The organism is Methylobacterium sp. WL8 (assembly GCF_008040045.1).
Taxonomy (GTDB): Bacteria; Pseudomonadota; Alphaproteobacteria; order Rhizobiales; family Beijerinckiaceae; genus Methylobacterium; species Methylobacterium cerastii.
Genome location: NZ_VRVF01000008.1, coordinates 1 through 56830, shown reverse-complemented (window position 1 = coordinate 56830; position 56830 = coordinate 1). Strand labels below are relative to the sequence as shown.

Genomic DNA, 56830 nt, shown 5'->3' with positions numbered 1-56830 from the left:
GAGCTCGACGGCGACGAGATGACGCGAATCATCTGGTCCGAGATCAAGAACAAGCTGATCCACCCCTATCTCGACCTGGACCTCGACTATTACGACCTCGGCGTCGAGCATCGCGACGCCACGAACGACAAGGTCACGGTCGACGCGGCCGAGGCGATCAAGCGCCACGGCGTCGGCGTGAAGTGCGCCACGATCACCCCCGACGAGCAACGCGTCGAGGAGTTCAAGCTCAAGGAGATGTGGCGCTCGCCCAACGGCACGATCCGCAACATCCTCGGCGGCGTGATCTTCCGCGAGCCGATCATCTGCAAGAACGTGCCCCGCCTCGTGCCGGGCTGGACGCAGCCCTTCGTCATCGGCCGCCACGCCTACGGCGACCAGTACCGCGCCACCGACTTCAAGGTGCCGGGCAAGGGCCGCCTGACCATCAAGTTCGAGGGCGACGACGGCACCGTCATCGAGAAGGAAGTGTTCAAGTTCCCCGCGGCCGGCGTCGCGATGTCGATGTACAACCTCGACGAGTCGATCCGCGACTTCGCCCGCGCCTCGCTGAACTACGGGCTGGCGCGCAAGTACCCGGTCTACCTGTCCACCAAGAACACCATCCTCAAGGCCTATGACGGGCGCTTCAAGGATCTGTTCCAGGAGGTGTTCGACGCCGAGTTCAAGGGCAAGTTCCAGGCGCTCGGCATCACCTACGAGCACCGCCTGATCGACGACATGGTCGCCTCGTGCCTCAAGTGGTCGGGCGGCTACGTCTGGGCCTGCAAGAACTACGACGGCGACGTTCAGTCGGACACGGCGGCGCAGGGCTTCGGCTCGCTCGGCCTGATGACCTCGGTGCTGATGACCCCGGACGGCCAGACCGTCGAGGCCGAGGCCGCCCACGGCACGGTGACGCGCCACTACCGCGAGCACCAGAAGGGCAAGGAGACCTCGACCAACTCGATCGCCTCGATCTTCGCCTGGACCCGCGGCCTCGCCCACCGGGCCAAGCTCGACGGCAACGCGGAGCTGGCGAAGTTCGCGACCACGATCGAGACCGTCTGCGTCGACACCGTCGAGGCCGGCTTCATGACCAAGGACCTCGCCCTCCTGGTCGGGCCGGAGCAGAAGTGGCTCTCCACCACCGGCTTCCTCGACAAGGTCGACGAGAACCTCAAGGCGGCGATGGCCGGCTGAGGCGTCTCCAGGCACATCGGGAGCCCCGCGACGACGGCGGGGTGGCCCGGTGCCGCATCATTTCGATGCCCGGCATGCGACCGGTCGAGGACGGCGATGCGCGCAAGCACATCGCCGTTCTCGATTCAGGCGGCGCGCACGTCGGCGAGAAACTGGCGGACTTCCGCGCGCAGCATGCCGGATTGGCCGGCGAGCGCGTCGGCCGCGGCCGCGACCGATTGCGCCGCCTGTCCCGCGCCGTCCGCCGAGTGGACGACCTCGGCGATGTCGTTCGTCACCTGGTCGGTGCCGGCCGAGGCTTCGGCCATGCTGCGCACGATCGCCTGCGTGGCGGCACTCTGCTCCTGCACGGCGTGGGCGATGCTCGTCGCCACGCCGTTCATGGCCTGGATCTGGGCGGCGATGTCCTGGATCGCCCCGGCGGCGTCTCCGGTCGCCGCCTGGATCGCGGCGACCTGCCGGTCGATCTCGGCCGTGGCGTTGGAGGTCTGGGATGCGAGTTCCTTGACCTCTGCGGCCACGACGGCGAAGCCGCGGCCGGCCTCGCCTGCGCGGGCGGCCTCGATGGTGGCGTTGAGCGCCAGCAGGTTCGTCTGCCGCGCGATGGTCGAGACGAGGCCGATCACGTCGCCGATCCGGTTCGCCGCGCGGTCGAGCGCCGCCATGGTGGATTCGGTGCGGGATGCGGCCTGCACGGCGGTGGCCGACATCGCCGTCGCCTGATCGACCTGCCGGCCGATCTCGCCCATCGTCGCGCCGATCGTGCCGGCCGCGTTCACCGCGGCGTCGACGTTGCCGCCGGTGTCGCGGGCCGCGCCCGCAGCGCGGGTCGAGCACAGGGCGGTTCCCTCCACTTCGGTGCGCATCGTATCGGAGGAGGCCTGCAGCCCGTCCACGGTATCGGAGACGCGGGCGACGATGTTCCCGACGGTCCGCTCGAACCCGTCGGCGAGTTCGTGGAGCATGGCGCGCCGCGCAGCCTCTTCGCGCAGGCGTTCCGCCGCGGTGGTCTCGAGCTGCCGGGCCGCGTCCTCCAGCGACATGTCGCGGATCTTCACCACCGCCCGGGCGATGTCGCCGATCTCGTCCCGGCGGGCGGCCGCCAGCAGCTTCACGTTCGTGTCGCCCCGCGCGAGGCGGTCCGTGTCGGCCGTCAGCCGGATCAGGGGCTGCGACAGGCTCCGGGCGAGCCACCAGGCCGTCGTCACCCCGACCAGGGTGAGGGCGCCGACGAGCCCGAGCATCGCCCAGATCGTCCATACCGTGGCGCGATGGGTCGCCGCGATCCCGGCCTGCGCATCCTCGGCGGCCAGGGCCACGGCGGCGTCGAAGGCCTCCGTCAAACGCCGGCGATGGCGCGTCATCCGTTCCGTGGTGGGAACGCCCTGCGCTGGGCGGAGGCCGAGCAGGATCTCCGCATCGCTGCGCCAGGCGGTCGCCGCGGTCCCGGCCGCGTGGGAGACGGCTCGCATCCGGTCCGACGACGCGGCCGCTTCGAGCCGCCCGAGCAAGGCCGAGAGCTGGTCGCCCTTGGCCGTGAAGTCGGCGGCGACCACCGTCATGTCGATCAGGTCGGTCATCGCGGTCACCCGCGCGACCAGCTCGTCGGCACCGTGGAAGCGGTCGCGCGCCGCGCGGCTCGCCGCGTTCGCTTCGTTCGTGCGCTCGGCGACCCGCGAAAGGTCGCCCACGGCATCCAGTCCGACCAGCCCGGTGACACCGGACAGGAGGCCCGCCAGCATCTTGAAGCCGAGGAGCGGAAGAAGGATCTTGTAGCGGATCGACATGGTGGGCGTTCCGTCGTCGCGTCAGTTCGGGAGGTTCGGCAGGGCGGTCCGGGTCTGCTCCGCCGTCAGCGTGCGCAGGAACGCGAGAAGGTCCGCCCGCTCCTGCGCTTCCAGCCGCAACGGCCGCATCAGCGGCGACTTCGAAGGGCGTGAGACGCCGCCCGTCTCGTAGAAGGCGAGGACGGCTTCGAGGTCGGCGAATTGTCCGGCGTGGCCGAAGGGGGCGCGGTAGGTCAGGTTGCGCAGGCCCGGCGTCTTGAACGCGTGCATCGCCTGCGGGTCGTCGGGCTCGAAGGCGGCACGGCCGACATCCTTGGTCGGGATGCCGATGTCGTGGAACTTGTTGTCGGTGAAGTTCCAGCCCGTGTGGCAACCGGCGCACGCGGCCTTGCCCGTGAACAGGTCGAATCCGCGTTGCGCGGCCGGCGAGATCGCGCTCTCTTCGCCCTCGACCCAGCGATCGAACGGCGCCGTGCCGGCCACGACCGTCCGCTCGTAGGTCGCGATCGCGGTCAGGATGTTGTCCTGGGTGACGCCGTCCTTGGGAAACAGCTTGCCGAACCAGGCGCTGTATTCGGGAATCTTGTTCAGGCGGCCGATGATCTCCGCGAACTTCCCGTCCATCTCGCCTTCGGCGGTGATCGGACCCATCGCCTGGGTTTCCAGGTTCGGGGCGCGGCCGTCCCAGAACAGGGTCGGAATCCAGGCGGCGTTCAGGACGGTGGGCGCCTTGCGCCCGAGGGGCTTGTTGGTCGCACCGATCGCACCGGCGACCGGGACCTCGAACCCGAACGACGGATTGTGGCAGCTGGCGCAGGAGAGGTTCTGCTTGCCGCTCAGGCGCGGATCGAAGAACAGCATCTTGCCGAGGGTCGCCGTCTGCGGCGAATACCGCGCTTCTTCCGGAAACGGGATCAGATCCGGCCGCTTGTAGGCGGCCTTGGCGGACTCCAGACTCTGGCCCTGCGCGACCGTGGCGCAGGCGATCAACGCCGCCGAAGCGAGAACGCTCAGGCAGCGTGAAAGCGCTGTATTTCTCATGATCCGGCCGACCCCCTGGTATCTCCCAAGCGTTGTGATCGACCAAAGTTAACAACCGACTTTATAAAAATTGCGATGATCAATTGTTTTTCGCAATGATGATATGACTGCAACGCTCGATAGAATTTCTACTTGGAGTTTTACTACCTGCGCCGTCCGACCACATCGCGGCAGAACCGCAGCCGGCGTTCGGCGTGATCGGCTCCGCGACCGGCGGGGATGCCTGCCATCCCGGTTCCGGGGGTCGATTCCACGCCCCAGAGCGTTTAACGCGGCGTCCAACGACGCGCGAACGCTCAAGGCCCTCGACATGATCTCCTCACCCTTGATGACCGTGATGGTCGACGCCGTGCGCAAGGCCTCGAAGGGGCTGCGGCGCGACTACGGCGAGATCGAGAACCTGCAGGTCTCGCGAAAGGGCCCCGGCGATTTCGTCTCGGCGGCCGACCGCAAGGCCGAGGAGACCCTGCGCGACGCCCTGACCAAGGCGCGGCCGGGCTACGGCATGGTGCTGGAGGAGTCCGGCGTCGTCGAGGGCACCGACAGGAGCCACGTCTGGCACGTCGACCCCCTCGACGGCACCTCGAACTTCCTGCACGGCATCCCGCACTTCGCGATCTCGGTCGGGCTCGAGCGCGAGGGCCAGGTGGTCGCGGGCGTGATCTACGATCCCGTCAAGGACGAGCTGTTCGTCGCCGAGCGCGGCAAGGGCGCCTACCTCAACAACCGGCGCCTGCGCGTCTCGGGCCGGGTCGACATGGCCGACGCGCTCACCGCCTACGGCACGCCCTATCTCGGGCGCGGCAACCATCCCCGCCTGCTGCGCGAGGTCGCCGCGGTGATGGCGGTCTCCGGCGGCACGCGGCGGATGGGGTCGGCGGCCCTCGACCTCGCCTACGTCGCCTGCGGCCGGCTCGACCTGTACTGGGAGCGCGACCTGCAGACCTGGGACATCGCCGCCGGCATCATCCTGGTGCGCGAGGCCGGCGGTTTCGTCACCTCCGCCGACGGCGCCTCGGAGCCGCTCGCCGCGAAATCGGTGGCCTGCGGCAACGAGGGCCTGCACCGCGAGCTCGTCGCCATCCTGCGCAAGGTCAACGGCTGAGCCGCGAACTGGCCAGATTCCGCGCCATCTGCTCTAAGCCGCCGATCATCACGAGGAAGGCCCGCCCGGCATGGAACGCCGCCACATCGCCCTGAAGGATTCGATCCGCTCGATTCCCGACTATCCGAAGCCCGGCATCGTGTTCCGGGACATCACCACGCTGCTCAGCGACCCGCGCGCCTTCCGCCGGGCGGTGGACGCCCTGGTGCACCCCTACGCGGGCGGACGGATCGATCAGGTCGCGGGCATCGAGGCCCGCGGCTTCATCCTCGGCGGCGCGGTCGCGCACCAGCTCTCGGCGGGCTTCGTGCCGGTACGCAAGAAGGGCAAGCTGCCCCACAAGACCGTCTCGATCGCCTACACCCTCGAATACGGCACCGACGAGCTCGAGATCCACGTCGACGCGATCAAGCCCGGCGACCGGGTGCTCCTCGTGGACGACCTGATCGCCACCGGCGGCACCGCCACCGCCGCGGTCAACCTGCTGCGCCAGATCGGCGCCGAGGTGGTCGCGGCCTGCTTCGTGATCGACCTGCCCGAGATCGGCGGCGCGCAGAAGCTGCGCGACCTCGACGTGCCCGTACGGACCCTGATGGAGTTCGAGGGGCACTGAGGCGCGCGTCGGGCATTGGGAAGCCCGCCGAAACGTTGACTCGGTAAATCCCATCCGCCATAAGCCGCGCAGTCGCGATGGCGCTCCGTTCGGGCGCCGTCCGCATGTGCATTCACACTTTAAAGACGCGTGAAGGTCGGGTGCGGCGATAGCCGCCCGCGAACGCGCCTCGACCTTTGGAGGCTTGCAGAGCCATGAAAAGAACCTACCAGCCGAGCCGTCTCGTCCGTAAGCGCCGTCACGGCTTCCGCGCCCGCATGGCCACCGCCGGCGGCCGCAAGGTCATCGCCCGCCGTCGCGCGCACGGCCGCAAGAAGCTCTCGGCCTGAGCGTGACCGTCGCGCCGCCCTTCGCGGCGCGGATGGTGCCCGAGGCGTGAGCGAGGCCGAGCTTCCCATGCCCGTAACGGACTCGCCTGCCACCCTCGCGCCCGAGGCGAACCCGCCGACGGTGACACGTCTGAGGCGGCGGCCCGACTTCCTGGCGGCGGCCGACGGGCGCCGCTTCCACACCGAGCGCCTGACGGCGCAGGGTCGCGTGCGCGACGCGGGCGAGGTCCGGGACGGCGAATCGATCGCCGGCCTCCATCTCGGCTTCACGATCACCAAGCGGGTCGGCCATGCCACCGAGCGCAACCGCATCCGCCGGCGCCTCCGCGCCGCGGTCGCCGAACTCGGCCCCGAGCTCGGTGCGGTCCCGGCCGACGTCGTGCTGATCGCCCGCCGTCCGGCGATCGACGCCGCGTTCGACACCCTCAAGGACGACCTGCGCCGGGCGATCCCCGCGGTGGCCAAGCCCCGCGGGCCGAACGCGCATCCCCGTCCGCCGCGCCCGCCCAAGCCCGGCGCCGCGAAGGGCCGCGGCAAGGGTCCTTCGACGTCCCGACCTTCCGATCGCGCTGCGGCACCAGCCCGTGCGCCCTCAGCAACCTCGAACGCGTGCGACGGTGGCCCCGATGGGCAATGACAAGACGAACATGTTCGTGGCCATCGCCCTGTCGCTGGTGGTGCTGCTCGGGTGGAACTACTTCGTCGCCGCGCCGCGCGTCGAGCAGCAGCGCCAGGCCAACCTGCAGAACCAGGCCGCCCAGCAGAGCCCGGGCGTGACGCCTGACGGCGTGCCGTCGCCCAGCCCGAAGGAGGGCGGCCCGGCCGCCCCGGTGGCCGGCACCCTGCCCAACGCGGCCACCGGCCCGATCGGCCGCACCGAGGCGCTCGCCCGCTCGCCGCGCATCAAGATCGAGACCCCGGCGCTCGCCGGCTCGGTCGCCCTCAAGGGCGGCCGCATCGACGACATCTCGCTGAAGAACTACCACGAGACCGTCGACGACAAGAGCCCCGAGATCGTCCTGCTGTCGCCGGCAGGCACCGAGGCGCCGTACTACGCCGAGTTCGGCTGGGTCGGCGCCAACGCGGGCCCGCTGCCGACCAACGACACGGTGTGGACCGCCGACGGGCAGACGCTGGGTGTGAACATGCCGGTGACGCTGTCGTGGGACAACGGCGCCGGCCTCGTGTTCAAGCGCATCCTCGCCGTCGACGACAAGTACATGTTCACGGTCCGCGACGAGGTCGAGAACAAGGGTGCGAACGCGGTCACGCTCTTTCCCTACAGCCTGGTCTCGCGCTGGGGTAAGCCGCACACCCAGGGCTACTACGTGCTCCATGAGGGCATGATCGGCGTGCTCGGCGGCGACGGCCTGCAGGAATACACCTACGACCACCTCGCCAAGGAGCCCGCCTACGGCGGTGCCAACACCAAGGGCAAGGCGTGGGCGAACGTCACCGGCGGCTTCGTCGGCATCACCGACAAGTACTGGGCCGCCGCCGCGATCCCCGACCAGGGCGCGGCCTACACCGGCGCGTTCACCGAGCGCACCGACGGCGCGACCAAGATCTACCAGGCCAGCGTGCGCGGCGACGGCCGCAGCGTCGAACCCGGCGCCACCGCCTCGACCACCCAGCGCCTGTTCGCCGGCGCCAAGGAGGTCAACACGATCAACGGCTACGAGAAGAACCTCGGCATCAAGCAGTTCGACCTGATGATCGACTGGGGCTGGTTCCACTTCATCACCAAGCCGATGTTCCGGGCGCTGGACTTCTTCTTCCACCTCCTCGGCAACTTCGGCGTCGCGATCCTGATCGTGACCTTCTGCCTCAAGCTCTTGTTCCTGCCGATCGCCAACCGCTCCTACGTCTCCATGGCCAAGATGAAGGCCGTGCAGCCCGAGATGACCTCCATCCGGGAGCGGTACAAAGACGATAAGATGAAGCAGCAACAAGCGATGATGGAGTTGTATAAGAAAGAGAAGATCAATCCCGTCGCCGGCTGCTGGCCGGTGCTGGTGCAGATCCCGGTTTTCTTCGCGCTGTACAAGGTGCTGTTCATCACCATCGAGATGCGCCACGCGCCGTTCTTCGGCTGGATCCAAGACCTGGCCGCGCCCGATCCGACCAGCATCGTCAACCTGTTCGGCCTGCTGCCGTTCGCGGCGCCCGACTTCGTCCACCTCGGCATCTGGCCGATCATCATGGGTGTGACGATGTTCGTGCAGATGAAGATGAACCCCGCCCCGCCGGATCCAGTGCAGGCGCAGATCTTTACATTCATGCCGATCGTCTTCACGTTCATGCTCGGCTCTTTCCCGGCCGGACTTGTGATCTACTGGGCTTGGAACAACACACTCTCGGTGACGCAGCAATACGTCATCATGCGCCGCAACGGTGTGAAGGTGGAGCTGTGGGACAACCTGCGGAACACGTTCAAGCGCGGCAGCAAGACCGCGCCTGCGAAGAGCTGACGTGACACAGCAGGAGCAAGAGGACGCGGCGCTCGCCGAGAGCGGGCGCCTGCTGTTCGCAGGCGCCGCCGACTTCGTCGCCGCGGCGCCCTCACTCGGCACGTTGCCGGCTATGGACGGCGTCGAGATTGCCTTCGCCGGCCGTTCGAACGTCGGCAAGTCGAGCCTCGTCAACGCGCTCACTGGGCGCAACACGCTCGCGCGCACCTCGCACACGCCGGGGCGGACCCAGCAGCTCAACTTCTTCCGGATCGGCGAACGGCTGACGCTGGTCGATATGCCGGGCTATGGCTACGCCGCGGTCGGCAAGGAGAAGGTCGAAGCTTGGACCGACCTGATCCACGCCTACCTTAAGGGCCGCGCCAACCTTGCGCGGGTCTTCATGCTGATCGATTCCCGCCACGGGCTGAAGGGCATCGACACCGACGTGCTCGACGGGCTCGACAAGGCTGCAGTGAGCTACCAGATCGTGCTGACGAAAGGCGACGCCCTGAAGAAGTCCGAAATCGACGCGCGGATCGCCGGCATCCAGGCTGCGCTCGCCCGGCGCCCGGCGGCCTACCCGCAGATCCTGCTGACCTCGAGCCGCGACGACCGCGGCGTGCCCGAGCTTCGGGCCGCCGTCGCCCGGCTGATGGCCGAGCGCGGAGCGTAATGCCGACGACGATGGCTGACCGCACCCTCGTCGCCCTGGCCTGCCTCGCCGGCGGCCTCGGCGTCGCGGCCAGCGCCGCCGCCGCCCACATCCCCGGCGCCGACAGCCTGAAGACCGCAGCGCACTTCCTGTTGTTCCACGCCCCCGCCATCCTGGCCCTTGCCGGCCTCGCCGCCGTCGGCGCGACCCATGCCGTGGCCACGCGGATCGCCGCCTTCGCGCTCGTGCTCGGCCTCGCGCTGTTCTCCGGCGACCTGGCGATTCGCGCGCTGGCGCAGCGGCCGCTGTTTCCGATGGCCGCGCCGTCGGGCGGCATCCTGCTGATGCTGGGCTGGGCGTCGGCGGCCGTCGCGGCGTTCCTGCCCGTCAGGCGTTAAAACGGTCGCGTGGCCGGCGGACCCGTGCCGGGTCGATCGAAACACCCATTCGGACTGCGAGGCACGATGCCGAAATCCGAGAAGCAGAAGATGATCGCGGGCGAGTTGTACCGCGCGGGCGATCTCGAGCTTCAGGCAGATGCGGCGGCCAACAAGGCATGGCTCGTGCGCTACAACGCAGCGCTGGCCGCATCGCCTGCGGAGCGGCGCGTACTGCTGATGGAGCATTTCGGCGGCGTCGGGGCAGGGGTCGTCGTCCGGCCGCCGTTCCATTGCGACTACGGCTACAACATCACGCTCGGCGCCGACGTGTTCCTGAATTTCGGCTGCATCGTCCTCGACGTGGTCGCGGTGACGATCGGGGACGGCACACAGGCCGGTCCCGGCGTTCAGATCCTGACTGCCGACCACCCGCGCGATGCCGAGACTCGCCGATCGGGCCTCGAATTCGGGCGCCCGATCGCGATCGGCGCCAACGTCTGGATCGGCGGCGCCGCCCTGATCCTGCCCGGCGTCACCGTCGGCGACGACGCGGTCATCGGCGCCGGCGCGGTGGTGACGCGGGACGTGCCTGCCGGCGCGACGGTGGTCGGCAATCCGGCGCGGGTCGTGGCGACGCGGTAGACTTTTAGCCCGCCCGCACCTGCAGGAACTCCACGGCCGGCCCCTGTACGTCCGAAAAGACGCCCGCCGTCAGCGCGGCGCCGTAGACGGCGGCGGTGTCGAGATTGGTGCGGAAGCGGCGGCGATCGGGCGTGCCGGAGTGTTGCGGCGTGTGGCCGTGGACGACATGCCGGCCGAAATCGCAATCTTCGGAGAGGAAGGGCTCTCGGATCCAGAGGCGGTCTTGCGCGTCCGAGATCTCCGGGTCGGTCCCGGGCCGGAAGCCGGCGTGGACGTACCAGCGTTCGGCGTCCGCATGCATCGTCGGCAGCGCCTCGATCCAATCGAGCACGTCGCCGGGGATCGCCGCCGCCTCGTCGACGCCGAACGAGGCCAGGGTCTCGGCGCCGCCGTTTCGGAGCCAGAGGTCGTCGGCGCCGGGCGTCGTCAGGGCCGAGAGCAGCATCGCCTCGTGGTTGCCCATCAGGCAGGCGACCCGCTCGGGATCGCTCCAATGCAGGCGGCTGATCGTCCGCAAAACACCGGCGCTGTCCGGCCCGCGGTCGATGTAGTCGCCGAGGAAGACGAGGCGATGCGGGCGTCCCGCCGCATGGGTCTCGATGCGGGCGAGGAGCGCGTCGAGCAGGTCGGCGCAGCCGTGGATGTCGCCGATGGCGTAGGTCAAGTCGCTCATGTCGGCCTAGTGTCGCCGCGCGGCGGCGCAAAGAAAAGCCCCGGCCGCTCGATCCGAGCGGCCGGGGCGGGGTGCGATCCAAACCTCAGTTCAGGGTCACGTTCTCGGGCCGCCGGCGCGGCTCGGGGGAGGTGCCGGCGATGACGAGCCCGGACGGGCCGACCCCGACCGGCACGCTTTCGCCGTCGTGGATCTTGCCCGACAGCAACAGCTCCGCCAGCGGATCCTGCACCGTCTTCTGGATCACGCGCTTCAGCGGTCGCGCCCCGTAGGCCGGGTCGTAGCCGCGGTCGGCGAGCCAGGCGCGCGCCTCGGCGTCCACGTCGAGGGCGATCTTGCGCTCGTCGAGCAACTTCTGCAGCCGGACGAGCTGGATGTCGACGATCGCCCCCATTTCCGCCCGCTTGAGGCGGTGGAACAGGATGATCTCGTCGATCCGGTTCAGGAATTCCGGCCGGAAGTGGTTGCGCACCACGCCCATCACGTCGTCCCGAACCGCGTCGGTGTCCTCGCCGTCCCGCTGCGCCACCAGGTACTCGGCCCCGAGGTTCGAGGTCATGATCAAAAGCGTGTTGCGGAAGTCGACCGTGCGACCCTGTCCGTCCGTCAGGCGCCCGTCGTCGAGCACCTGCAGCAGGACGTTAAAAACGTCCGGATGCGCCTTCTCGATCTCGTCGAACAGGACGACCTGATACGGACGGCGCCGCACCGCCTCGGTGAGCGCGCCGCCCTCCTCGTAGCCGACATAGCCGGGGGGCGCGCCGATCAGCCGGGCCACGGAATGCTTCTCCATGTACTCTGACATGTCGATGCGCACCAACGCGGTGTCGTCGTCGAACAGGAAGTTGGCGAGCGCTTTTGTCAACTCGGTCTTACCGACGCCGGTCGGCCCGAGGAACATGAAAGAGCCGATCGGCCGGTTCGGGTCCTGCAGGCCGGCGCGCGCGCGGCGGACTGCGGTCGAGACCGCCTCCACCGCCTCGCGCTGCCCGACGACCCGCTTGCCGATTGCGTCCTCCATCGCGAGCAGCTTGTCGCGCTCGCCCTCCAGCATCTTGTCCACCGGCACGCCGGTCCAGCGGGAGACGACGCCCGCGATGTGAGCCGGCGTCACCGCCTCCTCGACCATGCCGTCGCGCGCGACCGCGCCTTCGGCCGCCGCCTCGATCTCGGCGAGCCGCTTCTCCAGCCCGGGGATCACGCCGTAGGCGAGCTCGCCCGCGCGCTGATACTGGCCCTGCCGCTGGGCGGAGGCCAGGTCGTTGCGCGCCTCGTCGAGCTTCTTCTTCAGTTCGGCGGCGGCGCCGAGCTTGTCCTTCTCCGCCTTCCACCGCGAGGTAATGGTGGCCGACTGCTCCTCAAGGTCGGCCAACTCCCGCTCGAGCCGGGCGAGCCGGTCGCGCGAAGCCGAATCGGTCTCCTTCTTCAGGGCCTCGCCCTCGATCTTCAGGCGCACGATCTCGCGGTCGAGGTTGTCCAGCTCCTCGGGCTTCGAGTCGACCTGCATGCGCAGGCGCGAGCCGGCCTCGTCCATCAGGTCGATCGCCTTGTCGGGCAGGAAGCGATCGGTGATGTAGCGGTTCGACAGCGTGGCGGCGGCGACCAGGGCCGAATCCTGGATGCGGACGCCGTGGTGCTGCTCGTACTTCTCCTTGATCCCGCGCAGGATCGACACCGTGTCCTCGACGGTGGGCTCCGAGACGAAGACCGGCTGGAAGCGGCGGGCCAGCGCCGCGTCCTTCTCGACGTGCTTGCGGTACTCGTCGAGTGTGGTCGCGCCGACGCAGTGCAGCTCGCCGCGGGCGAGCGCGGGCTTGAGCAGGTTCGAGGCGTCCATGGCGCCGTCGGCCTTTCCGGCGCCGACGAGAGTGTGCATCTCGTCGATGAACAGGATGATGCCGCCGGCCGCCGCCGTCACCTCGGACAGCACCGCCTTCAACCGCTCCTCGAACTCACCGCGGAATTTCGCGCCCGCGATCAGTGCGCCGAGGTCGAGGGCGAGCAGGCTCTTGTCCTTCAGGCTCTCGGGCACGTCGCCGTCGACGATGCGCAACGCCAACCCCTCGACGATCGCCGTCTTGCCGACGCCGGGCTCGCCGATCAGCACCGGGTTGTTCTTGGTCCGGCGGGACAGCACCTGGATCGTACGGCGGATCTCCTCGTCGCGGCCGATCACCGGGTCGAGCTTGCCCTCGCGCGCCGCCTCCGTGAGGTCGCGGGCGTACTTCTTCAGGGCGTCGTAGGCGTTCTCGGCCGAGGCGTTGTCCGCGGTGCGGCCCTTGCGCAGGGCGTTGATCGCGCCGTTGAGCGAGGCCGGCGTCACGCCGGCAGAAACGAGCGCCTTGCCGGCCTCGGTGTCCTTCTCGACGGCGATCGCGAGCAGAAGCCGCTCGACGGTGACGTAGGAATCGCCCGCCTTCTCGGCGGCCTTCTCGGCGGTGTCGAACAGGCGCACGAGGTCGCGGGTCGCCTGCGGCTGGCTGGCGTTGCCGGACACCTTCGGCTGCTTGGCGAGCCACGCCTCGACCTGCGCCAGCGCGACGCGCGACTGGCCGCCGGCGCGGTCGATCAGGCCCGCGCACAGGCCCTCGGGGTCGTCGAGCAGCACCTTCAGCAGGTGGCCCGGCTGCAATTGGGGATGGCCCTCGCGCATCGAGAGGTTCTGCGCCGCCTGGACGAAGCCGCGGGCGCGCTCGGTGTATTTTTCAAAATTCATGCGTGTCTTCATCCTACCGCTTCGGCCTCCGCCGCCCTGGAAGGCACGGTGTCGGCCCGAGACGTTGCCTCCCCGGCGGAAACCACCGCAGAAAGCCCCGGCGCCCAAGGCCGCCGGTCACAGGGATGTGGTGTTGTAATTGCGCACCACAAGAGGGTGACGCCCCCTTGCATCCCGGCGAAGATCCGGGTCACGGTGCGGGCATGACGACGACGCTGTCCGCCCTCTACCGCTACCCCGTGAAGGGGTTCAGCCCCGAGCCGCTGGAGCGAACGGTGCTGGAGACGTCGGGTTACTTTCCCGGCGACAGGCTCTACGCCATCGAGAACGGCGATTCCGGCTTCGACCCGGTCGCGCCGCGGCACCAGCCCAAGACGAAGTACCTGATGCTGATGCGCGACGAGGCGCTGGCCCGCCTGCGCACGCGCTACGACGACGCCACGGCGACGCTCACCGTCGAGGCGGACGGCGAGACGGTCGTCGCCAAGCTCGACACCGAGGCGGGCCGGGCGACGCTGGAAGGCCTCATGCGGCGTCGGTTGCCCGACGCCCTGCGCGGGGAGCCGCGGGTGCTCGCGGCGCCGGAGCACACCGGATACCGCTTCACCGATTCGAAGATCGGATACGTCTCGCTGATCAACCTCGCGAGCGTCCGCGCGGTCGAGGAATACGTCGGCGCTCCGGTCGACCCGCTGCGCTTCCGCGGCAACCTCCACGTCGAAGGGCTCGCGCCCTGGGCCGAGCTGGAGATGGTCGGCCGCGTGCTGGAGGCGCCGAGCGGCCTACGCCTGAAGTTGACGAAGCGCACCGTGCGTTGCGCAGCGACCAACGTCGACCCGGTCAGCGGCGCGCGCGACCTCGACATCCCCTGGGCGATCGACGCGCATCTCGGCCACCGCGATTGCGGCGTCTACGCCGAGGTGATCGCCGGCGGCATGCTCGCCGTCGGCGACACCCTGACGGCGATCGGCTGAGGCGGGATCAGGACGACCGCCGCGCGACGAACACGGGTTCGCCCTCGGTGCGGCGGTGCTCGCAGGAGATCTTGAGATAGCGGTGGTCGCCGCCGGGCAGACCGGCCGCGGCGGCCATGGTCTGCGCGTGCATGACGCATTCCATCGGGGTGCGCGCCGGCGAGACGATGACGTCGAGCGCGGTCTCGCGGGAGCAATCCTGCGCCAGGAGCGTGCCGGCGCAGACGAGGGCAACGGACAACAGGTCGGACATGACGGACCTCGAGTTCGAGTGATCGACAGGTCCGCGGGGTGCTCGGGCGTTCGAGCCACCGCGTGTTTCTTGTCCGGGCGTTCCTCGTGACGACGTTTCTCTTGATGAGCTTCGGCTTGCCGACGTTGGGCTTGGTCGCGACGGTGTCTTTGCAGGGGCCGTGCCAGATCGACAGCATCGATCGTGGCTGTGACCTTGCCGCATCAGTCCCGGGCGGAGAGCCAGACAGGCTCGGGCTCGGACACCGGCATCAAGGCGGCGACCGCGTCGAGGTCGACGATGTAGTTCTCGGTCAGCAGGCGCCACATGTCGGCGGGAGACGTGGCGCTGCGCTTCAGGCCATCCACCGCCTGGGCGAGCAGCCCGGTGTGGACGAGGGTGGGGCGGGTGAGGAGCGGATCGGAGTGCAGCATGGTCGGCGGTCCCTGGAAGACACCACCAAGGTCGCAGGACGTGGTTAAAGGACCGTTAAGCACAAAATCCTGAGATAGATCAGGCTAGGGACCGACCGCGGGTCTTAAATCGGCTGGAAGCAGTGTTCTGCGCTCAACCTACGGGTGTCTTGCAAACCAAAGGTCTGGATTGGCAAAATGCAGGTCGCGTCTCTGGAATTCCCTGCTGAAACGCAGAACGCCCGGGCTCGAGACCCGGGCGTTCCGAACATCTTATCTCGTGGATCGTCAGCTGCGCTTGGCCAGAAGCTGCTCGATCAGCGAGCCGCCCTTCTCGATGGCCGCGAGTTCTTCGGCAACCGCGGCCACCGTCTCGCGGATCTGCTCGGGGGTGTGCTCCGAGGTCATGAAGAAGCGCAGGCGCGAAGCGCGCTCGGGCACCGCCGGATGGATGATCGGCTGCACGTTGATGCCGCGCTTGTACAGGCGGTCGGACAGGGTCACCGACTTCAGCGAATCGCCGACGATCACCGGGATCACCGCGAGGCCCATGCTGGTGCCGGTGTCGAGCCCGCGCTTCTTGGCGCAGGCGAGGAACAGCGCGCCGTTCTGGCGCAAACGCTCCACCCGGTCCGGCTCCTCGTGCATCACTTCGAGGGCAGCCTCCGCGGCGGCGGCGAGCGGCGGAGACATGCCGACGCTGTAGACGAAGCCGCCGGCGGTGCACTTCAGGTATTCGATGAGGGTGGAGGCGCCGCAGACGTAGCCGCCGCAGGCAGAGAGCGTCTTCGAGAAGGTGCCCATCCAGATGTCGACCCGCTTGGGGTCGATGCCGGCATGCTCGAACAGCCCGGCGCCGCTGCGCCCGAGCACGCCGAGCCCGTGGGCGTCGTCGACCATCAGCCAGGCGTTGTAGCGCTCCTTGAGGGCGATGAAGCCGGCGAGGTCCGGCGCGTCGCCGTCCATGCTGTAGAGGCCCTCGATCACGATCAGGGCGCGGCGGTGCTCGTGCCGCGTCGCCTGCAGCAGGCTCTCCAGCGCGTCGAGGTCGTTGTGGGCGAAGGAGCGGCGCTGGGCGCCCGACAGCTGCGCGCCGGTGACGATGCTGTTGTGGATCAGGGCGTCGTGGAAGATCACGTCGCCGGCTTCGAGCAAGGCCCCGATGGTCGTGACGTTGGTCGCGTGCCCGCTCACCATCACGACGCAGGCTTCGGTCTGGTAATGCGCAGCGAGCGCCTTCTCCAGGCTGATATGGCCCGGCCGCTCACCAGCGACGACGCGGCTCGCCGACGACGAGGTGCCGAACTGGGTGATCGCCTCGCGCGCCGCATCCGAGATGCGCGGGTGTCCGTTCAGCCCGAGATAGTCGTAGGAGGAAAAGTTGACGAAGGACCGGCCGGCGATGCGCGTGGTCGCGCCGGCCTTGGTCTCGTGGACGTGGAAGAACGGGTTGTCGAGGCCGATCAGCTCGGCGGCTGAGCGCTGCAGGCGCAGCTCGCGATAGCCCGGAAGGCTCGCGAAATCCTGCACCGACGGGTCGCCGCCCTTCTCGGGCGCGCGCAGGGCCGTCGGCCGGGGCGCGTTGCGCCCGAGCCGGTTCGTCACGAAGCCCGCGAGCGCGGCGCGCCCACCGTCCGGCCGTGGCGATTGGGTCATGACAGGATCTCTTTACTCTCGAGGCTCTTTTTCTCGACGAGGTCCTGGAACGGCTGAAGCACCGCCGCGTCGACCTCGCTGCCGACGTGCCTGGAGGCGAGGCTCAAGGCAACGCCGGCAGCCTCGTCCATCGGCGCGGAAACCGCCTGAATTAAGGACTCCGACAACTCGTTCACGGTCATCCCCGACGAGAGGCCCGCGGGCGGCGAATCGAGGCCGAAGCGCTCCTGCAGGCTCGCGCCGAGCTCGACGCCCATCAGGGAGTCGAGGCCGATCTCCGAGAGCTGCCGCACGCGGCTGATGTCATCCTTGGGCAGGCGCAGGATCCGGGCGATGTCCTCGACGATCGCGTCGGACACCGTCTTGCGCACCGCGTCGACGTCGCCGCCCTTGAGCAGCGTGCCGATGCTGATCGCGGCCACCGCGCCGGCTTCCATCTGCTGGTCGGAGCCGAGGTCGTCGTAGCTCGGCGAGCGCATGGTCGCGAGGCGCTCGCGCGTCTTGCCCCAGTGCATCGAGGCGATGGCCAACACCGCGTCGTCGGGCGTCGAGCCCTGGGCGCCGAGCGCGTCGGCCATCAGGTCGAGGCAGCGGCGGGCCTCCATCGGCGTGACGCCGACGCGGCCGGCGAGGCCTTCCATCACCGCCTTGTTGCGGGCGAGCATGCCGACGTCGCCGATGGCACCCCAGGCGACGGCCAGCGCCGGCAACCCGCGGCGGCGGCGCTGGCGGGCCAGCCCTTCCATGAAGCCGTTGGCGGCGACGTAGGCGCCCTGGCCCGGGTTGCCGATGAAGGTGGTGGCCGAGGAGAACACCACGAAGTAGTCGAGCGCGCGCTCACGGGTCGCCGCGTCGAGGTTCTGCGCGCCGACGACCTTGGGGCCGATCACGGCGTCGAGGCCGGCGGCGTCGAGGTTGGCGATGAGACCGTCCTGCAGCACGGCGGCGGCGTGGATCACGCCGGCGAGCTTGCGGCCGGACGCCTCGACGCCGGCGAGCAGCGCGTCCACCGCAACGCGGTCGGTGATGTCGCACGGCGTCGCCTCGACGGTGATGCCGCGGGCGGTGAGATCCGCGACGACCGCCTTGGCCTCCTCCGTCTCCGCGCCCTTGCGGCCGACGAGGAGCAGGTTCCTGGCGCCGCGGTCGGCAAGCCAGCGCGCCGCCTCGCCGCCGAAGCCGCCGAGGCCGCCGGTGATCAGGTGGACGCCGTCAGTCGTGGCCACGAAGGGCGTGCTGCGCGCGGCGAGCACCCGGCCGGGCTTGGGCGGCGCGATCACGATCTTACCGACGTGACCCGATTGCTGCATCAGCCGGAACGCATCCGAGGTCTCGTCCGCGGTGAACGGCTGATAGGGCAGGGGCTTGAGGCCGCCGTCGTTGAACAGAGCCATCACCTCGCGGAACATCCGCGCGCCGTCCTCGCCCTGGTGCTGGAGCACCTGGTCCAGGTCGACGCCGAAGTAGCTGAGGTTCCGGCGGAAAGGGCGCAGGCCGATATGGGTGTTGGCGACGTAGTCGCGCTTGCCCAGCTCGATGAAGCGGCCGAACGGCTTCAGCGCGTTGAGCGAGCGCTCCATCGCCTCGCCGAACAGGCTGTTGAGGACCACGTCGACGCCGGTGCCGGTCAGCGACCGGACGTCGTCGACGAAGGCGAGCGAGCGCGAATCGAGCACGTGCTCGGCGCCGAGCGCCTTCACCAGGGCGCGCTTTTCGCGCGAGCCCGCGGTGGCGATGACGCGGGCCCCCTTCAGCTTGGCGATCTGAAGCGCGGCTAGGCCGACGCCGCCGGCTCCGCCATGGACCAACACCCACTCGCCGCGGCGCAGGCGTGCACAGGAGACGAGGCCGTAATAGGCAGTGAGGAACGCGACCGGCACGGTGGCGGCGGCCATCGGATCGAGGCCGTCGGGCGCCGGCGCGACTACGAGCTCGGGCACGACGATGTGGGTGGAAAAGCCCGACTGGGCGAAGGCCACGACCGGATCGCCGACCTTGAACGCCTTGACGCCGGCGCCCACCGCGACGACGCGGCCGGCGCATTCGAGGCCGAGGCGAGGTCCGGCGAAGCCGTCCTCCAGGATCTCCTCCGGCAGCATCGACAGCGCCCAGAGCACATCGCGGAAGTTGAGGCCTGTCGCCTCGACGGCGATCTCGACCTCGCCGGCCTCCGGAGCGCGACGGGTCGCCGGCCCCCAAACCATCTCATTGAGGCCGCCGGTGTTGCTGCGCTCCAGGCGCGCGGCCTCGGCCGGCACCGCCTCTGGATCGGTCCGCCGGGCGGCGTGGCCCGGACGGAAGCGGATCACCCGCGTGCAGTCGTCGTCGAGGACGATCTCGGTCTCAGGCGTGCCCGAGAGGATCAGGTCGCGCAGGCGCTCGGCGGAGCGCTTCGAGCCGATCTCGGGCGCAAGGTCGATGCGGCGCACGTCGAGCGTCGCGATCTCGTTGGCGAGCGTGCGGGAGAAGGCCCAGACCCCGGCCTCGACCGAGGCCGCCGACCCGCCGGCATCGCGGGTCGCGCCGGGGGAGACCACCCAGAGCTTGGTCGGGCGCGCGCCGAGATGCTCGGTGCAGCGCTTCAGGCTGAGGCACCGGTCGCGCAGCCGGGCGGCCGCGTCGCCGCCGCGGGTGAAGGCGCCGGCCAGGAACACCACCGTGTCCGGGGTCTCCCGCTCCAGCTCCAACAGGGACGCCTCGGAGTCGAGGATGATCGAGACGTGGACGCCGGCGGCCACGAGCAGGGTCGCGAGGGACGACGCGGTCTCGGCGGCGAACTCGTCGTCCGAGCCGATGACGAAGGCGAAGGTTTGCGCCGCCGCCTTACCGGGGCGGGGCGGAGCCTCGGCGACGAGCAGCAAGTCGTCGCCGTTGACGGAGGCCGCGCGATCGACGGCGACGCTGACGAGGCCGGTGGCGCTCAGCGTGCGCTGCCAGCCCGGGATGTCGTCGAGGCGGCCGACGGGCATGTCGCCCACGCCGGCCTCGAACCAACCCGGGATCAGGCCGAAGACGAGGTCGCGGAACAGCGAGGCGCCGGGCTCGACGGCGAGCAGCAGGCCGCCGGTGGCAAGCGCGTTGGCCAGCCGCTGCGGCAGGTCGCGGTCGCCGCGGTGCAGCGCGCCGCTGGCCAGGATCAGGTCGAAGCCGGCGGCGGGGAGGTCCTCGGCCGCCTCGATCACCGCGACGCCGCGGGGCAGGGCGAGGCGGGCACGCTCCGCCAGGCGACGATCGGTGTCGAACACGGTCAGGCGCGCCTCGGCCGTCTCGGCGAAGGCGGCGGCCTGGGCGGATAGCGGACCGAAGCCGACCTGCAGCAGGCGGAGCGCCCGGTCCTTCGGCAGCCTGTCGCGGCAGGCCTCGGCGATTCCAGCGACCACGTCGGCGGAAGCGCGAGCGGTGGCGCTGCGCAGGGTGAACGCGTCGAGCGCGTTCTGCGGCAGGCTCGGGGCCTCGGTCAGCGTGCCCGCGAGCAGGCGATCGACCAGGGCGCCGACGTCGGCCAGGAGCACCAGCTCGGCCGACAGCTCGGGATGGTCGGCCGCGATCCAGCGCATGATTTCGGTCGGCGCCGGCAGGGCGTCGCCGTCGCCGAGGCGCCAGCGCCCGCCATCCTGCTCGGCTAGGCCGCTGCTCTCGAGCGCGTAGAGGGCGTTGACCAGCCAGGGCCGCATCTCGGCGGGGACGCGCGCGTCGACGGTGACGGCGGTGCCCTGCTTGAGGCCGGAGGCGAGGCGGTAGGCGAGGGAGGTCGCCCAGCCCTCGAGCAGGAGGTGGCCCGGCGAAAGCGGGGCGCCGGACGCGGCCCGCGCGACCTTGGCGGACGGCTTCAACAGCGCGGCGATGCTCGAACGGCGGTCCATCGCGATCGCGGTCGGCTCGGTGGCCAGCTCCACCCCTTGCGTGATCGCGTAGGCCGCGAGGTCGCCGCCGCCCTTGGCGCGCAGGGCCTGGAAACGACCCTCGCGGATGGTGGCGACCACCTCGCCCTCGGTATCGAGAATGGTGAAGTCGGCCAGGATCGAGCGCTCGTTGCAGCGCCGCGTCCGGATGACGGCCCGCGCGATCGAGGCGCCGGGGCGCAGCAGCCGGACCTCGCCGAAGCGGACTGGGATGTAGGCCTTGCCGGCGTTCTCGCCGAGCAGGTCGGCGAACAGCAGGATCAGGCCGTGGAAGCAGGCGTCGAGCCGCGCCGGCACCAGACCGTAGCGCGGGTCGGCCTCGGCGGGGACGAGGTCGGAGACGATGGTGACGTCGTCGATGCGTGCGCTCGCCGCGACCTGGCGGAAGCTCGGCCCGAAGCCGAGGCCGGCGGCCTCGGCGCGCAGGTAGAGCTCGTCGCCGGTGAGCACGTTCTCGGACGGCATCTCGACGTTGGGCCGGACCGGAGGGGCGAAGGTGCCCTCGACGATCTTGGCCGAGGCGTGCAGCTGCCAGGGCGACGGGGTCAGGCGCGGGCGGCTGAGGACCTGGACGGCGTTGCCGGAGCCGGCCATCCGCACCGCGACCTCGCGCAAGGCCTCCTCGCCGAACACCATCGGCGAGTGGATCTCGAACTCGGCGAGCACGACGTGGTCGCTGCGCAGGGCCTCGCGGACGGCGGCCAGCGCCATCTCGACGAAGCCGGCGCCCGGCATGATCGCCTGGCCCTCGATGCGGTGGTCGTCGAGTTCCGGGATCGTCGCGATGTCGGCGTAGCCGTGCCATTCCAGGCCGTCGACCTGGACGCGAGAGCCGATCAGCGGATGGTAGACCCGCGCCGTCGCGGAGCCGAGGCTTTCAGTGGTGTCGCCGAGGCGGAACGGGCGGCGCTGCCAAGGGTAGGTCGGCAGGTCCAGTGCGCCCGAAGGCGCGTCGCCGAATACGGTCGGCTCGTCCACGGCGGCGCCCTGGACCAGGGCGGCCGCCAGCGCGCGGGCGATCGGATCGCCGCCGCTGGCCTTCTTGTGCATGACGCCGACGGTGGCGTTGTCGATGCCGAGCGGCTCGATGGCGTCGCCGATATGCGACATCAGCGTCGCGCGCGGGCCGACCTCGACGAAGATGCGGGCGCCCTGGCGGGTCGCCTCCTGCACCGCTTCGGAGAAGCGCACCGGCTCGCGGATGTTGCGCCACCAGTAGGTTCCGCCGAACTGGGTCCCGTCGAGCACCGACCCGGTCACGGTCGAGACCATCTTCGTGGTGCCGGTCGAGGGCTTGAGGCCGGCGAGGTCGCGCAGCAGCGGCTTCTCGGTCGGATCCATGAACCGGCCGTGGAAGGCGTAGTCGAGGTCGAGCTTGCGCCCGCGCCGGCGCTTGCGCGACAGGGCCTTGAGCGCAGCGTCGATCGCGGCGACCGGCCCGGCGACGGTGACGGCCTTGGGACTGTTGTAGGCGGCGATGTCGAGGGTCGGGTAGTCCTTGAGGAAGCCTTCGACCTCCTCGGCCGGCATCAGCAGCACCGCCATGGTGCCCTGGCCGCGGGTCGTCTCCTGATGGTGGCTGCGGTAGAAGATCACCTTCACCGCCTGCTCGAGGCTCAGGATGCCGGCGGCTTCTGCCGCAGCGATCTCGCCGACACTGTGGCCGAGCACGAATTTCGGCGCGAGGCCGGCGGCACGCAACGCCGTGGTCGAGGCGCTCTGGATCGCGAAGATCAGCGGCTGCGAGACGCTGGTGAGCGCCAGGCGCTCTTCGAGGTCTTCGGCGTCGAGTGCCGCCTTGAGCGACCACTTCGAATACGCCGCGAACAGCGCGTCGATCCGGTCGAAGGCGGCGCGGAACGCCACGTTCTCGGCATAGGCCTCGCGGCCCATCCCGGCCCACTGGCTGCCGTTGCCGGAATAGACGAAGGCGACGTCCGCCGCCCGGTCGATCGCGGTGCCGGTGAGCGCGACCGCCGAATCCTCGGCCTCGCCGACGGCGCGGAGCTCGCCGGCGATGTCGGCCTTGCCGTCCAGCGTGATCGCAAGGCGGGACGCCAGGCGCTCGCGACGGTGTGCGGCGCCGGCCGCGATCCGGGCGGCCTCGGCGGCGTCGACACCGTCGAAGCGCTCGGCGTAGTCGAGGGCGAGTTCGTTGAGGGCGGCGCGGCTCTGGGCCGACAGCAGCAGGATCTCGGGCGCGCGGGCCGCGGAGGCCGCCGCGGCGACCGGGGCCGGATCGGTCAGCACGATGTGGGCGTTGGTGCCGCCGAAGCCGAAGGAGTTCACGCCGGCGAAGCGCTGGCGCGCGCCGCGCGGGATCGCCAACCCGGTCTGCACCACGTGCAGGTTCATCTCGGCGAACGGGATGTCGGGGTTGAGCTCGGCCGAATGCAGCGAGGGCGGCACGAGGTCGTGCTCGAGCGCAAGACTCGCCTTGAGCAGGCCGGCGAGGCCGGAGGTCGGCTCGGTGTGGCCGATATTGGTCTTGATCGAGCCGATCGGCAGCGGGCTCTTGCGGCCCTTGCCGATCTTGCCGCCGATGGCGGAGGCCTCGATCGGGTCGCCCACCGGCGTGCCCGTGCCGTGCGCTTCCATGAACGCCACGTCGTCGAGGTCGATCTCGGCCTCGCGGTAGACCTGCTCCAGCAGCGCGCCCTGCGCGTAGCCCGAGGGCAGCGAGATGCCGGTGGTTCGCCCGTCCGAGTTGACGCCGGTGGCGGCGATCACGCCGCGGACGGTCGAGCCGCCGCGTCGCGCGGCTTCCGCCGACTGCAGCACGAGCACCACGCCGCCCTCCGAGCGGACGTAGCCGTCGGCGGAGGCCGAGAAGGCCTGGCACAGCCCGGTGCGCGACAGCATCTGCGCGTTGGAGAAGCAGATGAAGTTGAACGGGCTCGCGAGCAGGTTGACGCCGGCCACGATCGCCGTGTCGACGCGGCCCGAACGGATCGCGGCCACCGCGTTGTCGAGGGCCACGAGCGAGGACGAGCACGCGGTGTCGACGGTGAAGCTCGGCCCCTTGAGGTCGAAGATGTACGAGATCCGGTTCGACAGGATCGAGAGCGTGTTGCCGGTGGCGGCGTAGGCGTCGCCCGACGGAACGTCGAGGATGCGAAGGTTGCCGTAATCGAGCGACGAGGCGCCGACGAACACGCCGATCGGGTTGCCGGCGACGTTCGAGGGCCGCATGCCCGCGTCTTCCAGCGCCTCCCAGGTCAGCTCGAGCAGGAGCCGCTGCTGCGGGTCCATCTGCTCGGCCTCGCGCGGCGAGATGCCGAACACCGCCGGGTCGAACGACCAGATGTCGTCGAGCACGCCCGCGGCCCAGGTGTAGCTCTTGCCGCGCTCCTGCGCCCGCGGGTGCCCGAACCGGTCGAGCGACCAGCGGTCGCCGGGGATGCGACCGACGGCGCAGCGCGCCTCCGTGAGCAACTGCCAGAGTCCGTCGACGCTCGGCGCGCCGGGAAGCCGGCAGGCGCGACCGACGATCGCGATGTCAGTACGTTGTGTCACGTTTGATTCGCACACGCTCGTTAACGGAAAACGGATCGGGCATCGGCAGCACCGCGCTTCGAGGCGATGCTTAGTATGGCTCTAAATCGCTGTCCAACCTGAGGGAGGGACGACGGCATCGAAGAGGCCGGTTTGCGCTCGGCTGTCGTGAATGTTCATCAACCTAAGCTTTGCCGCAGACTGGTCACCGTCGCCATCTGAACCGTTCAAAACCGGTGAATTTGTGTTGACGGCGCCGCGTCATTGCAGCGCGCGCCGATCGATCGACCTCTGGACGCTCGAGTTGCCGGCTTCACCCGCCGTCTCGGTCTTCGGATCGCCCGCCCCCCGACGCACGTCCCACGCCGGCGTAACGGAAGCCGAGGCGTTCCACGTCTTGGACGCGGTAGACGTTGCGCAGGTCGACCAGGACCGGCTCGGCCATTGTGGTGCGCAGCCGTTCGAGGTCGAGCGCCCGGAACGCGTTCCACTCGGTGACGAGCACCAAGGCGTCGGCGCCCTCGGCGCAGGAATAGGGGTCGTCGGCGTAATCGATGTCGGGCAGGAGCGCACGTGCTTGGCCCATTCCCTCGGGGTCGTAGGCCCGCACGGTCGCACCGGCGTCCTGCAGACCGGCGACGATCGCGAGCGAAGGGGCATCGCGCATGTCGTCGGTGTTGGGCTTGAAGGTGAGGCCGAGCAGCCCGATCGTCTTGCCGCGCACCGAGCCGCCGCAGGCCTGGATCACCTTGCGCGCCATCGCCCGCTTGCGGCTCTCGTTGACCGCGACCACGGTCTCGACGATCCGCATCGGCGTCCCGGCATCCTGCGCTGTCTTCACCAGCGCCAGCGTATCCTTGGGGAAGCACGAGCCGCCGTAGCCCGGGCCGGCATGGAGGAACTTCGCGCCGATGCGGTTGTCGAGGCCAATGCCGCGGGCGACCTCCTGCACGTCGGCGCCGACCTGTTCGCACAGGTCCGCGATCTCGTTGATGAAGGTGATCTTGGTCGCCAGGAAGGCGTTGGCCGCGTACTTGGTCAGCTCGGCGGTGCGCCGTCCGGTGACGAGGATCGGCGCGGCATTGAGGTAGAGCGGGCGGTAGACCTCCCGGATCACCCCTTCGGCGCGCGCGTCCTCGGCACCGATGACGATGCGGTCGGGTCGCTTGAAGTCGTCGATCGCCGCGCCCTCGCGCAGGAATTCCGGGTTGGACACGACGGCGAAGTCGGCCTCGGGCCGCGCCTCGCGGATGATGCGCTCGACCTCGTCGCCGGTGCCGACCGGAACCGTGGATTTTGTGACGATCACCGTATAGCCGGTCAGCGCCGCCGCGATCTCGCGGGCCGCGGCGTAGACGTAGCTGAGGTCGGCGAAGCCGTCGCCGCGGCGCGAGGGCGTGCCCACCGCGATGAACACCGCGTCGGCGCCCGCGACCGCCGCCGCGAGGTCGATCCCGAAGCCGAGCCGACCCCGGCAAACGTTCTCGGCGACGAGCGCTTCGAGACCGGGTTCGTAGATCGGCATGCGCCCGGCGCGCAACGCCTCGATCTTGGCCGGGTCCTTGTCGAGGCACACGACCTCATGCCCGAAATCGGCAAAACAAGTCCCGGACACCAGGCCGACATACCCCGACCCGACCATGACGATCCGCATGCAACCTCCGTCGTCGGCTCGGATGCGATCGCCGATTGCACTGCAGCATTACCCTGGATCGGCTGCGCAGGGAACAGGCCCGCAGATGTCTGCACCGACTTGCGCGCGCCCGCCAAGGCTGTGCCCCGGCTCGTCCCCTCAACGGCGGCACGGCGCTCAGAGCCGGTAATGCCCGGAGATCCGTGACAGATTGATGTTGTAATAGGGGTCAGCGCGTAATTGCGCCCCCCAACGCGCCTGCATCACCGCGACCTCCCGTTCGAACCGGGCCTGCTTCTCCGGCGTGTCCTCCTGGCCACGGCTCTTCGACTCGTGGTGGACGAGGGTGGCGAAGGGCGTCCAGACGATCCGGTAGCCCGCCTCGCGCACGCGCAGGCACAGATCGACGTCGTTGAAGGCGACCTTCAGGTCCTGCGCGTCGAAGCCGCCGACGGCGGCGAACACGTCGGCGCGCATCGCCAGGCACGCGCCGGTGACGGCCGAGGCCTCGTGCGCGACCGTCATCCGCCCGAAATAGCCCGGCGCGTCGCCGTCGACCCCGAGATGGCTGTGGCCGGCGACCCCGCCGATCCCGAGGATGACGCCGCCGTGCTGCACCGTCCCGTCCGGGTAGAGGAGCTTGGCGCCGACCGCGCCGACATCAGGCACCAGCGCGATCGAGACGAGCTCGCGCAGCCAGCCCGGTTCGACCACCTCGACGTCGTTGTTCAGGAACAGCAGCACGGAGCCGGTCGCCGCCGCCGCCCCACGGTTCGACAGGTCAGAGAAATTGAACGCGCCGGGCACCGCCACCACACGCAGGCGCGGGTCGTCGCGATATTCCGCGAACAGGGCGCGGGTCTCGGGCTCGCGGCTGTCGTTGTCGACGACGACGACCTCGATCGTCGGGTAATCGGTCCGACCGAACAGGCCGTCGAGGGTCACGCGGAGCAGTTCGGCGCGGTCGCGCGTCGGGATGATCACCGAGACGCGCGGCGCCGGATCGGGGATCGGGCGCACCAGCCGGTTGAAGCCGGCGGGACCGCGCTCGGCCCTGCCGCCCCAGGGGGCGACGATCTCGTCCAGCGCCCGCAGGCGGGCCGCCTCGGTACGGGCGCTCGCCCGGTCCGAGAACGTGCCCGAGCCGCTCGCAGCGCGCCAATGATAGAGCACCGCCGGAATGTGCCGGATGCGGGCGGGGTCGAGCCGATCGGTCAGACGCAGCAACAGGTCGTGGTCTTGGCTGCCTTCGAATCCCGGGCGCAGGCCGCCGACCGCCCGGAAGGCCTCGGTGCGCACCACGGTGAGGTGATTGATGTAATTCTGCGCGTAGAGCAGCTCGCGGTCGAAGTCTGCCTTGAAGTGCGGATCGAACCGGTTGCCGCGGCGGTCGACCTTGTCCTCGTCGCTGTAGATCAGCACCAGATCGGGATTGGCGCGGATCGCCCGCGCCACCTCGTAGAGGGCGTGCACGGGCAGCGCGTCGTCATGATCCAGGAAGGCGCAGAACGTGCCCCGCGCCGCCGCCGCCGCGTCGTTGGTCGCGCGGGCGATGTGTCCGTTCTCGGCCCGGCGCGCGACGCGGATACGGGGGTCGGCGGCTGCGAAGCGCGCGAGCAGCTGCGGGATCCGCGGATCGGTCGAGGCGTCGTCGACGACGCAGAGTTCCCAGTACGGATAAAGCTGGGCCTGGACCGAGCGCAGCGCCGTTCGCAGGACCTTCGGTGCCGGGTCGTGGACCGGCATCAGCACCGAGATCAACGGCGGCGCCTCCCAGGCGGCGACCTCCGCCGCGATCCGGCGGCGCTCGGCCGCGTCCAGGGTGTCGGCTCGCCGGATCCAGGCGGCGTAGCCGCCCTCGCTCCGGTGCCGCAGCGCCCGGTCGAGGAAGCTGCGCCCGCGCACCCGTTTGCCGAGGCTGCGCCAATAAACCGCCCGCACCGCAAGCCCGGGGGCCCGGGAAAAGGCTCTCGCCACCAAGGCCGGACGGGTGCGGCGGCGGATCGTGATCCGGCTCGGATGCGGAGGCCTGCCGCCGGCGAGGTTCGCGACCCGGAGGGCGCGGATCGTCGCCGGGACCTGACCGGTCCAGGCGGAGACGCCGGCGCCGACGGCCTCGTGCGCGACCGGAACGCCGAACCGGGCCTCGTCGCTGACAACCAGACTCATCAGCGGGTGGGCCTCGCGCGGCGCGGCGGGGTTGTCGTGCAGCGTGATCGTAACCCAGGCCCCGCCAAGCCCAAGGCCGGCGAGGTCGAGGCGAAGCCCGTCCGCGTCGCGGTGGACGACGAGCGTCCGATTCGCTCCGACGCCGACGAGGACAGCCTCGATATCCACCACGTCAGTGATTCCAGCTCTTGGCGAGGGACATCAGCACCGCGTCCGACATGGCGATGTCGAAGACCAGCATGTCGGCGACCGCCTTCACGGCGCGAAGGCGCTCGGCCAGGGCCAACGCCTCGTCGGAGATCGGAACGGGCGCCGGCAGAGGCAAACCGCCCTCCAGTCCGATCTGGTCGAACAAGGTGGAAGCGAAAGCGTCGAAGTAGGTCCGGTGTCCGACGATCCCGAGGCGCGCGAGGATTTCGATCGCGACGATGGAATTACCGGGATGGAGCCGGTCGTCGGGTAGCCGCGTGCCGAGCTGCCGCGACAGCGGGTTGTAGAGGAGGTGGTAGGCCTGCTCCGGCAGCATCCGGAAGAAGCGCTTCAGGCTCTTTTGATCCGTGTAGTCGTAGTCGTCGACGAATAGGGCTGCCTCGGCATAGCGATCGACGCGCCAACCGGCATCGTCCTCGGCCACCACCTTGGAACGCGCCTTCAGCCACAGCATCCGCGTGGCCATCTTCACATGCGGATCGTGGACCAGGATCGCCGACAGCATGCGATCCGGCGGGAAATACTGCTCGTAGCGCGGCACCACGAGCGCGCCGGCGATAAGGCGGGAGGTCGGAGTCTCGTTTCCGAGGACGCTGGTCACGATCTCGTCGGAGAGCTTGTGGATGCCGAAATGGGATTGCTGAAAATACGGGAACAGCGCGTTCTGCAACCCGACTTCGGGATGGATGCCGGTGTGGATCAAAAGCACCCGGCGATCGATCAGGCCCTCGCGCAAGACGCGGCGATAGACCAGCACGTTGGTGTCGGCGTCGTAGAGCTCGAGGACCGGTATCGCCGCCAGGCCCGGCACTTCGGATTCCCGCAACACGAACACGCATTGCCCGGTGGAGTGCCAGCCGCTGCGCTGGAACGCGGGCTCGGTGATCGTGGCGGAGACTTCCGCGACCCGCTGCCCCTCGACGGACACCACGACCCGGCTGACCGCCAGGGGGTTGTCCGGGACGATCCAGCCATGGATCACGTCGCCGTTGTCGTAATCGATGAAGAACCGCATGTCCCGTCGCTGCAGCGCCCGTCGCCCGGGCCCGATCCCGGACGACCTCTAGCGCCGACCGAGACCGCGCCATAACCCATTTCGAGCAGCGTTGCAGTGGGCAACGACGGGTCGACCGGACTGCGGCGAGACCGGACGACCAAATCCAGCGTCCGTTTCGTCCGTTCCGGCTTGCGCCCCCGGACGGCGAAGGCTATAGGCCCCCCACACCGAAGCCAAACGGCTTCGGCGGGGGCGCGTAGCTCAGCGGGAGAGCACTTCCTTGACATGGAAGGGGTCACAGGTTCGATCCCTGTCGCGCCCACCATTCCACTCGCGGAATGATCGATGATCGAAGCAAGGGCTCCGCAGGGGGCCCTTTTTTCTTGGCCGCAACAGGTCGACGTGCGACCGGCGCCACGCCTGGGGTTCGAGCACCCGAGGTGTGCCTCTAATGTCTCCATCCGACCTTGGGCCGATTCTGCCGGCAAGCCCGCGCAAGTCGCATGCGCCCAGATCAGCCCCACGCTGACGGCGAATCGGGGACGTGGTCGCGCCGGGCGAACCGGCGCGACCTGCGTCGCGCGATCAATCGTCGTCTTCGTCCTCGACGTCGACGAGATCGGTGGTGTCGTCGTCCTCGTCGTCCACCACGAGGGTGTCGTCGTCGGCGGTCTCGCCGTCGGCATCCGGCTCGATGACGTCGTCGCCCTCGGTGTCCGTATCCGTGTCCTTCTCGGTCTCCTCGGCCTCGACCTCGTCGAGGGAGACCAGTTCCGGACCGGCGGCGTCGGCCTCGTCTTCGTCGGCGACGGGTTCCTTGCGGGCGGCGATCGGCGCGGACCGGCTCGCGAAGGGGGTGAGGGCGGCGGTCGGGACGACCTCGCCGGAATAGGGGGAAACCACCGGATCACGACCGAGGTCGTAGAACTTCCTGCCGGTCGTCGGGCAGATCCGTTTGGTACCGAGTTCGGGACGAGCCACGTGCGCCTTCCTGTGTCAGTGCGATCAAGACCCGTGATGTCGTGGGTTTTCGCGCGGTGTCAATTCATCTCGCTCGGCGCACGCATGGCGGACCTGCAGCGAAGACCGGAAAAGGACCGCCGGAACGCTGTCGCCGGCCCGCTCGTTCGATCTTCACAGCAACGGAGATCCACGCTCATGAAGTTCGCACTCCTCGCCGGCCTGCTCACCCTCGGCGCCCTCAGCCAGTCCGCCCCGGCCAAGGCCAAGGGCTGCATCAAGGGCGCCATCGTCGGCGGCGTCGCCGGCCACATGGCGGGCCACGGCAAGATGGGCGCTGCCGCCGGCTGCGCCGTCGGGCATCACAACGCCAACAAGAAGGACAAGCAGCGCTAAGCGCCGCAGCCGCCGTCGCCTCGCCGGCTCTCGGGCCTGCGGGGCGTCGCCCGGACATGCGTTTCCGCTCCGCCGAGAGGGCAGGGCGCTCAATCCGAGGATGAGGAAAGGTGGGTCCCGGGGCCGAAGCCCCGGGTTCTGTTTCGACGGTTACCCTACCGCAAGATGCTTACGCCGCGAGGCGGGCATCCATGACAACGTTATCGTTGGCATTTAGGATTTGGTCAGGTGCCCGAAACGGGGGTTGCCCGCGTCGAACCGGTCGAGTCCCTACCGACAGTCGCATCGTACCTCACCGAAGTGAAGCTGAACTCGCGATCCCTTTACCGCCCAGTCGAACCTATTTCGCCCCCATCAGAAACGCAGCGCCGCTGCGTTCGTGGTGGAGGCGCCGGAGTACTGCCCTCCGGGTCCTGAAACGTTATTACGAACCGGTCATCAACCGCAGGTCTCATATAGACGATCGACGGCCGGAAATCCAGATCCGTCGTGCGGCGCTCGGGGGATCGGCCGCCTTAACCGTTCGCTCACCCCGATGCGCGACGAGCCCGCCGTGGCTTCTCACGAACAGGGTTCTCGGATGACCGACACCATTGGAATCGCCGGCGACCGCATCCGCTCCATCGTCGAGCGGATCGAGCAGGTGGACGAGGAGATCAAGGCGCTGATGGAGGCGAAGAAGGAAATCTTCGCCGAGGCGAAGGGCGAAGGCCTCGACGTGAAGATCCTCAAGGAGATCATCCGCCTGCGCAAGCTCGACCAGGATGCCCGCGACGAGCACGAGACGCTGCTCGACGTCTACATGCGGGCGATGGACGCACCCGCGCCGAAGCCCGAGGCGATCGCTGCTTGATCGCGGCAGGGGCTCAGAAGGGGCCTCCAAGCGTACGAGATCGCACGCGACGCGGGTCTTCCCTTCCTCTGCGGATGAGGGATGACCCGCCGTCACATGTCAGGCGCCACTCAGCACCTTCTCCGCGCTGCGCAAGCTCAGGGCCATGATCGTCAGCGCGGGGTTCGCCGCGAGCGAACTCGGGAAGGTCGAGCCGTCGCAGACCCACAGGTTCGGCACCTCGAACGACTTCCCGAACGCATCGACCACCGCGTGGTCGCCGTCATGGCCCATGCGGCAGGTGCCGATGGTGTGGGCGACGCGGTCGAGCACCCAGATGTCGCGGGCGCCGGCCTGGGTCCACAGGTCGACCATCAGCTTCGTGGCGTGGGCGTTCAGGCGCGTCTCGTTGGGGCCGTAGCCGAAATCGATCGCGGCCTTGCCCATGCCGAGGGCGTCGGCCTCGTCCGAGAGCGTCAGCCGGTTGGCGTCGCAGGGCAGGGTCTCGCCGTTGATGCCGATGCCGGCCACGTGGTTGTAGTTTGCGAGGTAGTCGCCGAGCGCCTTGCCCCACAGCTTGCGCCCGCGCGCCACCGAGTTGGCGAAGGTCAGCGGCGCGACGCCGAGGCTCTGGACCAGATAGCCGCCTGCGAAGTCGGCGCCCTTCGGGCGGATCATGTCCTCGGTGATCAGCGAGGACGGGTAGCCCTTGTTCGGCCGCGTCTCGGCATCGAACGTGCCCCAGACCTGCGTCGCGACATGGCCCATGTAGTTGCGCCCGACCTGCCCGCTGCCGTTGGCCAGTCCCGTATGCAGCAGCAGCCGCGCGGTCTCGACGGAGCCGGCGCAGAGGAACACCTGCGCGCAACGCTGCTTGTGGTCGACGCCGCCCTGCCGGTAGATCACCGCTGTGATCCGGCCCTCGCGGTCACGCTCGAACCCGTGCGCGCGGGCCTCCGGCCGGATCTCGGCGCCATGCGCCACCGCCAGCGGGAGGTAGGTCACGTCCATGCTGGTCTTGGCGCCGTTGCGGCAGCCCTGATGGCAGTAGCCGCAATTGATACAGGCCGATCGCACCGCGCCGCCTTCCTGCGGGAAATCGCGCGAGACGACGGCCGCGGGCGCGTCCGTGGCGCGGATGCCCATGCCGGCGCAGGCCTCGGCCATGATCTGCGCGGAAGCGTTGCGGGGCACGGGGGCCAGGGGGTAGCGCCGGCTCGCGTCCCACGGATAGCTCTGCGGGCCGGAGACGCCGATGAAGGCCTCGACGCGCTCGTAGAACGGCAGCAGCTCGTCGTAGTTCACCGGCCAGTCGGTGCCCTCTCCGGTCTCGGTGCGGATCATCAGGTCGCGCTGGTCGGCACGCGGGCAGAACGCGCCCCAATGGAGGGTCGAACCGCCGACGCCGGTGCCGCTGTTGTTGCCGCCGAAGGCTTCCGGCGTCGAACCGCCGCTAAGGCGCTCGTCCGTCCAGTAGATCTCGTCGGCGAGGGTCTCGTCGAAGGCGAAGGCCTGCGGATCGAAGTTCGGGCCGGCCTCCAGGGCGACCACGCGCGAACCGGCGGCGGCCAGGCGCGCCATCAGCGGCGCACCGCCGGCGCCAGTGCCGATCACCACCGCGTCGACTATCTCGTCGGTGGAATAGCGCCTCATCGAATCGAGGTTCATCGTGCATCCCCACCCTGCGCGACGGGCTCCCAGCCCTCGCGCTCGCCCAAACCGACCTTCTTGAATCCCACCGGCCGCGACCCGTCGCCGCCCGCGCCGATGCCCGAATAGCCGATCCAGGCGAGCGCCGCCGGATGGGCGAGCCATGTCCGCACCACGTCCGACCGCAGGTCCTCGAACCAGAAGGCCAGCTGCTCCGGATCGAAGCCGCCGACCGGACCGCGCGAAAGGGTCTTGGCCTCGATCGCCTCGAGCAGGTCGTCCTGTGCCGCGCCGTCCAGCGCAACGAAGCGGTGTCCCCCCGCCTGCGCCGCGGCGTCGAGGCTGCGCAGGGCGGCTCGGTAGGCGGAGGCGTCCGGCGGCAACGCTGAGAAGCGCCAGCCGTCGCCGGCGCCGCCCGCGAGCCGCGCGTCGATGCGGGCGGCGAGATCGATCCCGGCGGCCTGCGGCAGCACCCGGGCGACGACGGCCCGCAGGATCGCCAGTTCCACCGCGTCGAGGGCCTGCGGGCGATAGGCGGGATCGTCCGGCGCGGCGCGCTCGTGCAAGGCCGCGCGCAGGCGGCCGTTGACCCGCTCGGAGGCGATCAGGTCGCGATACGCCGCGTCGATCTTCGGCGCTTCAGGCTCTTCCGTGTGCGGCGCGACGACGTGGCCGCGAATCAAGTCGGCGACCGCATCCGGCCGCTCGATCGGCAGCAGGTGGCCGGCGCCGTCGAGGGTGACCAGGCGGGCCGAACCGAAATGCGGCGCCATCAGCGCGGTTTGCGCCTCCGGCCCGAGGTCGCCGTCCTCGCCACCGGCAAGGATGAGGGCGGGGGTGCGCAGGACGCCGACGCGCTCGCACCAATCCTCGCGGCTTCCGCCCGCGAGCCAGGCGCGCCAGGCCGCCGGCTCGGCGCGCAGCACGTCGGCGATTGCGGCCTCGGCCCGGTCGGCGGGGAGGGGCGCGCCGACGTTCGACGCGACGAAGGCCTCGGCCTCCGACTGCCGAGTCCCGGCGTCGGCGCCGATCCAGGCGATCATCGCCGCGCGACGCTCTTCCTCCATCGGCTCGGGGCTCGGCGGCGAGCCGGCGAGCAGGACGAGGCCGGACAGCCCTCCGAGCCCCGCCTCGCCATCCTCGGCACGACGCGCCAGGGCGAGGGCCACCTTCGCGCCCATGCTGTGCCCGGCGATGAGCCAGCGTCCCGGCCGCGCGGCGCGGACCTTTGCCGCGACGTGGTCGGCCATCGCCGCCACGTCGTAGCCGGTCACGTCCGCGGCGTCGCCGAAGCCGGGCAAGTCGATCGGCACGCAAACGACATCCGCCCCGAGGCGTCCGGCCGTCGGCGCCCATTCCCGCGCACTGCCCCCGAGGAAGTGCAGGCAGAACAGGGTCGGCGGCGCAGTCGCGGCCGCGGTGGGTAAGTTCAAGATCATCGCAGCGAGATCGCGCGGGACGCGTGGCAATCAAGCGGCCTTAATGCCGCGCTTCGCCCGATGTCGCCCTGCCGCGGTGCCGGGTGGCTGCACCTCGGGCCGACCGCCGGAATCGACCCGATCCGCGCGGCACCGTAAGCAGGGAGGTCTGCGATACCAAAGAGTCCGCGATCCGAAAAGGAAGCGAAGTTCGATGATCCCGACCCTCGACCAGGTTCCCGACGGCCTCGCCACCCGCCACGGTCGCTACGCCGACGCGCACATCCGCGCGACCCTGCGGGCCACGCGCACGATCGCCCTCGTCGGTGCCTCGGCCAACCCGGCGCGGCCGAGCTGGATCGTACTGAAGTATCTGCTCGACCGCGGCTACGTGGTGACGCCGGTGAACCCGGGCCTCGCCGGGCAGACGCTGCTCGGGCGCCCGGTGGTCGCATCGCTGGCCGAACTCGGCGAACCGGTCGACATGGTCGAGATCTTCCGCAATTCGGCCGCCGCCGGCGGCCTCGTCGACGAGGCCTTGGCGCTCGACCCGCTGCCGAAGACGATCTGGATGCAGCTGGGCGTGCGCGACGACGCGGCCGCCGCCCGCGCCGAGGCGCGCGGCGTCACTGTCATCATGAACCGCTGCCCCAAGATCGAGTACGGCCGGCTCTCGGGCGAGATCGGCTGGACCGGGGTCAACTCGCGCATCATCAGCGCGAAGAAGCCGGTGCTCGCGGGTAAGGGCGTACAGAAGTTCACCATCGCCCCGCGAGGTGGTGGAATGGATTGAAGCACGCCATTCGCGATGGTGCGACGGGACAGGTCCCGGCCTCGCGGTATCTGGATACCACTAGGCTGAACTCCTTCCAGAACATCGCTTTTCCGGTGATGCGCGCCTGCGAAACGGCTTGACCTCAGGCGTCGCCCCGTCTATCCACCGGCCAACGCCGCCGCGTCCCCCGACGCGGCGGCGGCTCGTTTTTCGACACACCACCGAGCGCCAACGGAATTCGGCTTATGAAAACCTTTTCGCTGAAGCCCGCCGACGTCGACAAGAAGTGGATCGTGATCGACGCGGAGGGCCTCGTCGTCGGCCGTTTGGCGTCGATCATCGCCCTGCGTCTGCGCGGCAAACACAAGCCCGCCTACACCCCCCACGTCGATTGCGGTGACAACGTCATCGTCATCAACGCCGACAAGGTGAAGTTCACCGGGCGCAAATACGTCCAGAAGGTGTACTACCACCACACCGGTTTCCCCGGCGGCATCAAGGAGCGGTCGGCCAAGTTCATCCTCGAAGGGCGCTTCCCCGAGCGCGTCGTGGAGAAGGCCGTCGAGCGCATGCTGCCCCGCGGCCCGCTGTTCCGCCAGATCATGGGCAACCTCCGGGTCTACAAGGGCACCAGCCACCCGCACGAGGCCCAGCAGCCGCAGACGTTCGACGTCGGCGTCCTCAACCGCAAGAACGTGAGCGCTTAAGATGGCGACGCTTCAGTCCCTCTCCGACCTCAACCGGTCGAACGCCGGCGGCCTCGAGAACGAGCACGCCGCGCCCGTCCACGTGCAGAAGCTCGACGCCCAGGGCCGCGCCTACGCCACCGGCAAGCGCAAGGACGCGGTCGCCCGCGTCTGGATCCGCCCCGGCACCGGCAAGGTCGTCGTCAACAAGCGCGCCGTCGAGGTATACTTCGCCCGTCCCGTGCTGCGCATGATCCTGCGCCAGCCGCTCACGGTGGCCAACCGCGTCGACCAGTACGACATCACCGTCACGGTCGCCGGCGGCGGTCTCTCGGGCCAGGCCGGCGCGGTGCGCCACGGCCTCTCGAAGGCGCTGACCTACTACGAGCCGGAGCTTCGCGCGCCGCTGAAGCGCGAGGGCTTCCTCACCCGCGACAGCCGCGTGGTCGAGCGCAAGAAGTACGGCCGCAAGAAGGCCCGCCGCAGCTTCCAGTTCTCGAAGCGCTGATCGGCCCATTCGGTCAAAAGAGAAGGCGGCTCCTCGCGGGGCCGCCTTTTTTATTGGTTCGGTCCAATCGCTGACCCGAATCGGTCGAGCTCGCCTTAAGCGGACCGCCCGACAGGTCCCAGCGGGCGCGACTGCCGGGTCAGGCGTGGACCGCCTTCTCCAGCTCCGCCTTGGACATCTTCGAGCGCCCGGGCACCTTCTGCGCCCTGGCCTTCTTTACCAGGTCGGCCTTGGTCTCGCCGGAGGCGGATTTGCGGGCGGTCGCGGCCTTCTTCGCCACGTCCTTCGGCTGCCTCGAGAACTGCTTGCCCTTCGCCGTGTCGCTGCGCTTCTTCTGCGTCGAGCGCTCGTATTGCTCGTCCGTTATGGCCTCGCGCGCCTTCTTCGGCAGGTAGCGTTCCCCGGTCTTGCCGCTTTCCTTGCCGGACTTCGTGTCCCACTCCTCGTCGGTCCACTGCTTGAGGTGGTTGTCGTCGGTCTTCTCGCCGGCGTAGCCGCCGCCGGCCTTCTTATATTCCTGCGTCGCGAGCTGGGCCTTGCGAGCCGACCACTGGCCGGCCTTTCCACCCTTCTCGCTCTTCGTGACCTTGTCCTTGGTCTTCTCCCAAAGCTTGGGATCTGTCTTCTTCGCGGTCTCGGACATCGTCTTTCACCCATCGTCGTCGATTTTGCCGACAACGGGGGCACGCCCACCGCGTTCCGGCAGCAGCGCGATGGCTTGTTGATGGCGCGCGGCATTGACAGGCCGGCACGCACCGGCCACCTCCCGCACCGCGACACGACGTCCCGGCGGCGGCCGGCTTCGAGGGTGCGACGAGCGATGGCGGGCGAGACCAAAAAGCCGACGGTGTTCATCGACGGCGAGGCCGGCACGACAGGGCTCGGCATCCGGGAGCGCCTTGAGCGCGACGGCAAGGTGGTGCTCCGCAGCATCGCGCATGCCGACCGCAAGGACTCGAGCGTGAAGCGGGCGCTGCTCGCCGAGGTCGACCTCGTGGTGCTCTGCCTGCCGGACGACGCGGCCCGCGAGACGGTGGCGCTCTGCGACGCGCTGCCCGGCGGCGGTCCCCGCGTGCTCGATGCCAGCACCGCCCACCGGATCGCCGGCGGCTGGACCTACGGCTTCGCCGAGATGGCCCCCGGGCAGGCGGAGGCGATCGCCGCCTCGCGGCGGGTCGCCAACCCCGGCTGCTATCCCACCGGCGCGATCGCGCTGCTGCGGCCGCTGGTCGAGGGCGGCCTGATTCCGGCCGACACTTTCGTCAGCATCAACGCGGTCAGCGGCTACAGCGGCGGCGGCAAGAGCATGATCGAATCCTACAAGGCCGGCTCCGCCGCGCCGTTCCTGCTCTACGGCCTCGGATTCGCGCACAAGCACCTGCCGGAGACGCAGACCTATTCCCGGCTCACCGCCCGGCCGATCTTCATCCCCTCCGTCGGCGCGTTCCGGCAGGGCATGCTGGTGTCGATCCCGCTCCATCTCGACGCGCTGCCGGGCCGCCCGTCGGCGGGCGACCTCGAGGACGCCCTCGTGCGCTGGTACGCGGGGCAGCCCCTGGTGCAGGTCGTGCCCGGCGCGACCACCGGCGCCCACAAGGAGCAGATCGAGCCGGAGGCGCTCAACGACACCGATCGCCTGGAGCTGCGGGTGTTCGGCTCGGCCGAGCACCGGCAGGCGGTTTTGGTCGCCCGCCTCGACAACCTCGGCAAGGGCGCCTCGGGCGCGGCCGTGCAGAACATCGGCCTGATGCTCGGGCTCGGCGCCTGACCCGCGCCGTCCGCCCGACGCATCGACCGCGCCGCCCGCGAACGATCGGGCGGCTGCGACCAGGAGATCGAACCGCATGACCGAGACGCGCCCACCGCTGCCGCCGTTCGATGCCGGGTCCGCGGCCAAGAAGGCGCGCGGTGCCGAGGATGCCTGGAACACCCGCGACCCCGAGCGGGTGTCGCTGGCCTACACGCCCGACAGCTGGTGGCGGAACCGCTCCGAGTTCCTGGTCGGGCGCCCGGCGATCGTCGCCTTCCTGACCGGCAAGTGGGAGCGCGAACGGGAGTACCGCCTGATCAAGGAGGTCTGGGCCTTCCACGAAGACCGGATCGCGGCGCGCTTCGCCTACGAGTGGCACGACGCGGACGGGCAGTGGTTCCGCTCCCACGGCAACGAGCAGTGGGAATTCGCCGAGTCCGGCCTGATGCGCCGCCGCGAGGCCAGCATCAACGACGTCGCCATCGCCGCCTCGGAGCGCAAGTTCCACTGGCCGCAAGGGCCGCGACCCGCCGACCATCCGGGCCTCTCGGAGCTGGGCCTGTGATGACGCTTCGCGGTTCGCCAAGCTTCCTGTAGAGACCTGCGCGTCGCGAAGCCGGCGCGAGAGGATGCCGATGACCGAACTGCCGAACGTGCACGTCCGCGCCGAAGTCCTGTCCCAGGCGCTGCCCCACATGCAGCGCTACGACCAGGAGATCGTGGTCATCAAGTATGGCGGGCACGCCATGGGCGACGCCTCCGCGGCCGAAGACTTCGCCGAGGACATCGTGCTGCTCGAGCAATCGGGCGTGAAACCGATCGTCGTCCACGGGGGCGGCCCGCAGATCGGCCGGATGCTCGAGCGGCTCGGCATCCAGTCCGAGTTCCGCGGCGGCCTCCGTGTCACCGACGAGGCCACCGTCGAGGTGGTCGAGATGGTCCTGGCCGGCTCGATCAACAAGCAGATCGTCGGCTGGATCTCGGCCGAGGGCGGCCGGGCGATCGGCCTGTGCGGCAAGGACGGCAACATGGTCCGGGCCAAGCGCGCGACCAAGACCGTGATGGACCCCGAGAGCCGGGAGATGCAGACGGTCGACCTCGGCCTCGTCGGCGAGCCCGAGCACGTCGAGCGCGGCGTGCTCGACGCGGTGCTGAAGGCCGAGCTGATCCCGGTCCTGGCCCCCGTGGCCTACGGCGCCGACGGCAAGACCTACAACGTCAACGCCGACACCTTCTCCGGCGCCATCGCCGGGGCGCTCCGCGCCAAGCGCCTGCTGCTCCTCACCGACGTGCCGGGCGTGCTCGACAAGGACAAGAACCTGATCCCGGAGCTGACCGTCGAGGATTGCCGGCGGCTCATCGCCGACGGCACCATCACCGGCGGCATGATCCCGAAGATCGAGACCTGCATCTACGCGATCGATCAGGGCGTCGAGGCGGTCGTGATCCTCGACGGCAAGGTCAACCACGCCGTGCTGCTGGAACTCTTCACCGATTACGGCGCCGGCACCCTGATCCGCCGGAGCTGACGGCCCAACCCCGCATCGCGCGCGCCCGGATCTTGCTTGGAATCCGGGTGCGCGCATCCTGCCTTGCGGTCATCTCGGAGACCGGACATCTCGGACAGATCAATAGCCGGCGAGAGCCACGTGACGGCGGACGACGCCCGCGGCTTCGAGGCCGTCGACACCTGGGTGTTCGACCTCGACAACACGCTCTATCCGAGCGACGCGATGGTGTGGCCGCAGGTGGACGAGCGCATCACGCTGTTCGTCATGCAGCTCTACGGCCTCGACGGGATCTCGGCGCGCGCCCTGCAGAAGTACTTCTACCATCGCTACGGCACGACCCTGAAGGCGCTGATGGTGGAGGACGGCGTCGACCCGCACGCCTTCCTCGACTTCGCGCACGACATCGACCACGCGACGATCCGACTCGATCCGGCGCTCGGCGACGCGATCGAGCAGCTGCCCGGGCGCAAGCTCATCCTGACGAACGGCTCGCGCAAGCACGCCGAGAACGTCGCGAAAAGCCTCGGCATCCTCGACCACTTCGAGGACGTGTTCGACATCGCCGCCGCCGACTTCGTGCCGAAGCCCGAACGCGTGACCTACGAGCGCTTCCTCGCCCAGCACGCGGTCGACCCACGGCGCGCGGCCCTGTTCGAGGACATCGCCCGCAACCTCGTGGTGCCGCACCAGATGGGCATGGCCACCGTGCTGGTGGTGCCGTCCGCGATCGACCCCTACCGCGAGGCCTTCGAGCAGGAGGCGGTGCGCGAAGCCCATATCGACCACATCACCAACGACCTCGCCGCGTTCCTGCGCCGCTGTGTCCTTCCCGTCGCCAAGGATGCCGCGTGAGCCTCGTCGACGCGCAAGCCTTGAGCGCGGCGAAGGCGCCGAGCCTCGTCGAGATCGAGGATCTGGCGCACGCCGCCTTCGCGGCGCTGCCGGCCGCGTTCCAGGCGTTGGCGCGCGACGTCCGCATCGTCGTCGATGATTTTCCCGACGACGAGACGCTGTCCGAGATGCAGTGCGAATCGGAGTTCGACCTGCTCGGCCTGTTCCGCGGGATCGGTCTGGCGCAAGCCGGCGAGACCGTCACGGGCCAGATGCCGAACACGGTCTGGCTCTACCGCCGGCCCCTGCTCGACTACTGGGCCGAGCACGACGAGACGCTCGGCCACCTCGTCGCCCACGTGCTGATCCACGAGATCGGCCACCATGTCGGGCTGTCGGACGCCGACATGGCCGGCATCGAGGCCGCCGCCGACCTTTGAGACCGGACCTCGATGAGCCCGACTCATCGAGGTCCGGCCCCCGCGACTGCGGGGAGGCGGCAATCCGCCGGACCTCATGGGTCCTGACCCATGAGACCAAGTTCAAGGCGTCGGCGGCTCGCCCAGGGGCGGCAGCTTCAGGCGGCTCACCTTCGGGCGGCGGGTGCGGAACTGGCCGCGCTCGATCGCGACGAAGACGAGGATGGTGATGGCCAGCGTCGTCAGCCACCACACCACCGTCAGGCCGACGCCGATGCAGGCGATGGTGAAGGCGGCGGCGAAGCCCGCCATCGCCCCGGGCACCAGCAGCGGCACGTCGAGGCCGGCCCGGCGGACCGAGGCGTAGAGGGCGTAGGCGGCGGCCAGCGCCCCGACGACGCCGAGCTCGTACCACATGGCGAACAGCGCGGTGCTCGGCGCGTTCACCGGGATCAGCCCGAAGACGCGTCCGCGCAAGGCCGTCTCGAAGCCGTGGCCGGTGATGAGCCGGACCGGCTCGGTGGTCACGATCCGCTGCCAGCTCTTCAGCGTCAGCACGCCGGGGCTCAGGGGGCCGAACAGGGCGGCGCCGACGGGTCGGGCGAGAAACGGCAGCAGCGGCGCCACCGCGAGCAAGCCGGCGGCGATGCCGGCGGTGAGGCCGACGCCGAGGCGCGGCCGGAAGCTCGTCACCGCAAAGGCCAGCGCCCCGATCGCGAGCGCCGCGATCTGCCCGAGATCCGGCGAGACCGCCAGCGCCACGGCGACCACCACGGCGAGGCCGAGCGCCTCCCGGTCGCGGCGACGCGAGCGCAGCCAGGCCACCGCGGGCCAGACCAGCAGGGCGAGGAGGGTGAGGCCGCGGTCGAGGGCGTTGTCGTCGTCCGGGACGCCGCGCATCAGGCTGTCGCCGAACAGACCGAGCATGATGGCGACGATCGCCGCCGCGGTGACGCCGAGCGGCAGCAGGTAGAGGTTGGCCGAGCGCATCCGGTCCGGCAGCGCCATGTAGCCGGCCAGCGTCAGCAGGATCGTGGCGACGAGGTTGGCGAACCGTTCGGAGGCGGGGCCGGGGAACGGCGTCCAGACCAGCGACAGCGCCATCCAGGCCAGCACGAGGAGGCCGGCGAGGAAGGCCGGGGCGCGCAGAAGCCGGACGCCGCTGGCGCGCAGCGGCCGTTGGCGGCCGTCGATGGCGCTGGCGAGGATCAGCAGGGCGACGGAGATCGGGGCGAGGATCACGGTCGCGCGCCGCGCCACCTGCGCCACCACCGGAAGGATCACGAACAGCCCGAAGAACCCGACACGGCGCAGGAGCGCGGCCGCATCGAGCGCCGGGTCGATCGTCTGGGTGGATGGGCGCGCCATGGTGCGACTCGGGAACCAGCGTGACGGTTGCGTGTGCCGGAAAGCCCGGCCGCGCCCGTCCTCGATGTCTCGCTTAAGCAAGCCGCGCGCTAGGGGCTGTAGACGCCCGGCCACACAGAGGCGCCGACGTCGCCCGCCGTGATCGCGCCGACGCCCGTTTAAGCCGTCGTGACCGCGGTCCGCGGCCGGCGGCGGACCACGCGGCGGCCGACGTCGGAGAGCACGCGCCAGCCGCCCCAGGCGGCCAGGAAGCCGAGGAGACCGGCGACGATCCCGTCGGTGGTGGTCGGGAGGGCCGGGTCGTAATCGCGGTAGGTGGCGCGGGCGAGCGGAACGTCGGGGTCGCGGATCACGGCAGCGAGCCGCCCGAGGGGGCTCGCCGCGTTCGCCAAAGCCTGCTGCTGCGCCGAGAGCCGTTCCAGCCGCTCGATGTCGTAGCGCGCGGCCTCGCCCCGGCGCGCGACCAGGGTGTCGGGATTGGTGCGCAAGCGATCGACGGCCCCTTCGCGGGTGTTGCCGGTGGCCTTGGCGTCCGATTCGAGCGACGCGACCTCGCGCTTCAGCTCGTCCAGGGCGCCACCGAGGCGCTGGGCGTATTGCTGGGCGAATTCGGGCCCCTGCGCCGCCAGCCCGCCGCCGAGCAGGCCGAGGGCGAGGCCTAGGGTGCGGAAGACACGGAACACGGGGCATCCTCGTCGTGGTGGTCGTGGCAGAAGAGCATGGTGGCGGCGGCAGTTCCAGAACCCGACCGCGATCAGGCGGGCAGGGTCAGCAGCCCCGCCGCCCCGTCGACGCATCCGAACGCCAGCCGCCCGCCCTTCGCGTCCCAGGCCAACGCCGAAATCCCGCTGCCCTTCACCGCCGGGCGGACCAGCAGTTCGGAGGCGTCGGTGAAGCGCACGAGCAGGATGCAGCCGTCCTCGTAGCCCATGGCCAGCACCAGGGCCTTGGGGTGGAAGGCGACGCGGGAGACGCGGGCCGGGCGCACGCCGCACTCGCGTGGAGCCTTGCCGGTGGGGCCTTCCTTCGAATCGAACGGCCACACGATCGCGGCCTCCGCGCCGCTGGTGGCGAGCCAGTGGCCGTCCGACGACCACGACACCGAGCGCACCTTGGCCGGGTAGCCCGACATCCGCATGTGGCCGCGGTCCGGCTGCAGGCGCCAGCCGTGCAGCGCGTTCTCCTGCATGGTCGAGACGACGAAGCGCCCGTCGGGCGACCACGTCACGTCGATGTGCGAGCCCTTCCACTCGACCATCTCGGCGGGCGTCTCGTGGTTCGGGTACCAGAGCGAGACGCCGTTGTAGTGCGAGGCCGCCAGCCGGTAGCCCTTGGAGGCGAAGGCGAGGCCGCGGGCGGTGGAGGGGGCCGTGAACGTGCGCTCGCGCCCCTTGGCGTCGCGGGCGACCACGGTGCGCCCGGCCGCGTAGGCCACCGACCCGTCGGGATGCAGGGCGAGCGCGTCGATCCAGGCGCCGCCCTTGGCGGTGGCGACCTCGGACAGCGTGCCGTCGGGCCGGAGCGCCACCACGCGCCCGTCGTCGCCGCCGGTGACGAGGCGGTTGCCGTCGCCCACGGCGGCCAGGATGCCGGCCTCGGGATGGGCGGCGAGGCGGCTCGACGTGCCGTCCCGGCTGAGCAGGACGGTGCCGTCGCCGAGGGCCATCACCAGCGCGTCCTTCAGGAAGTGCGCGGCGACGACGTGGGCGCCGGCCTCGACCGGGGCGACGTGGGTGGTCAGCGAAGCGTTGCTCATCGGGAGACTCGATCAGGACGGGCGCGGGCAGGACAAGGCGGGCAGAACAGGCGTGAAACGGTTTCAGGTGGCGGGCGGCTCGGGCATCATCGTCCGGTGGCGCAGCGCGAAGATCGCGGCGACCAGGGCGAGGAGGCCGGAGACCGCCGCCGGGATGAACAGGGCATAGAGCTCCAGGCGGGCATAGGCCACGGCGCCGCCGAACGCGCCGACGAGGAGCGCGGCCCAGACCGCCCCGTCGCCGACCCAGCCGAAGGGCGGCCCGGTGCGGGTGAGCGCCTGCGCCACCTTCTGCCCGAGGCTGAACAGGGCCCCGGTGACGAAGGTGGTGCCGGCGCGGAACCCCTTCACCTGCGCCAGCACGGCGTTCTGCGAGCCCATCGCCACCGCCATGAAGAACGCGGCGATGCCGAGTTCCGGAATCGCGAGGCCGACCCCGAGGGCTGCCAGGATCAGCAGGGCTTCGTAGCCGAGCACCGCCGGCGTCGCCCAGGGGGAGGGGATCAGGATCGACAGGCCGCTGCCGAGGATCGCGCCGCCGAGGAACCCGCCGATCAGGATCGCCGGCAGCACCACGTGCGCGAAATCCGCATGCCCGAGGAAGACCGAGAGCTGCGTGGTGTTGCCGCTCATGAACGAGGTGTAGAGGCCGCCGAGCCGGACGAAGCCCAGCGCGTCGACGAATCCGGCGAGCGCGGTGAGCACGAGCCCGGTCCCGACCTGCCAGGACCGGTTCACGAAACCCGATCCGGTGCGCGACGCGTCAACCCTTGGTTAACCATTCCCGGCGCCTCGTTCAGGGGCGGGCGAGCAGGGTTAAGGCTTCGCTCACCAAACCTCGGCAATTCGATGCAATCACGGCGAACGCCGGAGCGTAGGGCGCCGTTTGTCCTTCGATCCGGCTGCGGGACCTTCGTCCCACGCCGGGTGAGTTGGAGTTGCGTCATGATGTCCTTCGCCTGCGCCGCCTTCGGCCTGCCGAGCTACCTCGACCGCGCGCCGACCACCATCCTGGTGGTCGAGGACGAGCCGTTCGTCTGCGAACTGGCAGCGGAAGCGCTGCTCGACGAGGGCTACCGCGTCCTGACCGCCGCCGACGCCTGGGAGGCCGAGGCGATCCTCGCCCGGGAGACCGTCGACCTGCTCTTCACCGATATCGACCTCGCCCGCAACACGAACGGGATCACGCTGGCCCGGGCCGCGCGGGCGCATTGCCCCTCGCTGCCGGTGGTCTACACCTCCGGCGGCCGCGCCTGCCTCTCGCAGGGCGAGGCGGTCCCCGAATCGGTGTTCGTGCCGAAGCCCTACCGTCCGAGCCAGCTCGTCGCGCTGACGAACGACATCCTGCGCAGCCACGCCCACCACGCCTAGAACCCATCCCTCGACGCACGACGCCCGGAACCCTGACGCATGCGCCTCGCTCACGCCGCCCTCCTGATGCTCGCCGCCGGCCTCGCCACGCCGGTCGAAGCCGCCTGCGACGTGAAGGCCGCCAAGATCGAGGAGACGATCGCCCGGAAGAGCGAGCTCCAGGAGGCCGCCAACAAGCAGACGGTGCGCGACCTGCGCACGCTGCGTGACGCGGCGATCGTGCTGGAGAGCTATTCCTACGTCACCGAATGCGAGCGCGTGCTGGAGATCGTGAAGACGCTGGCCGCCGACCCGGAGAAGACGATCGAGAAGGGCGACACCGACGAGGAGAAGGCCGAGAGCCAACAGGAGGCCCGCAAGCCGAAGCCCGCCGTCGAGCCCGCCGCGCCGGCCAAGCCCAAATAAATGTTGCGCGGGTGAGGGCGCCTCACCAGCCGAAGCGGGCGATCCGGGCGAGCTGCGCCTTCCCCGCGGCTTCGTCCCGCCCGAGCAGCGCCACCCGTTCCGACAGGCCGTAGGCGGTCGGCGAGAACGGCAGCGACAGGAGCGGGATGCCCTCCGCCCGCGACCGGTTCACCGAGGCGATCAGGCAGGCGATCACCGAGCCGTCCTCCGGCGTGTCGACGCAATCGGCCCGCGGGCTGCCGAACAGCGGCCGGTTCGGAACGCTCAGCAGGATCGTCGTCCCACCGCGCCGGTCGGGGGCCGGCGGCAGGCTGTAGCTGCGCACGAACAGTGCCGGCAGCAGCACGACCAGCGCGAGGACGAGGAGAGCCCTGCGCATTCGCCTAGCTCGGCTCGTCGAAGCGGCTGCGGAAGAACACCTCGCGTCCGGCGCCGTCGATCACCCGCACCGCTTCCGCCGGTCCGACCGAGCGCTGCGGCACGCGGGCCCGGGCGAACAGGCGCAGCGCACGCTCCTGCGCCCCCTCGAGCCCGGTGCTGCGCACCGAGATCCGGGTCTGGACGTCACCCGGCTCGGGGCCGAGGACTTCGATGTGAAAGGTCTCGCGCACACCAGTGCCTCTGCCCTAACTCAATCCGATCGTCCACCGCCGCGAGGGCGCCGCCCGTGAACCCCGTGAAGATCGCCGCCGCGATCGCCGTCTGCGTTCTGCTGTTCTGGCTCGGCCTGCGCATCACCCGCACGATGGTCGACCTCGGCATCCGCGCCGGCCACGCCGAGGCGCGCCGCCGCGAGGAGGAGGAGCGTTGAGGCCTTACCAAACCAGCGCAGGCGCCGTGCCGTAGGCCTCGGCCATGCGCGCGATCGCCGCGAGCTTGTCGTCGAGCGCCGACCAGTCGTCGGACGCAGCGATCGGCGCCCACAGCGCCTCGACCTCGTCGATCAGCAGCGTGCAGGGTGTGAGGTCGGCGAAATAGGGATGGGCGAGGCCGGCGCCCGGCGCCGACGCCAAGCCCTCCAACGCTGCGCGCACCGGGGCGAAGGCGTCGCCGGCATAGAGTGCGGCCGAGGGGCTCGCCGCGGCGCGCTCGGCGCTGGCGATGCCGCCGTACCAATCGAAGAAGGTCTGCTCGAACGGGGCGTGGCTCTCGGCCAGGAAGCGCCAGAAGGCGCCGACCAGCCGATCGGTTTCGTCCTGGCCGGCCTTCGCGAGCCCGAGCCTGGCGAACAAGGCCTCGGCGAAGCCCTCCTGCAGGGCGGGCCCAAAACCCTTCAGCGCCGCTTCGAGGTCGGCCTGCGGCGCCAGCGTCAGCAGGCAATCCGCCAGCCGTGCGAGGTTCCAGTACAACGCCTCCGGCTGGCGGCCGAAGCTGTAGAGCCCTTGGCTGTCGAAATAGGCGGCCGTGAAATTCGGATCGTAGGCCGGCAACCAGCGCCACGGCCCGTAATCGAAGCTCTCGCCGGTGACGTTGATGTTGTCGGTGTTGAGCACCCCGTGGACGAAGCCCGCGGCCGCCCATTGCGCACCCATCCGCGCGACCCGTCGCACGACCTCGGCGAGGAAGGCCACCGCCCGGTCGGCCGGCGCCTCGCGCCAGAGGTCGGGCATGTGCGTCGTGATGGTGTGATCGAGCAGCCGCTCGATGTTCCTCGGCTCGTCGAGCGCCAGGAACCGCTGGAAGCTGCCGATGCGGATGTGGCCGTGGCTCAGGCGCACGAGCACCGCGGAGCGGGTGGGGGAGGGCTCGTCGCCGCGCTTCAGCGCCTCGCCGGTCTCGATCAGGCTGAAGCTCTTGGAGGTGTTCACGCCCTGCGCTTCGAGGAGCGCGGTGGCCAGCACCTCGCGCATGCCGCCCTTCAGGGTCAGCCGGCCGTCGCCCGCCCGCGACCACGGCGTGGTGCCGCTGCCCTTGGTGGCGAGGTCGAGCAGGCGCGCGTCGCGCAAATCGTGCAGCTGCGCGTAGAGGAAGCCGCGCCCGTCCCCGAGCTCGGGGTTGTACGAGCGGAACTGGTGGCCGTGATAGCGCAGGGCCAGCGGCGCGGGGAACGAGCCGGGCAGGGGCTCGAACCGGCCGAACCGGGCGATCCACTCGGCGTCCGTCAGCCCGTCGAGCCCGACGCGGGCGGCCCAAGCGCGGTTGCGGAAGCGCAGGATCGTCTGCGGGAAGCGGGCGGCCGCGACCACGTCGAAGAAGTCGGCGCCGAGGTCGGCATGGCGGCGCGAGGGCTGCGCCTCTTGCGTTGGACGGTCTGACAAGAATGAACCCTCGCTCGGTTCCGGCATTCGGACAGCACTCATAGCGATAAGCACGCCCGGCGCGATCCGTTGCGGGATGAGCCGGAACGCCGGGACGCGCCACAGAAAAAAACCCGCGCCTCGGCCGGAAAGAGGGCGTTGACACCGCAAGCCGCCGTTCCCTATACCGCCGATCTCCGAACCGGCCGCCTGCCCACGCAGACGGCCGCGGGCTGGGGCGGGGTAGCTCAGCTGGTTAGAGCAGAGGAATCATAATCCTCGTGTCGGGGGTTCGAGTCCCTCTCCCGCTACCATAGATTTCGCCTGCTAGGTCAAGCACTTAGCAGGCTTTTTCATGGCTCTTTGAGCTGCTGAAAAATGGCTTTATGCGTTAGCTCAGTGCTAGCGCAGTGCTGGAAAAAGCCCTTTCGGTTTAAGGCTTTGGTTCCTGTTGCAGGAGCACGCTAGCGCACTTCTAGCGCAGTCATCCGCACCGCAGTAACCAGACAGGGCGCATTTTGAGCACCCCAGGCAGCCCCCAAGCTGAGCGCTATCAGCTGTTCCAACGCTCGGGCAGCACCAAGTGGCAGATGCGGTTCAGCATCCGCGGGCAGGGGCAGATCAAGCGATCCCTGGACACCAGCGAGCGTGCTCAAGCCGAACGCAAAGCCGATGAAATTTGGTACGAGGCCACGTACCGGGCCAAGCAGGGCCTCAGCGCGAAGGTGCACACGTTCGAGGCGGTGGCCCAAGAATTCATCGAGCTGATCCACCGGGAAGTGGAGCGTGGGGAACGCCGAGCCGATCAGGGTCGCAGCGAGCCCAGCATGATTCGCCGTTTCTTCGTGGGCTATTTTGGCAGCCGCTCCGTCGACGGCATCACAGACACCGATCTGGAGCGCTACGCGGAATGGCGGCGCACCTATTGGACCGAAGGACCCGGCAAGCTCATCACGCACATCGAGTACGAGCGCGCGGGGCACCGCTTGCGCCGACCCGTTCGCCGGGCAGCACCATCGCTGAGCCGGCAGCGAGGGGAGGCCGTAGTGCTGCGAGCCCTGCTGCGGCAGGCCGTGAAATGGGGCTATCTCAAAACGCCTCCTGAGATCGCTATCAAGGTTCGGCGCAAACAGGACAACCGCCGACCCAGCTTCGAGCCCCATGAGTTCACCAAGCTGGTGGAGACCAGCCTGTGCCGGCTCACCGATCCCATCATGGATGGCAGCGGCGCTGAGGTTCGGAGCAGCGACAAACGCCGCTGGCAGATCAAGCGGCTAGACGATCACACCCGGCGAGATCGCACGGTGCTCCACGCGTACGTGATGATTGGCGCCTACTCGGGCTTACGCCCGACAGAAATGTACAACCTCACCTGGGGTGACGTCCTTGGCTATCGAGCGGGAAGAGGCGCGGGCATCGCGCAGCGAGACATCCGGCTCAAGGCTCGGGGCAAGGGCATGAGCGGCACCGCGATCCCACACACCGCAGCGATCCCGTGGTTCGACACCCTATGGATGCTGTTCGAGCGCGGCATGCAGCGCGAGCCCGTGGATGGCGATCCGGTGTTCGCCAGTGGCCAGGGCAAGCGAATCAGCTCGATTGCCAATGGCTTCACCGAGCTGCTTAAGGCGGCAGATCTGGAGCGCGATCACCGGGGCATCAAACGCACCCCGTACTCATTGCGGCATTTTTACATCACCCAGCAGCTCACGCATGGAGCTGAGGTCACGGACATCGCTCGCAACTGCCGCACTTCTCTGGCCATGATCGACAAGCACTACGGGCAAGTACGGCTCGAGCGGGTGGTCGACCGGCTGCGCCCGGACTGGACGCGTGCCTGACGTGGGTCCGTAGTTGACCCGTTGCGGACCTTCCGCCCCGCTTAGTCGAATGTCCGCTCGGGAGGTAAAGCGGCCCCGAAAGCGGCAGCCATGACATCAGGATGTTTTGGCCGCCGGAGCGACTATTCCATCTTAATGGCTGCTATCGGGCTCCAAGCGGGCATTCGCGTGGTTGCAACTGAAGGTCCGCTGATGGCGCAAAGCGGCGATGCTGAATGGCGTGGTTGGGTGGAAAGCAGTCTGACTACTCTAGAGCAACGCTGCGCCTGATCAGCCTGGCCAGGATGCAGCTACACGAGCGAGCCCCGCACGTAGAGATTTTCGCCTCGGATCGGCCGATCATTCTGCGGGTTGCGGCGTCCCGTCCGCTCGTTTGGTGGGCTCGGGTGAGGCCTCAGGCTTCCCCAGCAGGCGCTCGAAGGCGACGTAGAAGGTCGGCGTGACGAACAGGGTGATGAAGGTCGCCACCAGCAGGCCGCCGATCACCACCGTGCCCATCGAGACCCGGGCGTTGGCGCCCGCACCGCTGGCGATAGCGAGCGGCACCGAACCCATGATGAAGGCGAACGACGTCATCAGGATGGGGCGCATGCGCAGGCGCGCCGCGTCCTGGGCGGCCTTCAGCACGTCCTCGCCCTGCTTGCGCAAGTCTTCGGCGAAGGCGACGAGGAGGATTGAGTTCTTGGCCGCCAAGCCGACCAGGAGCAGGAGCCCGACCTGCCCGAAGATGTCGAGGGCGAGCCCGCGGATCGCCAGGAAGCCCACGGCGCCGAAGATTGCGATCGGCGTACCGAGCAGGATCACGAACGGCAGGCGCAATGATTCATACTGGCCGGCGAGCAGCAGAAAGATCATCAGCGTTCCGAGCCCGAAGATCAGCGGCGCGTAGCCGCCGGCGATCTTTTCCTGGTAGGCGACGTCGGTCCACTCTACCGCGTAGGTCGAGGGGAGCTTGGCCTCGGCGAGCGCCTCGATCGCCGCGATGGCGGTGCCCGAGCTGGCGCCGGCCGCCGTATCCACCGCGATCTCGATAGTTGGATAGGTGTTGTAGGACAGGACCGCGGTCGGCCCGGTGACGAAGTGGGTCTGGATCAGCGAGCCGACCCGGACCGGCTCGCCGCGGTTATTCAGAACGGTGAGTGCCTCGACGTCCTCGATCGTGCGGCGGCCCGAGGCCTCGCTCTGCACGTAGACCTGGTAGACGTAGCCGAACCTATTGAAGAGGTTGACGAAGCTCGAGCCGACATAGGTGCCGAGCGCGTCGAACAGGTTCTGCAGCGGCACGCCGAGCTGCTCGGCCTTGGCGCGGTCGATCTCCAGCCGCAACTGCGGGACGCCGTAGCTGGTGGTGGGGATGGCGCGACCGACGGAGGGCAGCTTTTCCATCTCGGCGATGAAGCGGTTGGCGGCCTGGGCGAGCTTGAGGCCGCCGGTGCCGCTGCGATCCTGAAGCTCCAGCGTCAGGCCGCTGCGCGACCCGAGGCCGGGCAGCGGCGACGGGTTCACCACGCGGACCTGCCCGTCGGGATCGTGCTTGAAGCGCTTCTGCACCGTGGCGATCACGTCGTCGACGCTCTGTGTGCGCTCGCCCCACGGCTTCAGCGTCGGGATCTGGAAGCCGTAGAACGGCGCGATCGCGTCGGCCAGGATGCTGCGCCCGGTGACGCCGATCGTGTGCTCGACGCTCGGGATCTCGCGGAGCGCGTCGCCGAGGCGATCGACCACCGCGTTGGTGCGGGCGACCGACGCGCCCTTGGGCAGGACTACGTCGGCGAAGAAGTAGCCCTGGTCCTCGTCCGGCACGAAGCCGGACGGACGCGCGACGGTCATCCAAACCGTGAGGGCGGCAAAGGCGAGGAAGGCGATGCCGACCAGGGCGACATGGCCGGTGAGCCACCCGATCGCTGCGACGAGGCGGCGGCTCGCGCCCTCCAGCATCCGGTTGAACCAACGCAAGGGCGCGCGCCAGCGGCTCTCGTCCGTCGCGTCCGCCGCGCGGTGCTTGAGGATCAGCCCGCACAGGGCCGGTGTGAGGGTCAGCGAGACCACCGCGGAGATCATCACCGAGATCGCGATGGTGAGCGCGAATTGGTTGTAGAGCTTGCCGGTCAGCCCGGGGATGAAGGCCACGGGCACGAACAGGGCGGCGAGCACCAGGGTCGTGGCGATCACCGGCCCGGCGACCTCCGTAACGGCCTCGCGGGAGGCCTCGCGCGGCGCCATACCCTCGTCCATCAGGCGCTCGGTGTTCTCGACGACGATGATAGCGTCGTCGACCACGAGCCCCACCGCCAACACCATGCCGAGCAGGCTCAGGGTGTTGAACGAGAAGCCGAGCAGGGACATCGGCCCGAAGGTGCCGACCAGCGCCACGGGCACCGCGATGGCCGGGATGAGGGTCGCGCGCCAGTTCTGCAGGAACAGGTAGGTGACGATGACGACGAGCACGAGCGCCTCGAACAGGGTCCGCACCACCTCGAAGATCGCCTCCTTAACGAACTCGGTCCGGTCGAGCGCGATCTTGTACTTGAGCCCCGGCGGGAAGCGCTTGGCGAGGTCCTTCATGGTGGCGCGGGCGCCGTCCATGACCTGGACGGCGTTGGCGTCGGGGTTCTGATAGAGCCCGAGGGTCGCCGACGGAGCCCCGTCGAAGCTCGACCGGACGCCGTACTGCTCGGAGCCGAGCTCGACCCGGGCGACGTCGCGGATGCGCACCACCGAGCCGTCCGGGTTGGCCCGCAAGAGAATGTTGGCGAACTCCTCGGGCTGACGCAGGCGTCCCTGCGTGACCAGCTGCAGCTCGAAGGCGGTGGCTTGGTCGACGGGCGGCTTGCCGAGGGTGCCGGTGGTGATCTGCGCGTTCTGCTGGCTGATGGCGGTGGAGACCGCTCCCGGGCTGATGCCGAGCGCCTCCATCTTCAGCGGGTCGAGCCAGACCCGCATCGCGTAGCGCTTGTTCGAGAAGTTGACGATGCGCCCCATCCCCTGGACGCGTCGCAATGGCTTGATCACCTGCGTCTCGGCCCAGTTGGCGAGGAACAGCTCGTCGTAAGGCGCTCCATTCTCGGCATAGAGGACGATGTTGCCGAGCCGCTGACGCGAGCTCTTGGTGATCTCGAGCCCTTGCGCGTTGACCGAGGGTGGCAGCTTGGCCTCGGCCCGGTTGGCGCGGGTCAGCACCTCCGCGGCGGCTGCATCGAGGTTCGACCCGACCTCGAAGGTGGCGTCCATGCTGACGCTGCCGTCGGTGTTGCTGGTGGAGTTGATGTAGAGCAGGTTCTGCGCGCCGTTGATCTCCTGCTCGAGCGGGATGGCGATCGCCTCGTAGGCCTGCTCGGCGCTGGCGCCGGGATAGGTCGCCTGGATGTTGATGATCGGCGGTGCGATCTCGGGGAACTGCGCGATCGGAAGCGTCAGGCCGGCGACGGCGCCGATCAGCGTGATCAGCACGGAGATGACGCCGGCGAGCACCGGCCGATCGACGAAGCGGGCGAACATGCTGGATCGTGGCTTCCGGTCCTAGGACGCCATTGTGGAGCCCGCGTTGCAACGTCCGGCCCGCATGCGTGTTCCTCTGCCGCTGGGCGGTCGCGGCGGCCGGACCCGGTGAGCTCGGGAGCGTCATCGGTGCGGGCAGCAGTCAAGTATGGCCTCGGGGCCGGGATCATCGTCCTGGCGGGCGCGGGCGGCTGGTACGCGGCCGGGCGTCCGACGCCGCACCAGATGCTCGCCGCCCTGCCGTTCACCGCGGCCAAGCCCGCCGCCACGCCGGATGAGGCGCCACTGGAAGTCCGTGTCGTGACGGCGCGCAAGGTGCCGGTCCCGATCAGCTTCACCTACACCGGCACCATCATCGCCCAGCAGGACGCGACGCTGCAGGCGCGGGTGACCGGCAACGTGATGGAACGCCCCTTCGAGCCGGGCGGCCACGTGAAGAAGGGGCAGGTGCTCTTCCGCATCGATCCGCGCCCGTTCGAGGTGGCGTTGCAGACCGCCAAGTCGCAGCAGGCTCAGGCCCAGGCGCAGCTCACCTTCGCGCAGGCCGAGGTGGACCGCACCGAATCTCTGGCCGACAAGGGCTACGCGACGGAGCAGCGCTTCCAGCAGTTGCAATCGAACCGCACATCTGCTGTCGCGCAGGTCCAGGGCGCCGAGGCCGCGATCGCCCGGCAGAACCTCAACCTCGACTACGCGGTGGTGAACGCACCCTTCGACGGACGCGCCAGCCTCTCGACCATCAACCCCGGCGATCTGGTCATCGAGAACCAGACGCAGCTCGTCTCCGTGGTTCAGCTCGATCCCATCGACGTCCAGATGGCGCTGTCGGCGGAGGATTCTGAGGCGATCCGCGCGGCAATGACGACGAAGGGCGGCGTCACGGTTGCGGTGCTCGACGCGAAGGGCAAGCCGGTTCGCGAGGCCAAAATCTACCAGCTCGACAACCGGTTCGACCCGCGGACCGCCCGGCGGCTGGTCCGCGCCCTGATGCCGAACACCGACGAGCGCTTCCTGCCGGGCCAGTTCGTCCGCGCCAGCATCCGCACGGGCACGAAGGAGCGGCTCCTGGTGCCGACCGCGTCCCTCGACGCGCAGCTCGCCCAGCAGATCGTCTACGTGGTCGACGCCGAGGGGAAGGTCGAGCAGAAGCCCGTCACCACCGGCGATACCTATGGCGGGAACACCGCGATCCTCGACGGGCTCTCCGACGGCGACCAGGTGGTGGTCGATCACCTTCAGGAGATGCGCCAAGACCTCAAGGTCGTGGTGCGGCCGGCCGGCGAGGTCGCGCCGGACGCCAGCCCCGCGGAGACCGGCACGCCGGCCGCGGCGGAGCCGGGCTGAGCGGACGCTGGGCGCCGCACCCCGTCACTCCAGACGTCTCGCAACCGGAACGCCATGTCGATCCTTCGTCTCGCGCCAGCCCTCGCCGCCCTCTTCGTCCTCCCCTTCGGGCCGGCGGTCGCAAAGCCCTCCGGCTGCCGGGCCACGCCCGCGGCCTATGCTGCCCTGAAGCGCGGCATGAGCTACCATCGGGCGGTCGAGCGCCTCGGCTGCCCCGGCCGGCGGGTGACCCATATGACGATCGGCCAGACCGAGCGGGCGACCTACACGTGGCGCGGGACGGGCACCTACGGCGCAAACCTCACTGTCTCGTTCCGCAACGGCCACTTAACGAGCAAATCGCAGCTTGGACTGAATTGACGCCGCCGCAGCGACTGGCCTGAGAGGGACGCGGCTCGCTCGAACAGCTGCTTCTAGACATAGGAAGCAGCGTCCAGAACGACGAAGTTGGGTCGGATTCTTACTGTCTGCTTGCGACTGCGAGCATGTCGTCGCTCTACACCTCTGGACGCACCGCCGAAATCAATGTCGATCATCGCGTTCACGATGACTTAGAAGGCATTGAACGCCAAAACTTCAGCATCTTTAGCCATAACCCTGCACTGCTTATGCAACTGCGCGGCCCATTCGTTAGCTTAAACTTAATACAATCAATTCAATACAAATAATAAGGTAATAATGGGATTATCGAGATGAAAATCATATGATTTGAGGCTCAGTTCCGAGCAATTATAGCTCCTAACGAGCCAATGGGTGACTGTTTCGAGGCATTTGGCGCAGATTTAACTACATTGAAAGATTGGCTCCGCCTTCAGAAAACTAACGGGATGGTATTCACAATTCTTCCAGAAATTCATGATCCGAATAACATGCTTGAAATAATAAAGATGAAGTTTTTTAGTGGAAACATGGATGTTTCTTCATGCATAAAAGTCAATGATGATATCATGATATTCAAATCGGCGTGGCACGGCGCACCTGATACTGTTTGGTCGAAATTCGGGGATCACCATGCTGTTTGAATATTATAAAATCTCTACGGCAGCCCGCATCATCTTATCGTTGACATCGATATAGCGCTGCGTTGTCGAGAGATGCCGATGCCCGGCGAGCATCATGATGGCCTTGGGTGAAATACCAGCATGAGCCAGCCGCGTGATGAACCAGCGCCGCCCGCTGTGGCTTGAGCCGCCATCAAGCCCGGCGGCATCGTACCAGCCGCGTATGAGCTGACACAGGGTGTTTGCGCTGAACGCCGAGCGCTTCTGGGTGATGAGCACCGGCTGCAGCAGGCCAGGGGGTTGCGCGAGGCTTGCTCGGTACTGCTCCACCTCTCTGCGCAGCCGGGCGTTCAGGAACACCACGCGGGCATGGCCGCCCTTGGTCACCGCTGCGCTGAGCCGCAGCTGCTCGCGTACCTTGCCCTCGTCGTCGAGGAGATCGCTCCAACGGAGTGATGCGATCTCTCCCACCCGCAACCCAGCTAGGTAGCTCAGCATCAGCGCCATGCGATTGCGTGGCCCATATTTGCCTTGGCTCACTACCGCTGCAAGCCGCCGGAACTCCGCCTCGGTGGGCACCCTGGCCTGCTTCATTGAAATCTCATGCTTTGTGCGGTTCAGCGACAAAGCATGCTGTTTCCAATTGGCTGGAAGGGCGAGGCCTAGAACTAAATCAGCGCCAGCAGAGATTTAGCTTCACATCGAATATCATAAAACATAGCTTTTATGATGTTGGGTCGATTATGCAGATCAACTTTCGCTATCCGCGCGGCCAACCAGCGCTTGGGTCGGCAAGCTAACCATCTGCAAGCGATCCGTTTCAAATTCTCGGAAGGTCTGCTTCGTGGCAGGCCGGCAGAGGATAATCTACGTCTGATACCAATCGACGCTGAGTGTCTGTCCGGCGACATATTGAGTGAGGTGAGGGGTTTGTGATTCAAGGCTGCCTGTGTGGAGGCTGCCGATGTGGACGACTGAGAACCGGACCCGCTACGATCGAAGCGAGCTTCGTTATCCGA

At 69.1% G+C, this 56830-nt stretch carries 51 protein-coding genes, 2 tRNA genes and 1 other RNA gene (1 of these 54 cut by a window edge); 29 read left to right on the top strand and 25 right to left on the bottom strand.

Annotated features, from left to right (window positions below; genetic code table 11):
• Positions 1-1182: the 3' portion of an NADP-dependent isocitrate dehydrogenase gene (locus FV234_RS05035; protein ID WP_147814903.1), read on the top strand. 33 nt of this gene lie to the left of the window's left edge; only the last 1182 of its 1215 coding nucleotides appear in the window; its start codon lies off the left edge, out of view; the stop codon is at positions 1180-1182.
• A gap of 125 nt (positions 1183-1307) precedes the next feature.
• Here FV234_RS05035 and FV234_RS05030 read toward each other — a convergent pair whose 3' ends face one another.
• Both FV234_RS05030 and FV234_RS05025 read right to left on the bottom strand, forming a co-directional pair.
• A complete protein-coding gene (locus tag FV234_RS05030) occupies positions 1308-2969 on the bottom strand; it encodes a HAMP domain-containing methyl-accepting chemotaxis protein (protein WP_147828261.1) in 1662 nt (553 codons plus the stop codon).
• A 21-nt stretch (positions 2970-2990) separates the two neighbouring features.
• Complete coding sequence (locus FV234_RS05025; protein ID WP_238272491.1) at positions 2991-3983, bottom strand: cytochrome c peroxidase; 993 nt, start codon at positions 3981-3983, stop codon at positions 2991-2993.
• Between the two features lie 337 nt (positions 3984-4320).
• Between FV234_RS05025 and FV234_RS05020 the strand changes: the two genes are divergently transcribed.
• The 8 genes from FV234_RS05020 to FV234_RS04985 all read left to right on the top strand — a co-directional run bounded on the left by FV234_RS05020 (position 4321) and on the right by FV234_RS04985 (position 10184).
• Positions 4321-5115: an inositol monophosphatase family protein gene (locus FV234_RS05020; protein ID WP_147763208.1), complete on the top strand. Its 795-nt coding sequence runs from the start codon at positions 4321-4323 to the stop codon at positions 5113-5115.
• Between the two features lie 70 nt (positions 5116-5185).
• The gene (locus FV234_RS05015) at positions 5186-5728 is read left to right on the top strand and encodes an adenine phosphoribosyltransferase (protein ID WP_147750174.1); all 543 of its coding nucleotides are present in this window, start codon (positions 5186-5188) and stop codon (positions 5726-5728) included.
• Positions 5729-5922: 194 nt separating this feature from the next.
• Complete coding sequence (gene rpmH / locus FV234_RS05010) at positions 5923-6057, top strand: 50S ribosomal protein L34 (RefSeq protein ID WP_082643292.1); 135 nt, start codon at positions 5923-5925, stop codon at positions 6055-6057.
• 67 nt (positions 6058-6124) lie between these two features.
• Positions 6125-6694 carry a ribonuclease P protein component gene (rnpA, locus tag FV234_RS05005; RefSeq protein WP_147828259.1) on the top strand — a complete coding sequence of 190 codons (570 nt, stop codon included), beginning with the start codon at positions 6125-6127 and terminating at the stop codon, positions 6692-6694.
• Positions 6684-8528 carry a membrane protein insertase YidC gene (yidC, locus tag FV234_RS05000; protein WP_147828258.1) on the top strand — a complete coding sequence of 615 codons (1845 nt, stop codon included), beginning with the start codon at positions 6684-6686 and terminating at the stop codon, positions 8526-8528. Before rnpA ends, yidC begins: the two co-directional genes overlap by 11 nt.
• Before the next feature lies 1 nt (position 8529).
• The gene (gene yihA, locus FV234_RS04995) at positions 8530-9183 is read left to right on the top strand and encodes a ribosome biogenesis GTP-binding protein YihA/YsxC (protein WP_147750177.1); all 654 of its coding nucleotides are present in this window, start codon (positions 8530-8532) and stop codon (positions 9181-9183) included.
• A gap of 11 nt (positions 9184-9194) precedes the next feature.
• Positions 9195-9560 (top strand): DUF423 domain-containing protein, encoded by a 366-nt coding sequence (locus FV234_RS04990; RefSeq protein ID WP_246686117.1) that lies wholly within the window; start codon positions 9195-9197, stop codon positions 9558-9560.
• Between the two features lie 66 nt (positions 9561-9626).
• Positions 9627-10184, top strand: coding sequence for a sugar O-acetyltransferase (locus FV234_RS04985; protein ID WP_147828256.1), 558 nt, complete (start codon positions 9627-9629; stop codon positions 10182-10184).
• A gap of 4 nt (positions 10185-10188) precedes the next feature.
• Here FV234_RS04985 and FV234_RS04980 read toward each other — a convergent pair whose 3' ends face one another.
• Positions 10189-10857 (bottom strand): metallophosphoesterase family protein, encoded by a 669-nt coding sequence (locus tag FV234_RS04980; RefSeq protein ID WP_147828255.1) that lies wholly within the window; start codon positions 10855-10857, stop codon positions 10189-10191.
• 85 nt (positions 10858-10942) lie between these two features.
• Positions 10943-13573, bottom strand: a complete 2631-nt coding sequence (gene clpB / locus FV234_RS04975) for an ATP-dependent chaperone ClpB (protein ID WP_147763203.1) — start codon at positions 13571-13573, stop codon at positions 10943-10945.
• A 203-nt stretch (positions 13574-13776) separates the two neighbouring features.
• Between clpB and FV234_RS04970 the strand changes: the two genes are divergently transcribed.
• Positions 13777-14547, top strand: a complete 771-nt coding sequence (locus FV234_RS04970) for an MOSC N-terminal beta barrel domain-containing protein (protein ID WP_147814347.1) — start codon at positions 13777-13779, stop codon at positions 14545-14547.
• Between the two features lie 7 nt (positions 14548-14554).
• On the opposite strand, the gene FV234_RS04965 is transcribed toward FV234_RS04970, so the two are convergent.
• From FV234_RS04965 to FV234_RS04935, 7 genes are all read right to left on the bottom strand, one after another.
• Entirely contained in the window at positions 14555-14800 is a 246-nt protein-coding gene (locus tag FV234_RS04965) for a hypothetical protein (protein WP_147763201.1), read from the bottom strand.
• A 203-nt stretch (positions 14801-15003) separates the two neighbouring features.
• Complete coding sequence (locus FV234_RS04960; protein ID WP_147763200.1) at positions 15004-15213, bottom strand: hypothetical protein; 210 nt, start codon at positions 15211-15213, stop codon at positions 15004-15006.
• A 267-nt stretch (positions 15214-15480) separates the two neighbouring features.
• Positions 15481-16848, bottom strand: coding sequence for an aminotransferase class I/II-fold pyridoxal phosphate-dependent enzyme (locus FV234_RS04955; RefSeq protein WP_147763199.1), 1368 nt, complete (start codon positions 16846-16848; stop codon positions 15481-15483).
• Entirely contained in the window at positions 16845-24266 is a 7422-nt protein-coding gene (locus tag FV234_RS04950; protein ID WP_187273583.1) for a type I polyketide synthase, read from the bottom strand. The genes FV234_RS04955 and FV234_RS04950 overlap by 4 nt, the downstream gene beginning before the upstream one ends.
• A gap of 292 nt (positions 24267-24558) precedes the next feature.
• On the bottom strand, positions 24559-25899 hold the full coding sequence (locus FV234_RS04945) for a UDP-glucose/GDP-mannose dehydrogenase family protein (protein WP_147828253.1): 1341 nt from the start codon (positions 25897-25899) through the stop codon (positions 24559-24561).
• A 156-nt stretch (positions 25900-26055) separates the two neighbouring features.
• Positions 26056-28209, bottom strand: a complete 2154-nt coding sequence (locus FV234_RS04940) for a glycosyltransferase family 2 protein (RefSeq protein ID WP_238272490.1) — start codon at positions 28207-28209, stop codon at positions 26056-26058.
• A gap of 10 nt (positions 28210-28219) precedes the next feature.
• Positions 28220-29272, bottom strand: a complete 1053-nt coding sequence (locus FV234_RS04935) for a hypothetical protein (protein WP_147828251.1) — start codon at positions 29270-29272, stop codon at positions 28220-28222.
• Between the two features lie 232 nt (positions 29273-29504).
• Between FV234_RS04935 and FV234_RS04930 the strand changes: the two genes are divergently transcribed.
• Positions 29505-29579 (top strand) — tRNA-Val (locus FV234_RS04930).
• A 260-nt stretch (positions 29580-29839) separates the two neighbouring features.
• Here FV234_RS04930 and FV234_RS04925 read toward each other — a convergent pair.
• Positions 29840-30235, bottom strand: a complete 396-nt coding sequence (locus tag FV234_RS04925) for a TIGR02300 family protein (RefSeq protein WP_147750190.1) — start codon at positions 30233-30235, stop codon at positions 29840-29842.
• Positions 30236-30412: 177 nt separating this feature from the next.
• Between FV234_RS04925 and FV234_RS04920 the strand changes: the two genes are divergently transcribed.
• Positions 30413-30610: a hypothetical protein gene (locus tag FV234_RS04920; RefSeq protein ID WP_147828250.1), complete on the top strand. Its 198-nt coding sequence runs from the start codon at positions 30413-30415 to the stop codon at positions 30608-30610.
• A 127-nt stretch (positions 30611-30737) separates the two neighbouring features.
• Here FV234_RS04920 and ssrA read toward each other — a convergent pair.
• Positions 30738-31095: a transfer-messenger RNA gene (gene ssrA / locus FV234_RS04915) on the bottom strand.
• A 95-nt stretch (positions 31096-31190) separates the two neighbouring features.
• Here ssrA and FV234_RS04910 point away from each other — a divergent pair.
• Entirely contained in the window at positions 31191-31463 is a 273-nt protein-coding gene (locus FV234_RS04910) for a DUF2312 domain-containing protein (protein WP_147813398.1), read from the top strand.
• A 99-nt stretch (positions 31464-31562) separates the two neighbouring features.
• Here the strand turns inward: FV234_RS04910 and FV234_RS04905 are convergent, their stop codons facing one another.
• Together FV234_RS04905 and FV234_RS04900 are read right to left on the bottom strand one after the other, a co-directional pair.
• Complete coding sequence (locus FV234_RS04905; protein WP_147828249.1) at positions 31563-33110, bottom strand: GMC family oxidoreductase; 1548 nt, start codon at positions 33108-33110, stop codon at positions 31563-31565.
• On the bottom strand, positions 33107-34525 hold the full coding sequence (locus FV234_RS04900; protein WP_238272470.1) for an alpha/beta hydrolase: 1419 nt from the start codon (positions 34523-34525) through the stop codon (positions 33107-33109). Before FV234_RS04900 ends, FV234_RS04905 begins: the two co-directional genes overlap by 4 nt.
• 199 nt (positions 34526-34724) lie before the next feature.
• On the opposite strand from FV234_RS04900, the gene FV234_RS04895 reads away from it, so the two are divergent.
• The 3 genes from FV234_RS04895 to rpsI all read left to right on the top strand — a co-directional run bounded on the left by FV234_RS04895 (position 34725) and on the right by rpsI (position 36479).
• Entirely contained in the window at positions 34725-35303 is a 579-nt protein-coding gene (locus tag FV234_RS04895; protein ID WP_147828247.1) for a CoA-binding protein, read from the top strand.
• Positions 35304-35530: 227 nt separating this feature from the next.
• Complete coding sequence (gene rplM, locus FV234_RS04890; RefSeq protein ID WP_147750196.1) at positions 35531-35992, top strand: 50S ribosomal protein L13; 462 nt, start codon at positions 35531-35533, stop codon at positions 35990-35992.
• Between the two features lies 1 nt (position 35993).
• Positions 35994-36479, top strand: a complete 486-nt coding sequence (rpsI, locus tag FV234_RS04885; RefSeq protein WP_147750197.1) for a 30S ribosomal protein S9 — start codon at positions 35994-35996, stop codon at positions 36477-36479.
• A gap of 139 nt (positions 36480-36618) precedes the next feature.
• On the opposite strand, the gene FV234_RS04880 is transcribed toward rpsI, so the two are convergent.
• The gene (locus tag FV234_RS04880) at positions 36619-37122 is read right to left on the bottom strand and encodes a hypothetical protein (protein WP_147828246.1); all 504 of its coding nucleotides are present in this window, start codon (positions 37120-37122) and stop codon (positions 36619-36621) included.
• Positions 37123-37299: 177 nt separating this feature from the next.
• Here FV234_RS04880 and argC point away from each other — a divergent pair, with 177 nt between their 5' ends.
• The 5 genes from argC (at position 37300) to FV234_RS04855 (ending at position 41011) form a co-directional block, all read left to right on the top strand.
• On the top strand, positions 37300-38247 hold the full coding sequence (argC, locus tag FV234_RS04875; RefSeq protein WP_147750199.1) for an N-acetyl-gamma-glutamyl-phosphate reductase: 948 nt from the start codon (positions 37300-37302) through the stop codon (positions 38245-38247).
• Positions 38248-38323: 76 nt separating this feature from the next.
• Positions 38324-38794, top strand: a complete 471-nt coding sequence (locus FV234_RS04870) for a nuclear transport factor 2 family protein (protein WP_147828245.1) — start codon at positions 38324-38326, stop codon at positions 38792-38794.
• A gap of 64 nt (positions 38795-38858) precedes the next feature.
• Positions 38859-39758 (top strand): acetylglutamate kinase, encoded by a 900-nt coding sequence (argB, locus tag FV234_RS04865; protein WP_187273582.1) that lies wholly within the window; start codon positions 38859-38861, stop codon positions 39756-39758.
• Between the two features lie 120 nt (positions 39759-39878).
• Positions 39879-40592: a pyrimidine 5'-nucleotidase gene (locus tag FV234_RS04860; RefSeq protein ID WP_238272468.1), complete on the top strand. Its 714-nt coding sequence runs from the start codon at positions 39879-39881 to the stop codon at positions 40590-40592.
• Positions 40589-41011 (top strand): metallopeptidase family protein, encoded by a 423-nt coding sequence (locus FV234_RS04855; RefSeq protein ID WP_147828244.1) that lies wholly within the window; start codon positions 40589-40591, stop codon positions 41009-41011. Before FV234_RS04860 ends, FV234_RS04855 begins: the two co-directional genes overlap by 4 nt.
• Positions 41012-41113: 102 nt before the next feature.
• On the opposite strand, the gene FV234_RS04850 is transcribed toward FV234_RS04855, so the two are convergent.
• From FV234_RS04850 to FV234_RS04835, 4 genes are all read right to left on the bottom strand, one after another.
• Positions 41114-42358 carry a peptide ABC transporter permease gene (locus tag FV234_RS04850; protein WP_147828243.1) on the bottom strand — a complete coding sequence of 415 codons (1245 nt, stop codon included), beginning with the start codon at positions 42356-42358 and terminating at the stop codon, positions 41114-41116.
• A gap of 158 nt (positions 42359-42516) precedes the next feature.
• Entirely contained in the window at positions 42517-43041 is a 525-nt protein-coding gene (locus FV234_RS04845; RefSeq protein WP_147828242.1) for a DUF2937 family protein, read from the bottom strand.
• Positions 43042-43112: 71 nt separating this feature from the next.
• The gene (locus FV234_RS04840) at positions 43113-44114 is read right to left on the bottom strand and encodes a WD40 repeat domain-containing protein (protein ID WP_147763185.1); all 1002 of its coding nucleotides are present in this window, start codon (positions 44112-44114) and stop codon (positions 43113-43115) included.
• Between the two features lie 63 nt (positions 44115-44177).
• Complete coding sequence (locus FV234_RS04835) at positions 44178-44852, bottom strand: YoaK family protein (RefSeq protein WP_147814686.1); 675 nt, start codon at positions 44850-44852, stop codon at positions 44178-44180.
• Positions 44853-45059: 207 nt separating this feature from the next.
• Here FV234_RS04835 and FV234_RS04830 point away from each other — a divergent pair, with 207 nt between their 5' ends.
• Together FV234_RS04830 and FV234_RS04825 are read left to right on the top strand one after the other, a co-directional pair.
• Positions 45060-45485, top strand: a complete 426-nt coding sequence (locus FV234_RS04830; protein ID WP_147750207.1) for a response regulator — start codon at positions 45060-45062, stop codon at positions 45483-45485.
• A gap of 39 nt (positions 45486-45524) precedes the next feature.
• Entirely contained in the window at positions 45525-45890 is a 366-nt protein-coding gene (locus FV234_RS04825; RefSeq protein WP_147763182.1) for a photosystem reaction center subunit H, read from the top strand.
• 22 nt (positions 45891-45912) lie between these two features.
• On the opposite strand, the gene FV234_RS04820 is transcribed toward FV234_RS04825, so the two are convergent.
• Positions 45913-46269 carry a hypothetical protein gene (locus FV234_RS04820; protein WP_147828241.1) on the bottom strand — a complete coding sequence of 119 codons (357 nt, stop codon included), beginning with the start codon at positions 46267-46269 and terminating at the stop codon, positions 45913-45915.
• A 4-nt stretch (positions 46270-46273) separates the two neighbouring features.
• A complete protein-coding gene (locus FV234_RS04815; RefSeq protein ID WP_147763180.1) occupies positions 46274-46501 on the bottom strand; it encodes a hypothetical protein in 228 nt (75 codons plus the stop codon).
• Positions 46502-46557: 56 nt separating this feature from the next.
• Here FV234_RS04815 and FV234_RS26060 point away from each other — a divergent pair, with 56 nt between their 5' ends.
• On the top strand, positions 46558-46701 hold the full coding sequence (locus tag FV234_RS26060; RefSeq protein WP_187273581.1) for a hypothetical protein: 144 nt from the start codon (positions 46558-46560) through the stop codon (positions 46699-46701).
• A 4-nt stretch (positions 46702-46705) separates the two neighbouring features.
• On the opposite strand, the gene FV234_RS04810 is transcribed toward FV234_RS26060, so the two are convergent.
• Positions 46706-48148, bottom strand: a complete 1443-nt coding sequence (locus tag FV234_RS04810) for a protein adenylyltransferase SelO (RefSeq protein WP_246686116.1) — start codon at positions 48146-48148, stop codon at positions 46706-46708.
• A gap of 216 nt (positions 48149-48364) precedes the next feature.
• On the opposite strand from FV234_RS04810, the gene FV234_RS04805 reads away from it, so the two are divergent.
• Positions 48365-48441 (top strand) — tRNA-Met (locus FV234_RS04805).
• A gap of 204 nt (positions 48442-48645) precedes the next feature.
• Positions 48646-49968 (top strand): site-specific integrase, encoded by a 1323-nt coding sequence (locus FV234_RS04800; RefSeq protein WP_147752149.1) that lies wholly within the window; start codon positions 48646-48648, stop codon positions 49966-49968.
• A gap of 339 nt (positions 49969-50307) precedes the next feature.
• Here the strand turns inward: FV234_RS04800 and FV234_RS04795 are convergent, their stop codons facing one another.
• A complete protein-coding gene (locus FV234_RS04795; RefSeq protein WP_147828239.1) occupies positions 50308-53466 on the bottom strand; it encodes an efflux RND transporter permease subunit in 3159 nt (1052 codons plus the stop codon).
• A 129-nt stretch (positions 53467-53595) separates the two neighbouring features.
• On the opposite strand from FV234_RS04795, the gene FV234_RS04790 reads away from it, so the two are divergent.
• The 3 genes from FV234_RS04790 to FV234_RS26055 all read left to right on the top strand — a co-directional run bounded on the left by FV234_RS04790 (position 53596) and on the right by FV234_RS26055 (position 55832).
• The gene (locus FV234_RS04790; protein WP_147828238.1) at positions 53596-54810 is read left to right on the top strand and encodes an efflux RND transporter periplasmic adaptor subunit; all 1215 of its coding nucleotides are present in this window, start codon (positions 53596-53598) and stop codon (positions 54808-54810) included.
• A gap of 54 nt (positions 54811-54864) precedes the next feature.
• Positions 54865-55170 (top strand): DUF3862 domain-containing protein, encoded by a 306-nt coding sequence (locus FV234_RS04785; protein WP_147752152.1) that lies wholly within the window; start codon positions 54865-54867, stop codon positions 55168-55170.
• 389 nt (positions 55171-55559) lie between these two features.
• Positions 55560-55832, top strand: a complete 273-nt coding sequence (locus FV234_RS26055; protein ID WP_187273580.1) for a hypothetical protein — start codon at positions 55560-55562, stop codon at positions 55830-55832.
• A gap of 3 nt (positions 55833-55835) precedes the next feature.
• On the opposite strand, the gene FV234_RS04780 is transcribed toward FV234_RS26055, so the two are convergent.
• Positions 55836-56405, bottom strand: coding sequence for a site-specific integrase (locus FV234_RS04780; protein ID WP_147828237.1), 570 nt, complete (start codon positions 56403-56405; stop codon positions 55836-55838).
• Positions 56406-56830 lie beyond the last annotated feature (425 nt).

Coding starts and splice junctions, on each gene's coding strand:
- FV234_RS05030 (WP_147828261.1), bottom strand. CDS start 2,969: ATGTCGATCCGCTACAAGATCCTTCTTCCGCTCCTCGGCTTCAAGATG.
- FV234_RS05020 (WP_147763208.1), top strand. CDS start 4,321: ATGATCTCCTCACCCTTGATGACCGTGATGGTCGACGCCGTGCGCAAG.
- FV234_RS05015 (WP_147750174.1), top strand. CDS start 5,186: ATGGAACGCCGCCACATCGCCCTGAAGGATTCGATCCGCTCGATTCCC.
- rpmH (WP_082643292.1), top strand. CDS start 5,923: ATGAAAAGAACCTACCAGCCGAGCCGTCTCGTCCGTAAGCGCCGTCAC.
- rnpA (WP_147828259.1), top strand. CDS start 6,125: ATGCCCGTAACGGACTCGCCTGCCACCCTCGCGCCCGAGGCGAACCCG.
- yidC (WP_147828258.1), top strand. CDS start 6,684: ATGGGCAATGACAAGACGAACATGTTCGTGGCCATCGCCCTGTCGCTG.
- FV234_RS04990 (WP_246686117.1), top strand. CDS start 9,195: ATGGCTGACCGCACCCTCGTCGCCCTGGCCTGCCTCGCCGGCGGCCTC.
- FV234_RS04985 (WP_147828256.1), top strand. CDS start 9,627: ATGCCGAAATCCGAGAAGCAGAAGATGATCGCGGGCGAGTTGTACCGC.
- FV234_RS04980 (WP_147828255.1), bottom strand. CDS start 10,857: ATGAGCGACTTGACCTACGCCATCGGCGACATCCACGGCTGCGCCGAC.
- clpB (WP_147763203.1), bottom strand. CDS start 13,573: ATGAATTTTGAAAAATACACCGAGCGCGCCCGCGGCTTCGTCCAGGCG.
- FV234_RS04970 (WP_147814347.1), top strand. CDS start 13,777: ATGACGACGACGCTGTCCGCCCTCTACCGCTACCCCGTGAAGGGGTTC.
- FV234_RS04965 (WP_147763201.1), bottom strand. CDS start 14,800: ATGTCCGACCTGTTGTCCGTTGCCCTCGTCTGCGCCGGCACGCTCCTG.
- FV234_RS04960 (WP_147763200.1), bottom strand. CDS start 15,213: ATGCTGCACTCCGATCCGCTCCTCACCCGCCCCACCCTCGTCCACACC.
- FV234_RS04955 (WP_147763199.1), bottom strand. CDS start 16,848: ATGACCCAATCGCCACGGCCGGACGGTGGGCGCGCCGCGCTCGCGGGC.
- FV234_RS04945 (WP_147828253.1), bottom strand. CDS start 25,899: ATGCGGATCGTCATGGTCGGGTCGGGGTATGTCGGCCTGGTGTCCGGG.
- FV234_RS04935 (WP_147828251.1), bottom strand. CDS start 29,272: ATGCGGTTCTTCATCGATTACGACAACGGCGACGTGATCCATGGCTGG.
- FV234_RS04920 (WP_147828250.1), top strand. CDS start 30,413: ATGAAGTTCGCACTCCTCGCCGGCCTGCTCACCCTCGGCGCCCTCAGC.
- FV234_RS04910 (WP_147813398.1), top strand. CDS start 31,191: ATGACCGACACCATTGGAATCGCCGGCGACCGCATCCGCTCCATCGTC.
- FV234_RS04905 (WP_147828249.1), bottom strand. CDS start 33,110: ATGAACCTCGATTCGATGAGGCGCTATTCCACCGACGAGATAGTCGAC.
- FV234_RS04895 (WP_147828247.1), top strand. CDS start 34,725: ATGATCCCGACCCTCGACCAGGTTCCCGACGGCCTCGCCACCCGCCAC.
- rplM (WP_147750196.1), top strand. CDS start 35,531: ATGAAAACCTTTTCGCTGAAGCCCGCCGACGTCGACAAGAAGTGGATC.
- rpsI (WP_147750197.1), top strand. CDS start 35,994: ATGGCGACGCTTCAGTCCCTCTCCGACCTCAACCGGTCGAACGCCGGC.
- FV234_RS04880 (WP_147828246.1), bottom strand. CDS start 37,122: ATGTCCGAGACCGCGAAGAAGACAGATCCCAAGCTTTGGGAGAAGACC.
- argC (WP_147750199.1), top strand. CDS start 37,300: ATGGCGGGCGAGACCAAAAAGCCGACGGTGTTCATCGACGGCGAGGCC.
- FV234_RS04870 (WP_147828245.1), top strand. CDS start 38,324: ATGACCGAGACGCGCCCACCGCTGCCGCCGTTCGATGCCGGGTCCGCG.
- argB (WP_187273582.1), top strand. CDS start 38,859: ATGCCGATGACCGAACTGCCGAACGTGCACGTCCGCGCCGAAGTCCTG.
- FV234_RS04850 (WP_147828243.1), bottom strand. CDS start 42,358: ATGGCGCGCCCATCCACCCAGACGATCGACCCGGCGCTCGATGCGGCC.
- FV234_RS04840 (WP_147763185.1), bottom strand. CDS start 44,114: ATGAGCAACGCTTCGCTGACCACCCACGTCGCCCCGGTCGAGGCCGGC.
- FV234_RS04830 (WP_147750207.1), top strand. CDS start 45,060: ATGATGTCCTTCGCCTGCGCCGCCTTCGGCCTGCCGAGCTACCTCGAC.
- FV234_RS04825 (WP_147763182.1), top strand. CDS start 45,525: ATGCGCCTCGCTCACGCCGCCCTCCTGATGCTCGCCGCCGGCCTCGCC.
- FV234_RS04820 (WP_147828241.1), bottom strand. CDS start 46,269: ATGCGCAGGGCTCTCCTCGTCCTCGCGCTGGTCGTGCTGCTGCCGGCA.
- FV234_RS04795 (WP_147828239.1), bottom strand. CDS start 53,466: ATGTTCGCCCGCTTCGTCGATCGGCCGGTGCTCGCCGGCGTCATCTCC.
- FV234_RS04785 (WP_147752152.1), top strand. CDS start 54,865: ATGTCGATCCTTCGTCTCGCGCCAGCCCTCGCCGCCCTCTTCGTCCTC.
- FV234_RS26055 (WP_187273580.1), top strand. CDS start 55,560: ATGGGTGACTGTTTCGAGGCATTTGGCGCAGATTTAACTACATTGAAA.
- FV234_RS04780 (WP_147828237.1), bottom strand. CDS start 56,405: ATGAAGCAGGCCAGGGTGCCCACCGAGGCGGAGTTCCGGCGGCTTGCA.